The sequence below is a fragment of the Xanthomonas sp. BRIP62411 genome, from assembly GCF_003993525.1.
Taxonomy (GTDB): Bacteria; Pseudomonadota; Gammaproteobacteria; order Xanthomonadales; family Xanthomonadaceae; genus Xanthomonas; species Xanthomonas euroxanthea.
The window spans coordinates 57672-115342 of sequence record NZ_QEZI01000018.1; the positions used below are offsets into that span (position 1 = coordinate 57672).

The following is a 57671-nucleotide window of genomic DNA, read 5'->3' on the forward strand; positions in this document are numbered from 1 at the left end:
CGATCGGCCTGGTCGACGAACTGGTCGATGGCGACCTGGTCACCGCCCGCGCGGTGGCCTGGCTGCAGGAGCTGCAGCAGCTGCCACGCCAGCCGATGCTGACCACGCGCGCGATTGCGCGCGCCGATCTGCGCGCGGCGCTGGCACCGGAGCTGATCCAGCTGGAGCGCTTTGTCGACGGCTGGTACGCGCCAGATGCGCAGGCTGCCTTGCACGGCCTGGTCGCGCGGCTGCAGAAGGCCTGAGCCGGCTCCCGGCACGGCGCGCACGGGCGGCCCGCTATAATCGCGGTCCGTCGCACGCCCAGGCCAGCCCCTTGTCCGCCACTGCTGAACCCGTCGTCTCCGAACTGATCAGCCTGCTGTCGCTGGAGCGCCTGGAAGACAACCTGTTTCGCGGCCAGAGCCGCGATATCGGTACCAAGTACGTGTTCGGCGGGCAGGTGCTGGGCCAGGCGCTGGCCGCCGCGCAGGCCACCGTGGACAACGGCCGCCAGGCGCATTCCCTGCATGCTTATTTCCTGCGCGCCGGCAACATCGACCACCCGATCGTCTACGACGTCGACCGCACCCGCGATGGCGGCAGTTTTTCGGTGCGCCGGGTCACCGCGATCCAGCACGGCAAGGTGATCTTCTTCTGCGCGGCCTCGTTCCAGCAGCGCGAGGACGGCGCCGAGCATCAGTCGGTGATGCCGGTGGTGCCGCCGCCCGAAGACATCGAACCCACTCCGCCATTGGCAGCGGAGGTGCTGGAGAAGCTGCCTGCCAAGGTGCAGCGCTGGCTGTCGCGTGGCGGCCCGTTCGAGTTTCGCCATGTCTTCCCGCGCGACGAACTCAGGCCGCCCAAGCGCCCGCCGTTCCAGCAGATGTGGCTGCGCCTGAGCGACCCGGTCGGCGACGACGTGGGCCTGCACCAGGCCTTGCTGGCATATGCCTCGGATTTTCAGCTGCTGGGCACCTCCACGTTTCCGCACGGCATCAGCTACTACACGCCGAACGTGCAGATGGCCTCGCTCGATCACGCGCTGTGGTTCCACCGCCCGTTCCGCACCGACGACTGGCTGCTGTATTCGCTCGACAGCCCCACCGCGCAGGGTTCGCGTGGCCTGGCGCGCGGGCAGTTCTTCACCCGCGATGGCGTGCTGGTCGCCAGCACCACGCAGGAAGGCCTGATCCGCGTGGTGCCCGACGGCAGTACGATCGCCGTGCCGGCAAACGACGTGCCATGTTGATGTCTCCACTGCGTTGGCCGTGCATCGGCATGCCGGTTGCCGCGTCCACCTTGCGGCGCGGATCGATGCCCCTGGCTTTCCTCTTCTTCAGCTCGGACACGCGCCCTCGCCATGCGCTGTGTTCGGCAATCGCCGGCACCCCTTAAGCATGCGCAAGATCTTCAGCAGTCAACGTATCGAAACCGCCGAAGGCGTGGCCGATCTCCTGCGCAACGCCGGCATCGACGTGCGCATGAGCAACGGCCGCTCCTACGAGAGCAAACGCAGCGGCCAGTTCAGCTACCTCGAACAGGGCAACGCGCAGGCCTACCCCACGGTGTGGATCGTGCACGCCGACGACCAGCCGCGCGCACGCGACCTGCTGCGCGACGCACGCCTGCTCGACACCACCCGCCGCGATCTGCCGAATGTGGAATACACCTTCCGCGACGGCGAAAACGGCTCCAGCACCAACGCGCGCAGCTGGGCCTGGCGCATCCGGCTGGTACTGCTGCTGGTGATCGGCGCGGTCGCCATGTTCGTGGTGCTGCGCCATCGCAATGCGCCCGATGCAGTCGGGCCGGCGGCACAGCCGGCAGCGCGGCAGGCGCCTGCCGGCACCACGGCGCCGCCAGCCGCAGAGGACCAAGAAGTGCGCGTGCGGATCCAGCCGGCGCGCTGAGCGCGATCAGCCAGGGTGCAACGCGGCCACCCGTCGCTGCGGTCGGCGCGCCACCACCATCCCCCGGTCACATCCGGCGCTCGCATGCGTCATGCTGGAACCAGGACATGGATCACGCCGATGCACACCGACACGCTGGAGCTGATGCTGCAACACGAATTGCCGGTCGCTGCCGCCGGCTGCCAGCAGGCGTATGGCCGCATCGTGCGCGCCTGCCAGAACACGGTGACCGCCATCGCGCTGGCGATCACCCGCGATATCGCCGCCAGCGAAGACATCGCACAGGAAGCCTTCCTGCGCGCCTGGCAGCGACTTGCACAATTGCATCAGCCGGCCAGCTTCCTGCCCTGGCTGCGGCAGATCACCCGCAACCTGGCGCGCGACTGGCTGCGCGCCAACCGGCATCGTGCACTCAGCGGTGAAGCGGCAGACCTTGCGATTGCGATGGCCGCCGACCCGGCCCCCTCGCCCGCCGACCATCTGCTGCAGGTGGAAGAAGAAATCGCCGCGCTCGACATCATTTCGGCATTGCCCGAGGAAAGCCGCGAGACGCTGCTGCTGTACTACCGCGAAGGCCAGAGTTCACGGCAGGTCGCCGCACTGCTCGGCCTCAGCGACGCGGCCGTGCGCAAGCGCCTGTCGCGGGCGCGGGCCAGCGTGCGCGGCGAGCTGTTGCGCCGGTTCGGCGAGTTCGCGCGTGGCAGCGCGCCCAGCGTGGCCTTTGCCACTGCGGTGACCTCGGCAACCCTGCTGGCCGCGCCTGGGACGGCGAGCGCGGCCATCGTGCTGACGGGCATGGGTGGCGCGGGCAAGTTAGGCATGAGTGGGCTGACCGGCTCGGCACTGGGTGGGGGCGGCGCTGCCGGTGCGCTGAGCCTCTGGCTCGGCATGCCGGCGCTGTTCGCCGCTGGCGCCGTGCTGGTTGCTGGAGTCGGCACGTACTGGTCGTGCTGGTATCTGCTGCGCTTTGCGCAGACCGCCGCCGAGGCCGCCGCGATTCGTCGTTTCCTGCACGCCACCACGCTGACATCGGTGCTGGTGGTGGGCGGCACGCTGCTGTTGAAACATCTGGATGCGGGCGCGTGGGCGTCGCTGCTGATGCTCTGCGCAGGCATGGCGGTGCTCAACTATCAATCCATCCAGGTGCTGCCCCGCGTCATGCGCCCCATGCTGGAACGCGATGCGCAACGACGCGGCAGCACGCAGGCACCGCTGCTGTATCGCTGCATGTTCAGCCCGGGTGCGACGCTGGTGAGCACCGCGGCAGTCATGCTGCCCATCCTGCGGCACTACATGAAGCTGGGGATGCCCTGATCCCGACGTGACGTCACCGCCGCAGGCAGCAACGGCGAACATGTCCAATCAACAAAAAACGGCCCCCTGCTTGCGCAGGAGGCCGTCGGTCGATCGGCGCCTTGTTGCGTAGTGCGGTTTACATGCTGCAGAGGATGCGGGGACTGCCCCGGTCGCAGCACTGCGACCGGATAACGCTGCCGCGACGGGAGGAACTCAGTTGCCCGCAGCAGGCTTGGCCGGCATCGGACGCTTGCCGTGCTCGCCATGCTCGCCGGGACCGCGCGGGCCATGCTCGCCACGCTGCTTGGATGCGGCATCGAACTCGGCCTTGCTCAGCTTGCCGTCCTTGTCGGTGTCGGCCTTGGCAAACCACGCGTCGCGATGCTGCTGCATGCGCAGATCACGGTCGGCGCGATCGACAAAGCCGTCCTTGTTGACGTCCATCTCATCGAAACGCGCAGCGAACTTGGGCTCGGCCTTGGCTTCCTCGCGGCTGATGCGGCCGTCCTTGTTGGTATCGAGCTTGCTCATCCATTCACCACGTCCACTACGTCCCGGGCCGCGGTGATGCGGGCGCTCGTCGCGCGACAGCTTGCCGTCCTTGTTGGTGTCCAGGGTGTCGAACTGTGCGGCCAGCTTGGGATCGGCAGCGGCCTCGCTGCGATCGATCACGCCATCGCCGTTCTTGTCGAGTTTGGCAGGACGCGGCGCATCGCCAGCGGCAGGCGGGGCGGCGAATACCGCGCCGGTGGACAGGGCAGCCAGCACGGCCAGTGCGAGAAACGGTTTGCGAGACGTCATGGGAAACTCCTGGGATGTGGGAACCACACGCGGCACCTGCATGGGCCGCATCGCGTGGGTGGCGCATCCGGATCCACCGTGCGCTGCCACCAACACCCACATCAACGAGCCATCGGCGCGCGCGTTGACGCGGCGACCAGGCGTATTCATCCGGCGGACAGTCGCCGCTGTTGCGACGCGCAGGCGCTATCCTGACGCCATGGCCATCCACGCCGACACCCATGACGACCTGCGCCTGTTCCAGACGGGCGAGCATGCCTGTGGCTACTGGCCCGACCGCCGCGCACGCGACCTGGTGCTGGATCCGCACGATCCGCGGCTGGGCGCGATCTATCCGCAGGCCCTGGCATGGGGATTCCGTCGCTCCGGCGATCTGGTCTACCGGCCGCATTGCGAACATTGCCGCGCCTGCGTGCCGGTGCGCATCGCGGTGGATGCGTTCCGCCCCGATCGCAGCCAGCGCCGCTGCCTGGCGCGCAACACGGACCTGGTGGTGCGCGTGGTTGCCGCCGAACGCACGGACGAACAACTCGCGTTGTACCGGCAGTACCTCCAGCACCGCCATCCCGGCGGCGGCATGGACGAACATGGCGCCACCGAATTCGACCAGTTCCTGATCGGCGGCTGGTCGCATGGACGCTTCCTGGAAATTCGCGAACCCGCAGTGGCGCACGCGCCGGGGCGACTGCTCGCCGTTGCGGTCACCGATGTCACCGAGCATGCGTTGTCGGCGGTGTATACGTTCTACGCACCGGATGCCACTGCGCGCAGCCTGGGCACATTCGCGATCCTGCAGCAGATCCAGTGGGCGCAACGCGAGCGCCGCGCGCATGTGTATCTGGGCTACTGGATCGACGGCCATGCCAAGATGAACTACAAGCGCCGCTTCAGCGCGCTGGAGGCCTACGACGGCCGCCAATGGCGCGGGCTTCCTGCCGCTGCACCGGAAGGTTGAACCACGCCGGGACGACATCGGCCTGTCGTCTTGCACATGCGAGAATGTCGCGATGATCAAACCTCTTTTCCTGCTTGCGCTGACTGCGCTGTGCGCCGCCTGCGCACACCAGGCGACCTCTCCGGATACAGGCGCCAAGGCAACTGCCGCCTCCGCGCCGGCCCGGCTGCGCATCGCCACCTACAACACCTCGCTGTATTCCGACCAGGCCGGCGGCCTGGTGCGCGAGCTGCAAGGCGACAGCGCACATGCGCGCAAGATCGCCGCAGTGCTGCAGCGGGTGCGCCCGGATCTGGTGCTGCTCAACGAGTTCGATTTCGACCCCGAGCACCGCGCCGCCGACCTGTTCCAGCAGCGCTATCTGCAGGTTGCCCAGCCGGGCGGCGGCGAGGCGCTGCGCTATCCGTACCGCTATCTGGCCCCGGTCAACACCGGCGTGCCGAGCGGCCTGGATCTGGACAACAACGGCAGCATCGGTGGCGACGGCCGCACCCGCGGCAACGATGCCTGGGGCTACGGACTGCACCCCGGCCAGTACGGCATGCTGGTGCTGTCGCGCTACCCGATCGATGCGCAGGCGGTGCGCAGTTTCCAGTTGTTGAAATGGAGCGCACTGCCGGGCGCGCTGCGGCCGACCGACCCATCCAGCAAACGATCGTTCTATCGCGATGCGATCTGGGCGCAGCTGCGGCTGTCGTCCAAGTCGCATTGGGACGTGCCGGTGCGCACGCCGCTCGGTGTGGTGCATGCGTTGGTCTCGCACCCCACCCCGCCGGTGTTCGATGGCGCCGAAAAGCGCAACGTCGCACGCAACCATGACGAACTGCGGCTATGGCGCGAGTACCTGGACAATCCCAAGGACGCCGGCTGGCTGTGCGACGACCAGGGCCGCTGCGGTGGGCTGCCCGCCGATGCGCGCTTCGTCATTCTCGGCGACCTCAATAACGACCCGGTCGATGGTGCCGGCCGGCACGATGCGATCCGCGCGTTGGTCACGCACCCGCGGGTGCTGCAGTACCCCGCGCCGCACAGTGCGGGCGGCCCGGAAAAGACCGCCGAGTACGCCGCGCAAGGCATCGCGCACAAGGGCGATGCGCACCAGGTCACCGGCGACTTCGGGCCGCAGGCGGGCACGATGCGCCTGGACTACGTGCTGCCTTCGCGCCAGTTCAGCTTGATCGGCAGCGGCATCTTCTGGCCCGCCAGCACCGCGCCCGAAGCGGCCATTGCCGACGGCAGCGATCATCATGCGGTGTGGGTGGATGTGGCTGGGGAGCCGTGATTCGGGATTGGGGATTGGGGATTCGAAGCGTTGGGCTGTTGCTTGTGGCGTGACGCGAATGCAGCTTGTCGCCGCAATCGCGCCATGCCGATCACCGCACTCAGGCGTCCAGTTGAACCTGTAATGCCTCGGCGGCCGTACGCGCCTTCGCGCGCGCGGCGTCGATGCTGTCCGCGCGTGCCAGGGTGACGCCGACGCGGCGGTGGCCGTCCACGCGCGGTTTGCCGAACAGACGCAACGCGGCGTCCGGGTCGCGCAGGGCCTGCGCGACATTGTCGAACACCGGGACGCCATGGCCATGGGCAAGCAGCGCGCACGAGGCCGACGGGCCGCTCTGACGGATCACGCCACCGTTCTGCGCACCGACCGGCAGGCCGAGAATCGCACGGGCATGCAGTGCGAACTCGCTCAGGTCCTGCGACACCAGCGTGACCAGGCCGGTGTCGTGCGGGCGCGGCGAGACTTCGCTGAACCAGACCTCGTCGCCCTTGACGAACAACTCCACGCCGAACAGGCCCAGGCCGCCCAGGTCGTCGGTGATGGCTTGCGCGATCTGCTGCGCGCGTTGCAGGGCGGCCGCTGACATCGGCTGCGGCTGCCAGCTTTCGCGGTAGTCGCCATCCTTCTGCCAATGCCCGATCGGGTCGCAGAACGCCGTGCCGCCGGCATGCCGCACGGTCAGCAGGGTGATCTCGTAATCGAAGTCGATGAAGCCCTCGACGATGCAGCGGCCGGCACCGGCGCGTCCGCCGGTCTGCGCGTACTCCCAGGCCGCATCGATGTCCGCTTCGCTGCGCACGGTGCTCTGGCCCTTGCCCGAGGACGACATCACCGGCTTGACCACGCACGGCAGGCCGACCGCGGCGATCGCCTCGCGGTACTCGGCGGCCGTGTCGACAAAGCGATACGGCGAGGTCGGCAGGCCCAGCGTCTCGGCGGCCAGGCGACGGATGCCTTCGCGGTCCATGGTCAGCCGTGCGGCGCGCGCGGTCGGGATGACCCGCTGGCCCTGCTCGCGTTCCAGCGCGACCAGCGTTTCGGTATGGATCGCCTCGATCTCCGGCACGATCAGGTGCGGTTGCTCCTGGGCGATCAGTGCGCGCAGCGCCTGCGGATCGAGCATGTCCAGCACATGCGAGCGGTGCGCAACCTGCATCGCCGGCGCGTTGGCGTAGCGATCGGCGGCGATCACTTCCACCCCGAAGCGCTGCAATTCGATCGCCACTTCCTTGCCCAGCTCGCCCGAGCCCAGCAGCAACACGCGGGTGGCGGAAGGCGACAACGGCGTGCCGAGGGTAGTCATGAGCGCGGTCCAGATCGGATGGGGGGCCGCCATTCTAACGGGCCGCCATCACGACCGACGATCGAAGGCCTTGCATCGACTGATATCACTTTGATATCTTTTTTGCACTTCCCAAGGACACCGCCCTCATGAAAGAGAAGCCGATCAGCTCACTGCCGGGCATCCCCGTTGTTCTCGTCGCCTCTGCGGCATTCGCCGCCGCTGTCTGGATGCTGCTCACCGGCGACGCCAAGCCTGCAGCACTGATCACCACCGGTGTGGTCGGGGCGGCTGGCATCTTCTTCCTGGCCGGCCTGTACACCCTGGAACCGAACCAGGCGGCGGTGTTGAGCCTGTTCGGCAAGTACGTCGGAACGGTCAAGGATGCGGGCCTGCGCTGGAACAGCCCCTTCTACGCCAAGCGCCGGGTCAGCCAGCGCGTACGCAACTTCGAAAGCGGCCGGCTCAAGGTCAACGAACTGGACGGCAGCCCGATCGAGATCGCCGCGGTGATCGTGTGGCAGGTGCTGGATGCCTCCGAGGCGGTCTACAACGTCGACGACTACGAGAGCTTCGTGCATATCCAGTCCGAAGCGGCGCTGCGCGCGATGGCCACCAGCTATCCCTACGACCAGCACGAAGACGATCAGATCTCGCTGCGTAGCCATCCGGCCGAGATCAGCGAGCAGCTCAAGCGCCATCTGGACGAACGCCTCACCCAGGCCGGCGTGGACGTGATCGAGGCGCGCATCAGCCACCTCGCCTACGCGCCGGAAATCGCCCAGGCCATGTTGCAGCGTCAGCAGGCCAATGCGGTGATCGCCGCACGCACGCGCATCGTCGCCGGTGCAGTGGGCATGGTGGAAATGGCCTTGTCCGAGCTGCAGAAAAACGGCGTGGTGCAGCTGGACGAAGAGCGCAAGGCGCACATGGTCAGCAACCTGCTCACCGTGCTGTGTTCTGATCGTGGGACCCAACCGGTGGTCAACGCCGGCTCGCTGTATTGAGGTGATGCAATGAATGTCATGGTGCCGTTGGTCGTCGCGCTGTCCGGCTTGCCTGCACTGGCAATCGCCGCCTCCATCGGTGCGGACGACGACGAGCGTGCGCGCGGCCTGGGGCTGCGCTGGGCCTTGATCAGCCTGGTCATCCTGGTCGGCGCCGCCTGCCTGTACTGGGCCGGCGACAACCGCGCCGGCATCTACGCGGTGGTGATCGGCATGCTGGTCGGCGTGAACGTGTTGATCGTCTCGATGGTCATGCACCTGCGCCGCCACAGCGACCGCCGGGAGCGCGAATGAGCGAGAAGAAGGCCTATCCGCTGCGCATCAACGCCGATGTACTGGCCGCCGCGCAGCGCTGGGCCGACGACGAACTGCGCAGCCTCAACGCGCAGATCGAATACCTGCTGCGCGATGCCCTGCGCAAGGCCGGGCGCCTGCCAAAGCCGCGCGATGACAAGGAACCGCCGACATGAACACGCAGCTGGATTCTCCGCTTCTCGTGCCGACACACACTCGCCGATAACATCAGGCGCGATGACAGCCGGGACGCATCGATTGCGCGAGGTCGCTGTGGTGGGAAACTGACCAAGCTCACCAGGCACCGAACCCCGAGCACGACGTCGCTAATGTCGCTGGCGTTGAAGAAGACGCTCTGAGATGGCGAAGCGATCCGGCTCATCCCAAAGCACTGCCACAGCGCCCAAAGCGCGTGCCGGGCAACACCCGCAGCCGCGCCGACGCGACTATGCTGCGGCTCCGGCGACGCGCTGGAGCCTGGCAATCTGGCTGTGGCTACCGCTGTCGGTCGCTGCCGGCCTCATCGCTACCGCGCATGCAAGCAGTCATGACGGACCCGGTACGCTGATAGGGCATTTGGGCATCCTGCTGACAGTGGCGGTGGCGTGCACGGTTGCGCACGCGCGACGCAGCGTCCAGCTGGACGACAACCGCCTGATCGTCCGCTCGACCTTCTTTACCAAGCGTGTGCCACTACACGCGCTCCGCCTGGACAGCGCACGCATTGTCGACCTGGCCGAACACACCGCGTTCAAACCGGGCCTGCAGTTGCTCGGCTTTGGTTATCCTGGATTCAAATCGGGGCATTACCGCAGCAAATCCGCAGCCAGAGGCTTTTATCTGCTGACCCAGTCCAGGCGGGTGCTGATTCTGCCGTTGCGCGACAACGGCCTGGTGGTCCTCAGTCTTGAGCAGCCACACCAGTTGCTCGAGGATTTGCGCCAGCTGGCCGTACGCCACGCTTAGCCCTACCCTGTTGCGATGCACCCGCCCCAGACCCTGCTGCTCAATACCACCGCCATCGAACTGTGGCCGGCAAACCTGCTGCGCGCGCGTAGCAACGCGGATGCGCGCCTGCTGGCACAGGCCGATTGGGTGCTGCGGCGCAAGCGTGACGGACGCTATCTGGCCGCGCATCTGCCGCAGGGCATGATGCCGTTGATCCCGCGGCTGGCACGCGAGCCGGGTCTGGACGACGCGCTGGACCGGCTGCAAGCCACCGCTGCGCGCGCACGACAGGCACGGGGCGCAGTGCTGGCCATCGACGGCTTACAGAGCCGCCTGACCCAACTCGGGCTGGACGCAGACGACTATGTGCAGCGAACCGGCCTGCAGCTGACCGCCGAGCCGGCGACCTTGCACTTTGCCGGGCACGATCGCTTCGATCGGCCGCTATGGCTCAGCGCCGGCGCCGCGCGTGCGTGGCGCTTCATGCGCGCCGCCGCATTGCACGCGGACATCGTGCTGGATGCCATCTCCGGCTACCGCAGCCACGATTATCAACTGGGCATCTTCGAGCGCAAGTTCGGGCGCGGGCTCACACTTGAACAGATCCTGGCAGTCAATGCCGCCCCCGGTTTCAGCGAACACCACAGTGGCGACGCACTGGATATCGGCACCCCGGGCGAACCGCCGGCAGAAGAATCGTTTGAGGCCACGGCTGCGTTTGCCTGGCTGAGCAGCCACGCGCCGCGTTTTGGCTATCGCTTGAGCTACCCACGCAACAACCTGCACGGCATCGTCTACGAGCCGTGGCATTGGCGCTGGCATGCAGGCTGATGCGTGCGACGGTCGCGCCCAGGTCCCGTGCGCGATCACTCCTGCGAGCGCGGTGTGGGCACCTTGGCGGCCACGCTGAAGTCGGCGATCTTCCACAGATAGAACGCGGCATAGCTGCGGTACGGGCCCCAGCGTTCGCCGCGGATGGCCAGTTCCTTTGGCGTCGGCATCTGCTCCTGCCTGTCCACGCGCTGGGCGCCCTTGCGCACGCCAAGGTCGTCGACGGGCAGCAGGTCCGGGCGACCCAGCCGGAACATCAGCATCATTTCCACCGTCCAGCGGCCGATGCCACGCACCGGCACCAGGGCCTGGACAATCGCTTCCTCGTCCATGAAGGCGAGCTTGCGCAGGGAAGGAATCTCGCCATCGCGCTCACGGCGCGCCAGATCGCGCAAGGCCAGCGACTTGTTGCCGGAGACACCGCATGCACGCAGTGCCGCATCGTCGATGCGACCAAGCGTGTCTGCATGCAGGCGCGCCGCACCGATGGCCACTTCCACCCGTGCCACGATCGTCGATGCGGCCTTGCCGCTGAGCTGCTGAAACAGGATTGCGCGCGCCAACGCATCCACCGGGTCGAACGGCTTGCGCCAACCCGGCTGCGCGGCAATCGGGCCGATGCGCTTCATCCATGCACCCAGCGCGCGATCGCGCCGGGTCAGGTGCGCGAATGCGGCCTCCACATCGAATCCGCGGGCGTGGCGCGGCATGCTCAGCGCCTCAACGCGCCGATCGCCAGCACCACCCAGCCCAGCATCAGGCTGACCCCGCCAACCGGCGCCAGGCTGGTCGGCCAGTGCAACACCGCGCCGCCGGCCAGGCTGCCGGCAAACAGCAGCGTGCCGAGCAAAAGCAGATACAGGCCGATCCGGCCAAGCGCACGCGTCTCGGTGGCGCCGAGCACCGTCAGCACGGCGCCGTGGCCGAAGGCATACAGCGCTGCCAGTTGCAGCCGCGATTGCACCAGCGCATCGGTCACGCCATGCGAGGCATAGGCCGACAGGCCCACCGCGATGGCGGCCAGCAAGGCGCCGCAACACGCCAGCAGCGAAGGATGTTTCTTGCGACGTTCGAGCAGGGACATGAAGGCGGTTCCATTGCAGCGCCGTGGCGCAAAAAAAAAACGCGCCGCAGGACTGCGGCGCGTTTTGGTCTGGATCAGGTCATCGTGGCGAAACGATTACTTGATGGCCCAGTAGACGTCGTAGGTACCGTCCTGCGTAAACGACTTGTCCACGCCGCCCTTCCACGACTCGTACGGACGCTCGGTCACGTCGTTGCCGTTGGTGGCAGCCCAGGCACGCAGGGAACTACGCACTGCATCCAGGCCGGCCATGTGGCCTGCATAGGTCGCAAACGCGGAACGGTGTGCCTTGGTGCGCTCGTACTTGACCGGTGCTTCCGACGGGATATTGACCTTCAACTCCTCGCCCGCGGCAGCAACCGGCGTTGCATCCACAGGTGCGGCAGCCGCAGCGTCATCCTTCTTGGCATCAGCCTTGGCGGTGTCGGCCTTGGGGTCGGTCTTCGGCGCGCCACCGGCACGCTTGCGGACCGGCTGCACCACGTCGAAGGCGTACTTGTCGGAGGCAAAGTCGGTGGTCACGATACGGACCGGACCAGCAGCCTCGAGGCCGTTGGCGTCCATCACGCGCTTGATCCACTCCTGGTTGTCCTTGATCGACTTCTTGATCGTCTCGTTGTCACGATCGATGTTGCCTGCGTTGACGACCAACAGGTCCTCGGCCGGCACATCGACGATCTTGAGATCGCTCAACACCGGCTTGCCGTCGAGCTGGGCGCGGTAGTCGAAATTCGGCACGGTGGCCAGTGCGGTCGCCAGACGCGACAGACCCAGCTTCAGGTCGTCGCCCACGTGGCGGCTGACATACAAGCCGGCATAACGACCAAACAGGTTCCAGCCGTACTTGACGCTGTAGTCCTGGGTGATCTTGACGTTCTTGTTGTTCTTGCCAGTCGGCGCAAGGGTGAAGTTGGTGACTTTGTCGTAGCCCTTGGTGGGATCGTCGATCGAAATCTCAACACGCTCGTTCTTGACGCTGTTGGTGATCTCCCAGCTGCCGTCGCCGATGTAGCCTTCGGTGGAGCTGTATTCGACGCGTGCACCCTTGCCCTCTTCCGGGCCGACCAGCTTCAGCTGGATCTTCGGGTCACGCAGCACAAGCGGGTTCCAATCCTTGAAACGACGGAAGCTGTTCACGGTGTCGTAAACAATCGTCATCCTGCGGTTGGTCTCAACACTCTCGGACATCTGCCGCTCCGAGGGCAACACCAAGCCCACCACGACAAACAAGCCAGCCACGATCCCCAAGGCGATCAGGAACTCGATAATACGGGTCATTCAGGAGGTCTCCGGGGCCGATCCCACGGCCGGGTTGAGTGAAGCGAAGCCGCCATCCTAGCAGGCTTCGAGAAAGATGTTCAGTTGTGCGACGGGTAGCGCGGTCTTGCGGTGTCATCCACCGCGCAACCGCGCGGTCCATGACTGCGCAACCCCAACCTGCACAAGGGTTTGGGCAGATTGCGCGCAGCTATCATGCACATCGCGCGATGCCTGTGTGTGATGCGCTGGCTGTCGGCGCCGTTTTCGGCCTCCGGCAGCGCGCTGTATCCGGTCCGGAAACGACCAGACCACCCCGCCGCGACCCCTGGCGCACGCGCGGCGGAGCGCACGCACCGCCGCATGCCGGAAGCAGCGCCACCTGCGCTGCCGATCAGACCAATTGCAGTTCGAAGGCCTTCAACACCGCGCGGGTGCGGTCACGCACGCCGAGCTTGGACAGGATGTTGGAGACGTGGTTCTTGATGGTGCCCTCGGCCACGCCCAGCGAGTTGGCGATCTCCTTGTTGGAAAAGCCGCTGGCCATCAGCCGCAGGATCTCGGTCTCGCGGTCGGTCAGCGGATCGGGCCGGTCCAGGCTGACGAACTCGTTGCGCATGTGCTCCAGGCCCGACAGCAGGCGCTGGGTCACCGCCGGCTGCACCAGCGAGCCGCCGTCGGCCACGGTGCGGATCGCGCCGACCAGCTGCTCCAGCGAGACGTCCTTGAGCAAATAGCCCTTGGCGCCGGCCTTGAGTCCGGCCAGCACCAGCTGGTCGTCGTCGAAGGTGGTCAGAATGATGGTCGGCGGCAGCGTGCCGTTGCGCGAGAGCATCTGCAGCGCTTCCAGGCCGGACATCACCGGCATGCGCATGTCCATCAGCACCACGTCGGGCTGGATCTGCGGGATCTGCTCCACCGCCTGCTTGCCGTCGGAGGCCTCGGCCACCACTTCGATGCCGTTGTCCAGCGCCAGCAGCGAGCGGATGCCCTGGCGTACCAGGGTTTGGTCGTCGACCAGGCACACACGGATCATCAAAACACTCCTTGAGTAACGGCCGCAGGCATCAGTGCCGGCGCGCCTGGAACGGAGATGCGCAGGCCGAAGCCGTCACCCCGCCGGGTCTGGATCTCCAACTGGCCACCATACTGGTTCAGCCGTTCGCGCATGCCGCGCAGCCCGTTACCGGGCGCCACCGTCTCGGCGCCGTGGCCGTCGTCGCGCGCGTCGATCAGCACGCTGTCTCCGTCCCGGCGCACCTGGATCCACAGGTTGCGCGCACCGGCGTGGCGCACCGCATTGGTGATGATTTCCTGGGTACAGCGCAGCAGCACATGCGCGCGCTCGGGGTCGTCCAGGGTCAGCGGCTGGGCGATGTCCAGATGGATGTCCAGCGAGGGCACCTGGGTCACCAGCGGGCGCAGGGCCGCTTCCAGGTCGATCGCGCCGCTGTCGCGCAGCTGGCTGACCGCTTCGCGCACATCGGTGAGCAGCAGCTTGGCCAGCGTATGCGCCTGGCGCACATGCTCCTGGGCCTGGCCGTCGGTGATGTGGCCGGCCACTTCCAGGTTCAGGCTCAGCGCGGTGAGGTGGTGGCCGAGCAGGTCGTGCAGTTCGCGCGAGATGCGGGTGCGCTCGTTGACGCGGGCGCTTTCGGCCAGCAGCGCGCGGGTGGCGCGCAATTCGGCATTGAGCCGGCGCTGTTCTTCGCGGGCATCGGTCTGCTGGCGCGCGACCAGGCTGGTCACGAAAATGAACATCGAGAAGCCGCCGTACAGCAACGACTGCATCAGCGCGGCGAACAGGGTGAAGTCCGGGCGCAGGTAATAGAACACCGGCAGCACCGCCAGCTGGCTGAGTACCAGCCAGGCCACGCCGATGCGCAGCGGCAGCAACCAGGGGATCACCCCGGCCGCCACCATCATCAGGATGCTGCCCAGCCCGGTTCCGCTCAGATAGCTCACCGCCAGCGCGAAGATGGTCAGCAGCAGCAGGATCAGCCGGTCGTACCAATGGGCGTGGCCGCCGCTGCTCAGGCCGCGGGTCAGCCAGAAGTAGCTGGCGCCGAAACCGACGAAGAACGCCGACATCAGCAGGCCCTCGGCCACGCTGCGGTGGTCGCCCTCCTCGGCGGCCGGCCAGTAGGTGTACACCAACGGCATGGCGATCATCGCCCAGGTGAACAGGCCGGCGAAGCGCAGGACGCGCGTATGACTGAGGTATCCCAACATGCAGGCATCTTAGGCGCTCGCCGGGCGGCTGCCCTCTTGCCGGAAGTCATGCATGTGCTTGCACGGACGGACGGTCCCGGCAGCAAGACCTCCCGGCGTCGGCGTGGTGCGGCCGCCTCGTACGCACAGGGCCGGCACACGGCGGGTCGCCGCTTCAGGCCCCGCATGCAATAATCCGACGCAGATCCGATTTCGGGTCGAGAGCGTTACCCCACGGAGTCCCAATGTCGATCGTTATCCGCGACGTGCGCGAGCACGAGCTCGATTCCGTCCTGGCCCTGAACAACAATGCCGGACTGGCAATCCTGCCGCTGGATTCAACCAAGCTGCAACGTTTCTACGAGCAGGCCGAATATTTCCGCGTCGCCGAGCGCGACGGCAACCTGGCCGGGTTCCTGGTCGGGTTCGGCAGCGGCAGTGCGCATGACAGCAGCAATTTCGCCTGGTTCCGGGACCGTCACCCGGAATTCTTCTATATCGACCGCATCGTGGTCGCCAGCCGCCGTCGCGGCGGCGGTGTCGGGCGTGCGTTCTATGCCGATGTGCAGAGCTACACCGAGCTGCGCTACCCGCAACTGGCCTGCGAAGTGTTCCTGGACCATGGCGCCGATGCGGCGTTGCTGTTCCATGGCAGCTTTGGCTTTCGCGAGGTCGGCCAGAACACCATGGCCGATGTCGAGGTGCGCGCTAGCATGCTGATGAAAGACATGTGCAGCTATCCGTGGGTCAAGGAGACCTATGCCGGCAAGTTGCCGGACCATCTGCCGTGGGTCGGCCGGCCGCGGCATGCCGCCACCGACAACCCGTCGACGGGGAGCTGAGGCGTGGCAAGCGTGAATGTGGATTTCGAACAGGCCGGCGAACTGAAGATCGGCCAGGTGGGCATCGCCAACCTGCGCGTGCGCACGCTGGACGTCCCGCGCCTGGTGCGCGAGATGCGCGAACGCGTGACCCGCGCGCCGAAGTTGTTCGGACGCGCGGCGGTGATCCTGGATTTCGGCGGGCTGTCGCAGTTGCCGGATCTGGACACGGCCAAGGCGCTGCTGGACGGTCTGCGCGATGCCGGCGTATTGCCGGTGGCACTGGCCTACGGCACCAGCGAGATCGACCTGCTCTCGCAGCAGCTCGGCGTGCCGCTGCTGGCCAAGTTCCGGGCGCAATACGAGCCGACCGCGGTGAGCCCGCCGCCGCCTCCGCCTCCCCCGCCGCGTGCCGAACCCGCAGCGCCTGCCGCGCGGCCGGCACCTGGACGCATGCAACGCAACGCGGTGCGCTCGGGCCAGCAGCTGTATGCGGAGAACTGCGACCTGACTGTCCTCAGTACGGTCGGTGCCGGAGCGGAGGTCATCGCCGACGGCAGCATCCATATCTACGGTACCCTGCGTGGCCGCGCGTTGGCCGGCGCCCAGGGCAACCCTGAAGCGCGCATCTTCTGCCGCGACTTCCACGCCGAACTGGTTGCCATCGCTGGCCACTACAAGGTGCTGGACGATGTTCCCATGGACCTGCGTGGCAAGGCCGTCCAGGTCTGGCTGGAGCAGGATCAGATCAAGATCGCTGCGCTGGATTGACGCAGCCCAACCACAGAAATATTTCGGAGAAATCCTTTGGCTGAAATCATCGTAGTCACCTCCGGCAAGGGCGGCGTCGGCAAGACCACCACCAGCGCGAGCCTGGCCTGCGGGCTGGCACGGCGCGGCAAGAAGGTCGCCGTCATCGACTTCGACGTCGGTCTGCGCAACCTGGACCTGATCATGGGCTGCGAGCGGCGCGTGGTGTACGACTTCGTCAACGTCGTGCATGGCGAAGCCACGCTCAAGCAGTCGCTGATCAAGGACAAGCGCTTCGACAACCTGTACGTGCTGGCTGCCTCGCAGACCCGCGACAAGGACGCGCTGACCCAGGAAGGCGTGGAGAAGGTGCTCAAGGACCTGGCCGCCGACGGCTTCGACTACATCGTCTGCGATTCGCCGGCCGGTATCGAGAAAGGCGCATTCCTGGCGATGTACTTCGCCGACCGCGCGGTGGTGGTGGTCAATCCGGAAGTCTCCTCGGTCCGCGACTCGGACCGCATCATCGGCCTGCTCGATTCCAAGACCCGCAAGGCCGAGCAAGGCCAGACCGTGCCGGCCTTCCTGCTGCTGACCCGCTATAGCCCGGGCCGCGTGGAAGGCGGCGAGATGCTCAGCATCACCGACGTGGAAGAAGTGCTCGGCCTGAAGGCCATCGGCGTGATCCCCGAATCCGGCGACGTGCTCAATGCCTCCAACAAGGGCGAGCCGGTGATCCTGGATGCCGAGTCCCCGGCCGGCCAGGCCTACGACGACGCGGTCGCCCGCATCATGGGCGAAGAGCGCCCGATGCGATTCACATCCGTGGAGAAGAAAGGCTTCTTCAGCAAGCTGTTCGGAGGGTAAGCATGGGCCTGCTCGATTTTCTCAAGAGCAAGAAGAACACCGCCGAGACGGCCAAGAACCGCCTGCAGATCATCATTGCGCAGGAGCGCAACCACCGCGGCGGTCCGGACTACCTGCCGCTGCTGCAGCGTGAATTGCTGGAAGTGATCAAGAAGTACGTCAACATCGACGCCGATGCGGTGCGGGTGGACCTGGTCAAGGATGGCGAGCATGACGTGCTCGATATTTCCGTCGCCTTGCCCGAAGACGGCGACAAGTAAGCGATACCTGCAGCACCGTGCCTGCACGGTGCTGCGGTGACGGCCCGAACCGACCGCGAGCCTTTGCGTGTGACCATCGATTCTTCCTCCAGCGCCGAGCCAGCCAGCGTGTTGTGCGTGGGCGATATCGGCCTGGATGCACCCACTGCCCTGCTCTCAGGTTATGGTTTGCGCCTGCATCGGGTGGACGCCGGCGCGCCGATCCCTGGCAGTTTCTGGGGCGAACCGGAGGCCGGCATCATCGGCTGCGATGTCTATGTGCGCGACGACACGCCGGTGCATTCGCTATTGCACGAGGCCGGGCACCTGATCGTCCTGCCGGCCGACAAACGCGCGGCCGTGCATACCGACGCGACCGATTCGGTGGATGAAGAAGACGCCACCTGTTACCTGCAGATCCTGCTGGCCGAGCAATTGCCGGGCGTCGGCAGCGCGCGCCTGATGGCCGACATGGACACCTGGGGCTACACCTACCGGCTCGGATCCACACGCGCCTGGTTCGAGCAGGACGCGGACAATGCGCGCAGCTGGCTGCTCGCGCGCAACCTGTTGCCGCAATAACGCCGGATCGCCGCTACCTGATCGTCAGGCCGTGGCGTACCTGCAGGCCGGCATGCACAGGCTGCCAGCATGCAGCCCCCGAATCGAGCCAGTGGCCACGCACTGCAGTGCCACTTCACTGCGTGGCACAAGCAGGCTGCAGACGACGGGGTCGTCAGCATCCGCATAGACCATGCCGAATGCTCGCGTGTAAAACATGCCGGCTGCCGTCTCCGTGCAGGTCGCGCGCATCGCCAGGCGCGGCGTTTCGTAGGACTGCAGGTCACGCCGCGCAGCATCACGACGGCGCAGACATCTCCTCAACGCCACGCCGCGTAGGCTGCAGCGCATGCATAGCCTGTTTCTCAACACGGTGCTGCTGGGCGGCACCGCAGCCGATAAATTGTCGGCCGCGCAGGCGGCCGGCTTCGATGCGATCGAATTGTGGGAACAGGACCTGCAGCAGTTGGCGCGATCGCCAGCGCAGGTGCGCGGCGCCCTCCACCAGCTCGGGCTTGGACTGACCGACTACCAGGTGCTGCGCGATGTGGACGGTGCCGCTGACGCGCAACGCGACCGTTGCCGCGCGCACGCGCTGCAGATGCTGGAAACCGCCGCCGCGTTGGGCGCGGGTGTGGTGCAGGCACCGGCCAACACGCGTACCGACGTCGTGCCTGCACGGATCGTCGAGGATCTGCGCTGGCTGGGCCGTGCCGCGGCGGAGCACGGCCTGCGCATCGCCTACGAACCGATGGCGTGGAGCACGGTCAATCACACCCTGCCTGCCGCGTGGGCAAGCGTGCGTGCCAGCGGCGCGGACAACATCGATCTGGTGGTGGATGCCTACCACCTGTTCGCGCCAGGCCGTGGGCTGGACGACCTGGACGCCATCCCGGCCACGCGCATCGCCAATGTGCAGTTATGCGATGTGGCGCAGCCGGTGGCGCCAGGTGCGCTGGCCGCGGTGGCGCGGCATGCGCGGCTGCTGCCGGGCGAAGGCTGCTTTCCGCTGTCGGCGCTGTTGCGGCGCCTGGCCGGCATGGGCTACACAGGGCCGATCGGCATCGAGGTCTTCAACGATGTCCGCAAGGCTGCCGCTGCTCCGGCCACCGCGGCGGCGGCGATGGCCGCACTGCGCAGCTGCCTTGAGCGTGCCGGCGATTAGTTGCGCTGCGCGCCGCTAAGATCCAGCGTCACCACCGTGCCCTGCCCCGCGCTGGAATCCAGGTGCAGATGCCAGCCCAGATGCTCGCAGAGCCGTCCGATCAGCTCCAGCCCGATGCCGTTGCCCTGGCGTGCGTTGTCGCGCGCCAGGCGCGCGTAAATCGCGCTGATCTCCTCCGGCGTCATGCCGTGGCCCGGGTCGGCAATGCGCACTACCCCTGGTGCCGATAGCGAAACGCGGATGATGCCGCGGTCGCTGTTTTCGATCGCGTTGCGCAACAGATTGCCGATGGAGGTCTGCACGATCGCCACCGGTGCGGTGAGGCTGCATGGCGGAAGCGGGTCGGTGACGACCTGCAGATCCTTGTCGGCGAGCAGATGCGCGTGGTCGGCGACGATCTCCGGCAGCAACAGATCCAGGCGCAGCGTATCGCTGCTGCGCGTCAGCCGGCCGGGGTCCTTGGCCAGCACCAGCAACAAGGTGATCAACTGCTCTACCGCGGCGCTGGTCTGCGCGATGCGCTCCAGTTGATGACGCACCGCCGACGGGGTGCCGGGTTGTTCCAGTGCCAGTTCGGCAGCGTTGCCGATCACCGCCAGCGGGGTGCGCAACTCGTGGCTGGCACTGTCGATGAAGGCGCGTTCGCGTTCGACGAACTGGCCGTTGCGATCGAGATAATCGTTGAGCGCATCGGCAATCACGTACAGCTCGGCGCTGCCCTGCGGGCCAACAGCAATGCGTTGTGCACGCCGCTCCGGACGCAGCGCACCGATGTCGCGCGCCAGCTCCACCAGCGGGCGCACCAGCCGCGCCATCGCATACGTGCCCATCAACAAGGTGATGCCGATCAACGCGACACCGGCGGCCAGCATCCAGCGGGTGATGAACTGCTCCAGCGCTTCGAAGTCGGTGATATCCAGCACCAGCGCCAGGCGCCCGGCATGCGGGGTGTCGCGCACCATCACCGCGCTCTGGCGGCCGGCGATCTCCAGCTCGTCGTGCAGGCCGGGATGCAGCGTGCGCAGGACCGGCGGCACCGTCGCGCTGCCGTCGACGCGATACAACCGCAGGGTGTCCGAGTCCTGCCAGCGGTAATCCGGATTCTGCGCACTGCGGTCCAGGATGCTGTCCAGTTCCGAATTCAACAACGAGCGCCACACGCCGTGTTCCGCGCGCTCGTGCAGATACTGCGCGGTGCCGAACACCGCCAGCACCATCAGCAGCGTGTAGCCGAACAACCACACCAGCACGCGACGGCCCAACGGGCGCTGCCTAAGCATCGCTGCACTCGCCCGTGGACTGATCGCCGGCGCCTTCCAATGGCGCCAGGCGATAGCCCAGCCGCGGCAGCGTATGGATCAGTTTCTGCGCGAATGGGCCATCCACGCTGCGGCGCAACTCGTAAATATGCGAGCGCAGCATGTCGCCATCGGGCGGATCGTCGCCCCAGAGCGATTGCTCAAGACGCTGCCGGGTGACGGCGGCGGGGCTGGCCTGCATCAGCACTTCCAGCAACTTGCGGCAGGCCGGATACAGGTGCAGCACCTGGCCGGCGCGGGTGGCTTCCAGGGTGGACAGGTCCAGGCGCAGATCGGCCACCTGCAGCAACTTGCCGCGTCGGCGCCCATGCGCACGCGCCAGCAGGGCCTCGATGCGAACCTCCAGTTCCGGCAGCGCGAACGGCTTGGTCAGGTAGTCGTCGGCACCGGCGCGGAAGCCGGCGATCTTGTCGGGCAACTCGTCGCGGGCGGTGAGCATGATCACCGGCAATTCGGACTGGTGCTGCTCGCGCAGGCGGCGCAGTACTTCCGGGCCGTCCATGCGCGGCATCATCCAGTCCAGCACCAGCACATCGTAGTGCTGGGTGGTGGCCAGGTGCAGGCCGGTGACGCCATCGGGCGCGGCGTCCAGGGTGTGCCCGCGCGCTTCGAAATAGTCGAACAGGTTGGCAACCATGTTGCGGTTGTCTTCGATGACCAGCAGCCGCATGAGCGCGTTTCCAGGGCGGCCCGGCAGGGACGATGTGCGCATCCTAACCGAGCCTGGCCGAACACGGCCGCTCTGGAGGGTTCCGACAAAATTCCGACCTGCCAGCCGGATAGTGTGGCGCCCCACCGCTCGGGGCGTGCGCGTGTCGCCTGCCATCTCCGCCGCCACTTCCCGCCAGCGCGCACTGCTTGCCGCCGTGGTGCTGATCATCGTCAGCCTGCTGGCAGGCCTGGGCCTGCGCCAGCCCAACCCACCGGATGAGCCGCGCTTTGTGCTGGCCGCACGCAGCATGGTCGAGACCGGCCAGTGGTTGCTGCCGCATCGCGGCCGCGACCTGTATGCCGAAAAGCCGCCGGTGTTCATGTGGTTGCAGGCGGCCAGCTACGAGCTGGTGCCGCACTGGACCGTCGCCTTCCTGCTGCCTTCGCTGCTGGCTGCGCTCGCCACCTTGTGGCTGACCTGGGACATCGCACGGCGTCTATGGAACAGGCGCGTGGCGCGTCATGCGGTGCTGGGGTTGTTTGCGGTGCTGCAGTTCGGCCTGATGGCCAAGCGTGCGCAGATCGACATGGTGCTGGTGGCGCTGACCACGCTGTCGTTGTGGGGGATGCTGCGGCATCTGCTACGCGGGCCGGACTGGCGCGCATGGATGCTGGGGGTGTTCGCAGCCGGCGTGGGTACGGTGACCAAGGGCGTGGGCTTTCTGCCATTGCTGCTGTTGCTGCCGTGGATGGCGCTGCCGCGCAGGCACTGGAGCGTGCTGCCGGCACGCGCACAAGCTGGGCGCAGCTGGTTGCTGGTGCTGCCGGCGTTTCTGGCCGGCACTGCGGTTTGGCTTGGTCCGCTCGGCATCGCGTTGTGGCAGAGCAACGAGCCGGCGCTGCACGCCTACGCGCACGAGTTGTTGTTCAAGCAGACCGGCACCCGCTACGCGCACGCCTGGCATCACCTCAAACCGGCCTGGTACTACCTGCAGGTGATCGCCACGCTGTGGTTGCCGGGCTGCCTGGTGTTGCCATGGTTGCTGCCGGCGTGGTGGCGACGGCTGCGGCGCGGCGACCCGCGCTATCTGTTGCTGCTTGCCTGGAGCCTGCTGGTGCTGGTGTTTTTCAGTGCCAGCCCGGGCAAGCGCGAGGTCTACATCTTTCCGATGCTGCCGGCCCTGTGCATCGCCGCCGCACCGCTGCTGGCCGGGCTGCTGCGCAAGCGTGGCGTCCGCATGTTGCTGACCGGCTACCTGCTGCTGCTTGCGCTGGCCGCTCTTGCATTGGGCAGCGGCATCGCACTGCATCTGCACTGGGCGGAAAACACTGCATTGAAGCGTGGCATGGCGTTGGCCTCGCTGCAGTCGGTCGGCGTGTGGTTGATCGGCCTGGGCGTGGTCGGCCTGGCGGCACTTGCGTGGTCGCGCGGCAAGCGCACCGGCACCGCGGTGGTGGCGGTGACCGCCGCGCTATGGATCGTCTACGGCCTGGGCTTGATGCCTGCACTGGATCCCTACAGCTCTGCTGCGCGGGTGATGCAGCGCGTGGGGCAGCACATCGGCCCGGATGCCGAGCTGGGCATGCTGGCCTGGCGCGAACAGAACATGCTGCAGGCGGACCGGGCGGTGACCGACTTCGGCTTCAAGGCAAGCTGGCAGCAGCAATGGGCCAAGGCAGGCCCCTGGCTTGCACACGCCCCCGAGCGTCGTTGGTTGTTCGTCCTCAAGCAGGCAGTACCGGCCTGCATCGATCCGGCGCAACGTTTCGATGTTGGCGAATCCAATCGCAATCAATGGCAGTTGGTGCCGGGCACGGCATGGCATGCCGGCTGCGTTGCCGCCGATACCGATACCGATACCGATCCTGGTGCCGGCGACAGCGAGACAGACTGAACGCCGGATAGCGTGTTAACGGCCGAGCAACCCCGGTCCGACCGCTTTCCGACATGCCGCTTTCGAAGATGCCGGGCATAGACCACCGGCCGATGCTTCGATGACCACGTTTCCCGTATACGCACCTGCCCTGACGCGCACAGCCACTGCTGCGCAAACCCGCTTCCTGGTTCGGCATCTGTGGCTACCGTTGGCCGGCGTGCTAGTGCTCAGCGCGTTGTTGATGAGTGCCGGTGGCGACCAGTGGATTGCCGATGCGCTGTATCGGCTGGAAGGCGGGCATTGGCTGCTCAAGGACCACTGGTTCACCAGCGGCGTGATTCACCGCGTCGGCAAATGGCTGAGCACCGCAGCCGCTGTCAGCGTGCTGGTGCTGGCGCTGGTCGCCTGGTGCCGGCCACGCCTGCGTGTGCTGCGCTGGCCGCTGACCTATCTGGCTACATCGATCGCACTGTCGACCTCGCTGGTGTCCTTGCTCAAGTCGTGGACGGCGATGGATTGCCCCTGGGATTTGAGCCGTTATGGCGGCACCCAGCCGATGATCGGGCTGTTCGAATCGCGCCATGGCATTGCCGCGTCCGGTTGTTTTCCGGCAGGTCACGCCAGTGCCGGTTATGCGTGGGTGGCGTTGTATTTCTGTGCGCTGGCACTGCGTCCTGCATGGCGTGTTCCTGCATTGTGGCTGGGCATCGCGGCAGGGCTGTTGTTCGGGATTGCGCAGCAACTGCGCGGCGCGCATTTCCTGTCGCACGACCTGTGGTCGCTGGCGGTGTGCTGGGGAACTGCACTTGCACTGTACTGGGGGATGCTGGCTCGACCGCATCGCGCCAATGAAGTGGTGTTGCAATCGGGGGATGCAGCATGAGCACCTATCTACCGCAATCGCGTGGGCGCAAACGCCTGCGCGCACTGACCTGGACAACGCGCCCCACGGTCTCGACCGAGACGCTGGTGCTGTTATCGAGCGTGTTCTTTGCACTGGTGTGCAATCAGCTGTTCTGGCACACGGCCATGGCCACGCATCCGGGCAGCCTCGGGTTTGCCATCTCGTTGATGGCGCTGCTGGTGGCCGTGCATGCGTTGTTGCTGGGCCTGCTGGTCTGGCGCTGGAACGCCAAGCCACTGCTGACGCTGCTGCTGTTCACCACAGCGCTGGCCGCGCACTACATGGACAGCTACAACGTCTATCTGGATGCGGACATGCTGCGCAACGTGCTGCATACCGACCACAAGGAATCGCGCGAGCTGCTCACACCCGGCTTGATCCTGCCGCTGCTGTGCTACTTCCTGATTCCGACCACGCTGTTGTGGCGCATTCGCCTGCACGCGCGCAGCATCGGCAGATCGCTGGCAACCCGCGCCGGCTTTCTGCTGGTGGTGGCAGTGCTCGGCGCGGCCGGCGCGATGCTGTCCTCGCAAGACGTCTCCGCGTTGATGCGCAACCACCGCGAGGTGCGTTACCTGGCCACGCCGATCAATTACATCGTGGCGCTGCGGCAGAACCTCAAGTCCGATTCGCCGATCAAGCACGCGCCCAGGCAACCGGTCGAGCACGATGCCATGGCCACGCCACGCGCACCGGGAAGTCGTCCGCGCCTGCTGCTGGTGGTACTGGGCGAAACCGCGCGTGCGCAGAACTGGGGCCTCAACGGCTATGCGCGCCAGACCACACCCGAGCTGGCGCAGGCCGGGGTGATCAATTTCCCCGACATGCATTCGTGCGGCACCAGCACCGAGGTCTCGGTGCCGTGCATGTTTTCGCCATTCGGCCGCCGCGATTACAACGAGGACATGATCCGCAGCCACCAGTCGCTGCTGCATGTGCTCGAACATGCCGGCATTTCCACGCTGTGGCGCGATAACCAATCCGGCTGCAAGGGCGTCTGCGACGGACTGGAGATCCAGAAGCTGGACGATGCCACCACGCCAGGGCTGTGCGCCGACGGCCGTTGCATGGACGAGATCCTGCTGAGCGATCTGGCTGCACAAGTGCGGGCAAAGCCCGGCGACCGCGTGGTGGTGCTGCATCAACTCGGCAGCCACGGACCGAGTTATTTCGAGCGCTACCCGGCACGGTTCGAGCGCTTCAAGCCGGTATGCAAGACCGCCGACCTGGGCAGTTGCAGCCGCCAGGACATCGTCAACGCCTACGATAATTCCATCGCCTACACCGATCACTTCCTCAACCAGGCCATCCACGCACTGCGCGGGCTGCAGGATTACGACACCGCGATGATCTACCTCTCCGATCACGGCGAATCGCTAGGCGAAAAAGGCCTCTACCTGCACGGTGTGCCGTACGCGATCGCCCCCAAGGAGCAGACCCATGTCCCGATGGTGATGTGGTTCTCGCCGGAGTTCGCTCGCGACCGCGGCCTGGACGAAACCTGCCTGCGCCACCGTGCCGGCCAATACACCGACCAGGACGCGCTGTTCCCATCGGTGCTTGGGCTGATGCAGGTCAAGACCAGCGCCTATGCACGCGAGCGCGATCTGTTTGCGCAGTGCACGGGATAAACGCGGTTGGATACTCCGAACTTGGTTATCGAGTGCGCAGCGCCCCTCAGACATGGAGCCGACACGTCATGATCGAGCAGGGCGCATCCAGCACTGCTCTTCCATGCGCACCGACCATCTCGACTGGCCCTTGCCCGCTCACCGTCGCGGGACCTTACGCGGCATGGATGCCGCGCCAGAGCCTACACGGACGTACTTGCGGCGTGTCCCGCGAGGGTGGGCGGGTAAGGGCCCTGCAGTAACGCCGCAGATCAGCCCCCTGCAACTAATCTATCGATGCTGCCCAGGCCTTTAAAGCACGACATCCAGAGCAATCGGGACTTAGAACACTGGCATCGTTTAAGCGCGATCAAATGCTTGAGCCAAGAGCTTAGTCAGTGGAGGGCGCGGCGAGGACACCGCACGAGACGGTGTACTGATTGTTTTACTGAAAACCATGCACACCGACCATCTCGACTGGTCCTTGCCCGCCCACCGTCGCGGGACCTTGAGCGGCATGGATGCCGCGCCAGAGCCTACAAGGACGTACTTGCGGCGTGTCCTGCGATGGTGGGCGGGCAAGGGCCCTGCAGCACACTTGCAGCGTCGAGGGCGCGGTGCCCTCACCGCTTGCAGGACACGCCGTGAACCCGTCCCTGGGGGCTCGGTGGCGGCATCCATGCCGCCACACGGTCCCGCAATCGGCGAGGACACCGCACCAGACAGTGTGCTGACTGTTTTACTGAAAGCCATGCACACCGACCATCTCGACGGGTCCTCGCCACACATCGTCGCGGGACCTTCGTCCCCCTGATCAGCAGATATGCACCTGCAGACGTCCGCGTCGCGTGCGCAGTGACAGTGCTTGCGGTAGACCGCGCTGCGTTCTAGCCTGCGTCGGACTTCACCGCAAGGACCACCCGTGAATCCTCGTTTGTTGTGGCTGGCACTGGCCGTGGCCGCCGGCACGCTGTCGTTGTCGGCCTGCCGTCGGGATACGGCAGCACCCGCCAGGCCCGCTGCGGCCAAAACCGCCCCGCAGGAAAGCGCCGACCAGTTCGTCGCACGCATCAGCGCCGAGTACAAGGCCGCGTACCCGGAAGTCACTGCCGCGCAGTGGTTGTCTTCGACCTACATCAATGGCGATTCCCAGTTGCTGGCCGCCAAGGCCAACGAGCGCTCGCTGGCGCAGCTGGACCGCTGGATCGAACAATCCAAGCAGTACGCAGGTACCCCGATGTCGGCCGACAGCGCGCGTGCATTGCAACTGCTGAAACTGATGAGCGCCCTGCCCGCGCCACGCGACCCAGCCAAGCTGGCGGAGCTCACCCGGATCGCCGCCAAGATGGAAGGCGACTACGGCGCCGGCAGCTATTGCGTGGGCGATGGCGAGCAACGCCGCTGCCGCCAGCTCGGCGAGCTGGAGCAGGTGCTGGCCAGCAGCCGCGATTACGCAGAGCAACTGGATGCCTGGCAGGGCTGGCATGGCACCGCAATCCCGATGCGCAAGGACTACCAGCGATTTGTCGAGCTCGCCAACGAGGGCGCGCGCGGACTGGGCTTTGCCGATGTCGGGGTGCTATGGCGCAGCGGCTACGACATGCCGCCGGCGCAACTAGCCAGCGAAACCGACCGTCTCTGGGAGCAGGTCAAACCGCTGTACGCACAACTGCAGTGCTATGCGCGCGGCAAGCTAGATACGCAATACGGCAAGGACAAGGGCGAGCTTGCCGGCGGCATGTTTCCCGCACATCTGATGGGCAATATGTGGCAGCAGGACTGGAGCAATCTGTGGGACCTGCTGCAGCCGTATCCAGGTGCCGGCGATCTGGACATCACCGCCGCGCTGGAAAAACAATACCAGGGCAACCTGAGTGCGGTGCTGGCACGTACCACGGGCACCGAAGGCGGCAGCGGCGCCCGCTTCCAGGCCGAGCGTGAAGCGCAACTGCGCACAGCAAAACAGATGACCGAGCGTGCGCAGGACTTCTACACCTCGCTCGGCATGCCCAAGCTTCCCGACACCTATTGGCAGCGGTCGCAGTTCATCAAGCCCCTGGACCGCGACGTGGTCTGCCATGCCAGCGCGTGGGACATGAACATGGGCGGCGAGCCAAACCAGAATATCGGCGCGGACGTGCGCACCAAGATGTGCATCAAGCCAACCGAAGAGGATTTCACCACCATCTACCACGAGCTCGGCCACATCTATTACGACCTGGCCTATAACCCGCTGCCGCCGCTGTTCCAGAACGGCGCCAACGATGGCTTCCACGAAGCGATCGGCGACACCATCGTGCTGGCGATGACGCCCAAGTATCTGCAGTCGATCGGCATGGTGGGCGAACAACAGGCCGGCCGCGAGGCGCTGATCAATTCGCAGATGCGCATGGCGCTGAGCAAGGTTGCCTTCCTGCCATTCGGTTTGATGATCGACCGCTGGCGCTGGGGAGTATTCGATGGCTCGATCACCCCCGAGCACTACAACCAGGCCTGGTGGGAGCTGAAAGCCAAATACCAGGGCGTGGCGCCGGTGACCCCGCGCGGCGAGGAGTTCTTCGATGCAGGCGCCAAGTACCACGTGCCGGGCAATACGCCGTACACCCGGTATTTTCTGGCGCATATCCTGCAGTTCCAGTTCTACAAGGGCCTGTGCGAAGCCGCAGGCCATCAAGGCCCGTTGTACGAGTGCAGCTTCTACGGCAACAAGGACGCCGGGCAGAAGTTCTGGTCGATGCTGCAACGTGGCGCCAGCCAACCCTGGCAGACCACGCTGAAGGAACTTACCGGCAACGAGCGCCTGGATGCCGGCCCGATGCTGGAATATTTCGCACCGATGAACGAGTGGCTGAAGCAGCAGAACCAGGGGAAATTGTGCGGCTGGCAGGCGACCGCGCCCGCTGCCGCCAGCAACGCGCCGCCGCCTGCCGCGATGCACTGACGCGCCGCTTTCCCTGCGGCATGCGGCGGCCGCCGCCCTGGCCGCCGCATAACATTGATTTGATAAATGCCAAAAACGCCGGCGATATACTGCGCGCCCGCTGCACCGGCGCAGCATGCAGGATGCATCCAATGAACAACGCCTCCACCGGCCCGGACCCGCGCGACGCGGACACCAACAAGCAGCTCATCGACGACGCGAACGACCGCGCGTTCGACCCGACCTACAGCAGCAAGAACAGCGACTATTCGGTGGAACTGGGCAGCAGCACCGTGGAGCTCAACCCCGAAGATCAGTCGGTCAAGTATTCCCATACCAGTGAGCAGAGCAACGGCAGCCAGGCCCGGCCACTGGGCGAGAACAGCCTGCAGACCAGCACCTCGCTGGGCCTGGGCAAGCTCAGCGATGCCGACGCGAAGGCCACCACCTTCAATCTGGAGGCCGACGCGCGTACCGGCCAGCAGCAAAGCCTGCAGACCAAGCTCGGCGACGGCAAATTGAACATCGAAGCTGGTGTCAGTGGCGGGCAGCGCATGCGCTACGCACTGACGCTGCCCGGTGCCGACCAGCCTGCAGAGGCTGCCGCGCGCGTCAATCCGCTACAGCCGGAGAGCCTTCCGGTCGGCGCGCGTGCGGTGATGGACACGCAGACCTACACCCAGCGCGATTCCTCGGCGAGCCTGCAACACCTCAGCATGCAGAGCGAGATCACCGAAGCCAGCGGCCGCAGCTACCTGATCGAGCGTGTGGACGAGCGCCACGTGCGGGTGGTGACTGGACCCAACGCAGCCATCGAGGCGGTGAACGCAGCTGGCTTCAAGGTGGGACCGGCGCAGGCTCTGCTCGGGCGCGCCGACTCCCTGGGCCAGTCGCGGGTGGAGAGTGCGCAGTTCGACCTGGCCGATCCGCGTGCGCTCGCGGCCATGGGCCAGTTCGTGCGCGAGGGCACGCTGGAATCAGGCGTGCCCGGCGTCGACGAACAACAGACGCTGGAGCGCATCAACTTCAGCTCGCAGCAGCGGCTGCAGCTGGAATTGGGCCCGCTCAGCGCCGATGTGGCCGGCAACCGCAACCAGGGCAGCCAGGTGCGCATCAGCACACCGGGCCAGGACGGCTACACGGTGGTGCAACAGCTGCAATACGGAGACAACGTGCCGCTGACGATCGTGCGCCAGTACGACGGCAACGACACCGAACGCGTGCAGGACCGCAGCTACCGCTTCGAGATCGATGGCGACGTTGCCACGCCGGGGCTGCTGCAACGCCTGGGCGGGCGCAACGAGGCCAGCGAGGAAAAGGCGATCGCGCAGAATCTCAACAGTGCGCTGAGCGGCGAGATGGCGGGCACCGGTGCGATCGCGCCAGGGCAGAAGACCACGCTGGCCTTCAGCGAGGCGCAGATGCAGGCGCTGATGGAGCAGACCCAGGCCAGCGTCGAGGCCAGCAGGATCGGCGGCAGCTCGCTGAGCTCGCTGGTCGGCGACCGCGGCGCCGCGCCGCAGTCACCCGAACGCTTCGCGATCGCGATGGCCCGCAATGTGGGCAGCACGCCGTATCCATTCGTCGAGCGGCTGCAGCGCATCGCCGACGGTGCCGATGGGACATACGACGGCCAGTTGCAGCGCATCGATGCCGAGGTCGTTCCGCGCCAGGCAGCGACGGCGACCGCCGCCTCGGATGCACGCCATCCGGCCAATCCGGACCATGCGCTGCTGAACCAATGCACCGCAGCGGTGGAGCAGCTGGAGACCGCGCGTGGCCGCGTGCCCGATGCGGACAGCGAGCGCCTGGCAGCCGGAGCGCTGGTGGCCGCGCGCGAGCATGGGCTGCAGCGCGTGGATCACGTGGTGCTGGGGCGCGACCCGGCACAGGGCTTCGTGGTCCAGGGGGCGCTGGATTCGCCGGCCCACTTGCGCGGACCCTTCGATGCGCAGGCCGCGCAGCAGACGCCGGTGGACCACAGTCTGCAGCGCGCGCAGGCGCTGGGCGCCGGGCAGGATCGCAACGCCGCCGCGCAGGAACAGACGCAGCAACAGGACCTGCAGCGACAGGCACCGGCGCGCTGATCCGGCGCACTGGCTGATCCGCAGCCAGGCGCTGGCGCAGTTCAGCCCGACCACTGCCCATCCACGCGGAATGGGCAGTGGTCGGAATCGGCTTCGCCGACACCGCTGCGTGTATGGCCTCAGTTGGGACGCGCGGGCACCAGCTTCTGCGCGAACTCGATCCGGAACGCCTCGAAATCCCTGCCGTCGGCAGCGGCCTCGGCATGCGCCGCATCCTTGAGCGTGTCCGAGTAGGTCAGCCGTACCGGCGTGCCCTGGCGTTCGTGCAACTCGGCCGCGCGCATGATCAGGGCCAGCACCTGGGCGGCACTGGTGCTCTCGCCGGCGATGCGGCCGTCCATGCCCAGCACCCATTCGCCGTCGCGGCGGACGATGCCGGCCAGGAGCGTGCGCTGCTGGTCGCGCAGTTCGGCATGTGGCTCGATCGGCGAAACCGGCACGGGATTGGCGGCGGCCTGGTTGCGCAGGCGCTCGGCGGCGCGCTTGCGGGCGTCGCGGCGCAGCTTGGAATCGGTGGACATGCAGGCTCCTGTGAGGTCAGAGATGGTCGGCCGGCTCCAGAGGCACGGCCTCTTCGGCCTGGCGGCGGCGTAGACGGCGGCCGCTGCGGCGCTCCCAGCGCCAGAATAGCCAGCCCAGCAGGAAAAAACCGGTCATGCCGATCGCCAGGTGGCGCGGGTGTTCACTCAGCAGCGGCGACAGCACCCCGGCCACCAGCGTATTGGTCATCAACTGGGTGAAAGCCTGCAGCGAGGACGCCAGGCCGCGCTGGTGCGGGTACATGTCCAGCACTGCCAGCGCCAGGATCGGGAAGATCAGCGCCATGCCCAGGCCGGCCAGGAAGATCGGCAGCACCGCCCATGGCAGCGCGATCTGCGCTGCCGTCATGGTGTAGCCCAGGTTCGCCAGCGCCGCCACGCCGCAGCAGATGAAGCCGATGCGGATCTGCCGCACCGGGTCCATGCTGCCGGCCATGCGCCCGGACAGGAACGAGCCCAGCGTCATGCCGCCGATGGTGGGAATGAACAGCCAGGCGAAATCGCCTTCGCCCAGGTGCAGGTGGCGCATGATCAGCACCGGCGCCGAGGCGATGTACAGGAAGATGCCGGCGAAGTTGAACGCACCGGCCGCGGCCAGGCGCTGGAAACGCGGGTTGAAGCCGATCCGCACGTAGTCGTGCAGCAGGCGCTTGAGCTGCAGCGGCGTGCGCGCCTCCACCGGGTGAGTCTCCGGCAGCCAGGTCAGCGTGGCCACCAGCAGCACCAGCCCGAACGCCACCAGAAACCAGAAGATCAGCGGCCAGCCGGCGCCGCTGAGCAGGATCCAGCCGCCGATGATCGGCGCGATCGCCGGGGCGATGCCGAAGATCATCGACACCTGGCTCATCAGCCGTTGCGCATCCGGGCCCTGGAACAGGTCGCGGATCACCGCCCGCCCGACGATCATGCCGACCCCGGCCGACAGGCCCTGCAACGCGCGGAACGCCAGCAGGGTGGGCAGGTCTTGCGACAGCGCGCAGCCCACCGAGCCGGCGATGAACAGCACCAACCCGCCCAGGATCACCCGCTTGCGGCCCCAGGCATCGGACAGCGGGCCGTGCGCGATGCTCATCAGCCCGTAGGCGAGCAGATAGACGCTGATGGTCTGCTGGATCGCCACCTCGTCCACCGCCAGGCTGCGGCTGAGCCGCGAAAACGCCGGAAAGATGGTGTCGATGGAAAACGGACCAAACATCGCCAGCCCGGCGAGCAGCAGCGCCATGCGACGGGTGGAAGGCGTGGTGGGGGGCATGCAGGGATCCGAAACGTGGTGCACCGGGGGACGCACGCCGACGCTGGCCTGGGGGGGCGCGTCGGGATGGGCACAAGGGCGTCGATGATAGGCGCTCGCCGTTGCAAGGTTAAGCAGGCCCGAGTGCATGGGGCGTGCGCCCGCCCTGGCGGACGCGCCCGCCGCTGCGCACGCAGGCTATAATCGGCCGGCAACACGGTGGGAGAAGCGGCACTGCCGCTGCCGAAGGCGCAACAGCCCGTAATCGCTCAGGCCCGATACCATCCGCAGTACAACTCTGGAGAGACCGGCCGATGCCGGCGCCGAAGGGGCACGGAACGCAGGCAGGCCCAGCGCCATGCCGCGCTCTTAAACTCTCAGGCAAAAGGACAGAGGGGCGCGAGGAAGACTGTCGCTGCGACAGGAGGTGATGCGCTGCGCGCGTCACGCCGGTCCGGTGGTTGTCGACCATTCGTCTGCCCCCTGCCCCGGATGCCCGCCATGTCCCAGACCACGTCTTCCTTGCGCGACCTCGAACACCACAGCGCGTTCGTCGAACGCCATATCGGCCCCAACGACGCAGAAATCGCACAGATGCTGGACGTGGTCGGCCACGCCTCGCTAGATGCGATGACCGATGCGATCGTGCCGGGCAACATCAAGTCGCCGGCGGCGCTGGCGCTGCCCGAGGCGATCACCGAAGAAGAAGCGCTGGCCAAGATCCGCGCCATTGCCGGCAAGAACCAGGTGCAGCGCAGCTTCATCGGCCAGGGCTACTACGGCACCCATACCCCGAAGGTGATCCTGCGCAACATCCTGGAAAACCCGGCCTGGTACACCGCCTATACGCCGTACCAGGCGGAGATTTCGCAAGGCCGCATGGAAGCGCTGATCAACTTCCAGACCCTGTGCGCCGATCTCACCGGCATGCAGATCGCCAACGCCTCGCTGCTGGACGAGGCCACCGCCGCGGCCGAAGCGATGACGCTGGCCAAGCGCTCGGCCAAGTCGAAGTCGGAGACCTTCTTCGTGCACGACGCCGTGCATCCGCAGACCCAGGAACTGCTGCGCACCCGCGCCGAGCCGCTGGGCATCGTGCTGCGCGTCGGCACGCCGGAGGAAGCGCTGCAGGCCGAGTGCTTCGGCGTGCTGCTGCAGTACCCGGACAGCTTCGGGCATATCGGCGATCACGCCGCGCTGGCCGATGCGGTGCACGCGCAAGGCGGGCTGGTCGCGGTGGCGACCGATCTGCTGGCGCTGACGCTGATCGCCGCGCCCGGCGAATGGGGCGCGGATATCGTGGTCGGCAATTCGCAGCGCTTCGGCGTGCCGTTCGGTTTCGGCGGCCCGCATGCGGCCTTCATGGCCTGCCGCGATGCCTACAAGCGCTCGATGCCGGGCCGGCTGATCGGCGTGTCGATCGATGCCGCCGGCAACCCGGCCTACCGCCTCACCTTGCAGACGCGCGAACAACATATCCGCCGCGAGAAGGCCACCTCCAACATCTGCACCGCGCAGGTGCTGCTGGCGGTGATGGCCTCGATGTACGCGGTCTACCACGGCCCCGCGGGCCTGACCCGCATCGCGCGGCGTACCCATCGCCTGGCCGCGATCCTGGCCGCCGCCTTGCGCGGTGCCGGCGTCACCGTGGGCGAGCATTTCTTCGACACCCTGCACGTCAAGGCGATCGATGCCGATGCCATCCACGCCAAGGCCCGTGCGGCCGGCATCAACCTGCGCGCGATCGACAGCGAAGCGGTCGGCATCAGCCTGGATGAAACCAGCACGCGCGCCGACGTGGTCGCACTGGCCGCGTTGTTCGGCGCGCAGGCAGATGTGGATGCGCTCGATGCCGCCACCGCCGACGCGTTGCCGCAGGGCCTGCTGCGCAGCACGCCCTTCCTGACCCACCCGGTGTTCAACACCCACCACAGCGAGCACGAACTGCTGCGCTACATGCGCTCGCTGGCCGACAAGGACCTGGCGATGGATCGCACCATGATCCCGCTGGGCAGCTGCACGATGAAGCTCAATGCCACCGCCGAGATGATCCCGGTGACCTGGCCCGAGTTTGGTGCGATCCATCCGCTGGCACCGGCCGAGCAATCGGCCGGCTACGCGCAGCTGATCGATGAGCTGGAAGCGATGCTGGTCGAATGCACCGGCTACGACGCGGTGAGCCTGCAGCCCAACTCCGGTGCACAGGGCGAGTACGCCGGCCTGCTGGCGATCCGCGCCTATCACCGCTCGCGCGGTGAGGCGCACCGCGATATCTGCCTGATTCCCGAATCCGCGCACGGCACCAACCCGGCCTCGGCGCAGATGTGCGGCATGACCGTGGTCGTGACCAAGTGCGATGCCAACGGCAATGTCGATGTCGACGACATCCGCGCCAAGGCGGAAAAGTACTCCGGGCGCCTGGCCGCGTTGATGATCACCTACCCGTCCACCCACGGCGTGTTCGAAGAGGACGTGGTGGCGATCTGCGAAGCGGTGCATGCGCATGGCGGCCAGGTCTATACCGACGGCGCCAACATGAATGCCCTGGTCGGCGTGGCCAAGCCCGGCAAGTGGGGCTCGGACGTGTCGCATCTGAACCTGCACAAGACCTTCTGCATTCCGCATGGCGGCGGCGGTCCGGGAGTGGGTCCGTGCGCAGTGAAGTCGCACCTGGCGCCGTTTTTACCGCGCACGCTGGGCGGCGAAGGCGACGTCGGCATGGTCAGCGCGGCCAGCTACGGCTCGGCCTCGATCCTGCCGATCAGCTGGATGTACGTGACCATGATGGGCAGCGCCGGCCTGCGCAAGGCAACCCAGGTGGCCCTGCTCAACGCCAACTACATCGCCAAGCGCTTGGCGCCGCACTACAAGACGCTGTACACCGGCCGCAATGGCCTGGTGGCACACGAGTGCATCCTGGACATCCGCCCGCTGGAAAAGACCAGCGGCATCGGCGCCGAGGACATCGCCAAGCGCCTGATCGACTTCGGCTTCCACGCACCGACCTTGAGCTTCCCGGTCGCCGGCACCTTGATGGTGGAACCGACCGAAAGCGAATCGCAGCATGAGCTGGACCGCTTCATCGACGCGATGATCCAGATCCGCGAGGAAATCCGCGCCATCGAAGACGGCCGCCTGGACCGCGACGACAACCCGCTCAAGCACGCCCCGCACACCGCCACGCAGGTGTCGGCCAGCGAGTGGACCCACGCCTACCCGCGCGAACTGGCCGCCTTCCCGCTGCCCAGCCTCAAGCAGCAGAAGTACTGGCCGCCGGTGGCGCGCGTGGACAACGTCTACGGCGACAAGAACGTGATGTGCGCCTGCATCCCGGTGGATGCCTACAAGGACGATATGGAGGCGTAAGCGCTGCCCTGTCGCGCTGACGTGTGGCATTCAAACCCAGCCCGGGAATTGCCGGGCTGGGTTTTTCGTTTCTGGCGGCAGCAGTCAGTGTCTGGACGCATCGCGCGTTGCTGCCGTAGCCGAGCACGGCTTGGGTTGGGTTGGGACCATCAAGCGACGCCAAGACTCACTGTCGCGGTCACTGCGAAAGGTGATTGAACGGCAGAAGCGTCAGTGGCAGGGCGGCTGATCTGCAGCCTGGCTGCAGGATCGTGCCGCTCACCATCCACGGCGTTCGAAAGCGTGTGTCAGCCGCGCTTGGTCGGGCGGACTGCGCGTTTTCCTTCCCTACACGTGCACTCGCGATGATGTGTGTCCGGGATAGGACACAACAGACCGTGATCAAGCGCGACAGAGGTTCATTGAAACGCAACCTGGCATGCCTGCTGCTTGCAGGCCTTGCGTTGACCGCATGCGCACCACGCCGCCCTGGCGAGGTGCCGGCGCTGGTGCATGCGGCCGATGCGCAGGCCGAGGTGGTGCAGACCGATGCCGGTGCAGTCCGCGGTGTCGCCGGCGCGCAGGGGCGGGTGTTTTTGGGCGTGCAGTTCGCCGCGCCGCCGGTGGGCGCGTTGCGCTTTCGCGCCCCGCAAGCTGTGCCCGCCTGGAAGGGCGTCCGCGATGCCACCCGGGCCGGGCCGGCCTGTCTGCCGCGGTATCGCTTCGGGCAGAAGCAGATATCGGAGGATTGCCTCACCCTCAACATCTATGCGCCGCCCGGCCCGGCGCCGGCGCATCCGCGCCCGGTGATGGTGTGGATCTACGGTGGCGCGCTGGAGCTGGGCAGCAATGTCGACTACGACCTGAGTGCCCTGGCGGCGCGGCAGGACGTCATCGTGGTGGCGCCCAATTACCGGCTCGGGGTGTTCGGTTTCTTCGCGCATCCGGCGCTGCGTAGTGAAGGCGAAGGGGCCTATGCATTGCTCGACCAACAGGCCGCGTTGCGCTGGGTGCAGCGCAATATCGCCGCCTTCGGTGGCGATGCCCACAACGTCACCGTGTTCGGTGAATCGGCCGGCGCCTGGAGCATTTGCTATCAGCTCGCCTCGCCGGGTGCGGCCGGTCTGTTCCAACGCGCAATCCTGCAGAGCGGCAGCTGCCTGGCCAGCGATTCCAGCGTGCCGCGCGCCGAGGCCGAGCGCGGCGGTGCGCGCATGGCACAGACGCTTGGCTGCGCGCATGCAAGCGATGTGGGCGCGTGCCTGCGCGCATTGCCTGCCGATACCGTGGCCGATGCGAAATCCCAGCGACGTGGCCTGACCGGCAGCGATGCCTGGGCGCCGATGTCTGGCGGTGACGTCTTGCCGTTGCCGCCCGCCGAGGCGATCGCCAACCTGCACCATGTGCAGGTGCCGGTGCTGATCGGCACCAACCGCAACGAGGGGCGGCTGTTTGCGCAGTTGCTGTCCTATGTGGGCAAGCTCAACCTGCGCAGCGGCTATGAGGCACGCCTGCAGCGCATGCATGCCGACCCGACAGCGATCATGGCGCGCTATGCAGACATTGCCGGGCAATCGCGCTGGGATGCATTCGCCGACATCGTCACCGATGGCGGATTCGCCTGCCCGACGCGTCGGCTGGGCCAGGCCTTGCGTACCCGCACACCGGTGTATGCGTACGAATTCGACGACCCCCACGCGCCGTATGGCCTGTGGCGCCTGCCGTTCTCGCATCCGCTGGGCGCGTATCACGCCTCCGAACTGGTGTACCTGTTCCAGCGGCCGTGGGTGCTCAGTGGCGAGCCGGCGTTCACTCCGGCGCAACAGGCCTTGGCCGATACGCTGCAGGATTACTGGGGCGCGTTCGCGCGCACCGGCGATCCAAATGGAGCTGGGCGTCCGCCGTGGCCACGCTTCGATGGCGACGCTCCGTTGACGCTGTCGCCCGGCAGGATCGGCGCAACGCCCGACTTCGCGCAACGGCATCGCTGCGCGTTCTGGGATGCACAGGCAACGCTGACGCCACCGCACGCGACCGCAACGCCGGCACAGTCACCCTCGCATTGATCGCATCATCAGGAGCCACCCATGTCCGTTTCCACTTCATCCCCCTGCCCCACGGTGCGCCTGCGCAACGGACGCAGCGTGCCGGCACTCGGGCTTGGCTCATGGAACCTGGGCCAGGGCCGCCACGCGCCGCAGCAGGAGATCGATGCGCTGCAGACAGGCCAGCAACTGGGCATGCGCCTGATCGACACCGCCGAGATGTACGGCAGTGGCCGGTCGGAGCAACTGATCGGCCAGGCGATGGATAGCGTGCAGCGGCCTTATCTGGTGTCCAAGGTCCTGCCGAGCAATGCCAGCGCGCGCGGTATCGCGCGTGCCTGCGAGGCCAGCCTGCAGCGGCTCGGCGTGCGTACACTGGACCTGTATCTGCTGCATTGGCGTGGCGGCAGCGATCTGCACGAAGTGGTCGATGCCTTCGAGGCCTTGCGCGATGCCGGCAAGATCCGCGACTGGGGCGTATCGAACTTCGATGTCGATGATCTGCAGGATTTGTGGCGCATCGATGGCGGGCAACACTGCCTGGTCAATCAGGTGCTGTATCACACCGGTAGCCGCAGCATCGAGTTCGATCTGCTGCCGTGGTGTGCACAGCACGAGGTAACGGTGATGGCGTATTCGCCATTGGGCAGCCGCGCATTGCTGGATCATCCGGTGCTGCACGCGATCGGCGAGCGACGCGGCGTGGCCGCAACCGCCGTGGCGCTGGCCTGGGCGATCCGCAGCGGGCAGGTCATTGCCATTCCCGAATCGGGAACGCCTGCCCATGTGCGCGAGAATGCAGCAGCGTGCACGCTGCAGTTGGACGCGCAGGATCTTGCCGAACTGGACCGTGCATTCCCGCCGCCGACACGCAAACAGCCATTGGATCTGCTGTAGCCGACACGTAACGCTTGGGTCCGCTACATGCGTTCGCAGACAGCGCGCCGGATCATTGCGTGACCTACGCATCAGCCCGCTGCGATCCAACGCAAGCTTTCGGCTGCATGTGAGTATTCGTTCGCATGCAGACACGTGCATTTAACAGCGCCACTCCCACGCTGAACGGATCAGCCCGCATCCCAGCCCGCCAGAGTGGAGTCCCCATGGCCAAGTCCCCCAGCAAGCCCGCGCAACTTCCATCCACCGCTGCTGTCAGCGCAACTCCCGAGACGCTGCGCGGCACGGGCGACGAATTGCACCAGAAGGCCGGCGGCACGCACCCGCAGCTGACCACCAACCAGGGCATTCCGGTTGGCGACAACCAGAACTCGCTGCGCGCCACGCCGCGCGGGCCGACGTTGCTGGAAGACTTCATCCTGCGCGAGAAGATCACCCACTTCGACCACGAGCGCATTCCCGAGCGCATCGTGCATGCGCGCGGTAGCGCGGCGCACGGCTATTTCGAGCTGACCAAGTCGTTGAGCCAGTACACCACCGCCAAGATCTTTACCGAGGTCGGCGAAAAGACCCCGTTGTTCACGCGTTTTTCCACTGTCGCCGGCGGCGCCGGCTCGGTGGACACGCCGCGCGACGTGCGCGGGTTCGCGGTGAAGTTCTACACCAAGGAAGGCAACTGGGATCTGGTGGGCAACAACATCCCAGTGTTCTTCATCCAGGATTCGATGAAGTTCCCCGACCTGATCCACGCGGTGAAGATGGAGCCGGACCGCGGTTTCCCGCAGGCCGCCAGTGCGCACGACACCTTCTGGGATTTCATCTCGCTGAGCCCCGAGTCGATGCACATGATCATGTGGGCGATGAGCGACCGCACGATCCCGCGCTCGTTGCGCATGATCGAAGGCTTCGGCATCCACAGCTTCCGTTTCCTCAATGAAAATGGCGACAGCACCTTCGTCAAGTTTCATTGGCGCCCCAAGCTCGGCCTGCAGTCCACGATCTGGGACGAGGCGGTGAAGATCGCCGGCGCCGACCAGGACTTCCATCGTCGCGATCTGTTCGAGGCGATCCAGAACGGCGATTTCCCCGAGTGGGAGCTGGGCGTGCAGCTGTTCACCGAGGCGCAGGCCGAGGCCTTCCCGTTCGATCACCTGGATTCGACCAAGGTCATCCCGGAAGAACTGGTGCCGCTGCAGATCGTCGGCCGCATGGTACTGGACCGCTGGCCGGACAACTTCTTCGCAGAGACCGAGCAGGTGGCGTATTGCCCGGCCAACATCGTGCCCGGCATCGACTTCAGCAACGATCCGCTGCTGCAGGGCCGCCTGTTCTCGTATCTGGATACGCAGCTGAGCCGTCTGGGTGGACCGAACTTCCACCAGATCCCGGTCAATGCGCCCAAGTGCCCGTTCGCCAATAACCAGCGCGACGGCCACATGCAGATGGGCGTGCCCAAGGGCCGTGTCGCCTACGAGCCCAGCTCGCTGCAGGCCGATGCGCCGCGTGAGGCGCTGCGTGGATTCCCCAGCCACGCAACTCCGGCCGAAGACGGCGCCAAGGGTCGCGTGCGCGCAGAGAGCTTTGCCGATCATTACAGCCAGGCGCGCATGTTCTTCCGCAGCCAGACCGCACCGGAACAGGCGCACATGGCATCGGCGCTGGTGTTCGAGCTGTCCAAGGTGGAAACCCCGCACGTACGCGAAGCCATCGTCGGTCACCTGCGTCACATCGACCCGACGTTGGCGCAGCGTGTGGCCGATGGCATGGGGATGACCGCATTGCCACCGGCACCGCCGGCGGCGGTCGCTCCGACCGACATGCCGTTGTCGCCCGCCCTGCAGTTGATCGGCAAGATGAAGGACACCTTGCAGGGCCGCACCGTGGGCATCCTGATTCACGATGGCTCCGACGCGGCGACGATCAAGGCCGTGCGCAAGGCCGCCGAAGCCGCTGGTGCCACGGTCAAGATCGTCGCGCCGAAACTGGGCGGCGCCAAGCTCAGCGACGGCAAGCAACTGGCCGCCGATGGTCAGCTGGCCGGCACGCCGTCGGTGATGTTCGATGCGGTGGCGGTGCTGCTGTCGTCGGAAGCAGCCAAGGCGCTGACACGTGAATCGGCAGCGCTGGATTTCGTCAGCAATGCCTGGGCCCATCTGAAGGCGATCGCCTTCGACGATGGCGCGCAGCTGCTGCTGAAGGCCGGCAATGTCGGCAAGGACGCCGGCGTGATCGCGGCAGCAGATACCAAGGCCTTCATCACTGCCGCCAAGACCCGCCAGTGGGCACGCGAGCCGAAGGTGCGCATGCTGGCGTAACCGCATCCGCATAGGCTGCACAGGCTTGGGCGCGAACGACTTCTACGTCGTTCGCGCCCAAGGCGTTTATGCGGGCAGCAATTCATCAACGGAAAACCAGCGCATCCTCTGCAACGGCCAGCCTTCAACCCGTCTTTTGGCCGCGTCTCATAAACGACGCAGCGATTTGGAATCCGGCTGTCTTTACGTCGTTGCGCGGTCGTGTCTTTGGGGTGTCGGCGCGCGCGGCCAGGTCGGCATAGAGCCGCGGGCTGCGGTTTGGCTGCAAGGCCCTTGCCCGCCTACCGTCGCAGGACACGCCGCAAGTATGTCCGTGTAGGCTCTTACGCGGCATCCATGCCGCGTAAGGTCCCGCGACGGTGAGTGGGCAAGGACCAGTCGAGTTAGTCGGTGTGCATGGTAAGAGCGGTGCTGGATGCTCCTCGCTTGATCATGAAGCGTCGGTTCCACGTCTGGTGCATCAGTTCCCCACAAGCAATACAGAGGAGCCATGCTCGACCAACTCAGCAACTGAGCAGTCGTCCTGTCGGATGCACTAAGCCGGTTCGGCGGGAAACTGCGCAGCGTTCGCCAGCGCGCGGTACTCGCGTGGCGTCATGCCCACCGCCAGCTTGAATTGCCGCGCAAAGGCGCTTTGATCGCTGAAGCCGCAGGCATGCCCGATTTCGGTCAGGCTCTTGTTTCCGTGCAGCAGGTGCATCGCCATCTGCAAACGCAGCTTGGCCAGCACCTGTTGCGGGGTGAGTTGGAACACCTTGCGGAACGAGCGCTGCAGCTTGGACATCGAAAACCCGGTGATCTCCACCAGTGCCTGCATGCGCACGTTCTGCGCGTAGTTGGCATTGAGGTACGCCAGCGCGAGCCGCAGTTTTTCGTACTGCGATTCGTGCCCGTCCTGCGGTCCCAGATCACGCGAGATGCCGATGATGCCCTGCACCTTGCCGTCGACCAGCAGCGGACGTTTGCAGGTCAGGCACCAGCCCGGTTCGCGATTGGCGAACAGATGCAGTTCCAGCAGGTTGTCGATCACTTCGCCGGCCAGCACCTGCTCGTCCTGGTTGGCGTAGTTGGTGCCCAGACCGCTGGGATAGACCTCGGCAACGCGCTTGCCGATCAGGTCCTTGCGCGACTTCAGCCCCAACCGCCGCAGCATGGTCTGGTTGACGTGGGTATAGCGGCCCTCGCGATCCTTGACGAAGAACAGCACGTCCGGCACGGCATCGAACAACGCTTCCAGATCGGCAGGATCGATGCTCTTCATGCAGGACGTCATGCAGGACTGGACTCGGGATCAGGAAAGACGCAGCTGGCGATGACACCTGCCGCCGATGCAGGCCGTAGCGCATGCCACGCCATGATACGCCGCGCGCATCAGCCGCCGCCGCCCGCGCTCAGCGCGGGTTGTCGGCCACGTTGGCCGCGGCCGGCGCGGCCTTGCTGTCCACCGCCGCAGCCGTGGGATTGCCGATGCGATCCAACGGCACCTGCTGCGCGCGCCAGCCACTGACCACCGCCGCACCGGACTGCGAGCCAACCTGCACCTGCAGGCGCGCACTGCCGCCGGGCGCGATGAACTCGACGGCACAATCGCCGGCGGCCATGCAGCTGTCGGCGGCCAGCGGATCCACCAGTTGCCAGCCCTGCTCCATCACCGCCTGCGCAAACGCGCGGTAGCCCATGCCGGACTTCAGCGCGGCCGGCAGCGGCACGCTCGGGTCGCTGGCCGCGTCGGTACCGGCGACAGTCGCGGGTGCCGAAACGGGCGCACGCGCGGGCACCGTGGGCCGCGATGCGGCATTCAGGGCAGGACTACAGACTAGGGCGAGCGCCCACAATGAGGGGCGGAACAACGTGCGCATGCGAACGGTCCTTGCGGCCTGCAGGGAACTGGGGAAGTTAAAGAATCGCTATTTTGACATGGCGCGCGTGCGCCGCGGCACTGCTGGCGCCGGCCATTCAGCCGGGCGCAGTGATCCAGGCCAAGTCTATCAGCCACAAGCGGACTCATCCTTCAGGCGTCATCGACCTTGACGCCTACCTGTGAATATCGTCCGGCAGGCAACGCGCGACTGCACTTGCGACGGGGGGAGATCGAACCATCCCATCCAGGGCGGGCACCGCGCCCGGTCGCCATCCTTGCGAGCGCGTTGCATCATTGCGGTTTGCGCGTGGAGTACCCGATGCCCGATACCACCTCTCCCGCTTATGCGGTCGGCCAGCTCTGGCGCTGCCGTGGGCGCACCGCGACGGAGACGCCGTTGCTGCTGATCAACCAGATCGACGTGCATCCCCACGGCGGCCAGATCCTGCACGTGAGTATCAGCGACATCCAGGTGCGTCACGCGGGATTGCCCGATGGAATCCTCGACACGCTGCCACACATCCCGGTGATTGCGCAGACCCTGGAGCGCAGCGCCGCCGAATACGTCGGCGATGCCGCGCCCACCCAGGATTACCTGCCGGGCTATGCAGAATGGAAAGCCGCCTTCGACGCCGGCAATGCCGGCTCGTTCGGGATCGCGGTGGCGGAGATACTGCAGATCGTGGAAGGCCAGTTGGCCAGGCGCGATCAGCAGCGACACTGACCAAGCCCGGCGCCTGTCGAAGCACTGAAGGCCGGGCCGTCACGCTGCATCAGCCCACCAACCGGCACGCCGCTCCAGGCGGCGTGCCGGTCGCCCCCTCACTGGCCGATATGCTGCTTCAGCCAGCTGTTGACGGTGTCGTGCCACAGCACGCTGTTGTCCGGCTTGAGCACCCAGTGGTTCTCGTCCGGGAAGTACAGGAACTTGGAGTCGATGCCCTTGCGCTGCAGCGCGGTGAACGCGGCCAGCCCCTGCTCGACCGGGATGCGGAAATCCTGCTGGCCGTGGATGACCAGCATCGGCACCTTCCACTTGTCCACGTGCAGCACCGGGTTGAACTTCTCGTAGCCGGCCGGGTTCTGCCACGGCGTGCCGCCGTTTTCCCATTCGCTGAACCACAGTTCCTCGGTGGCATAGCCCATGGTGCGGTTGTCGAACACGCCGTCGTGGTCGACCAGGCACTTCCACGGCTGGTTCCAGTTGCCTGCCATCCAGTAGACCATGTAGCCGCCGTAGCTGGCGCCCAGCGCGCAGGCCTTGTCGCCGTTGAGGAAGCCGTATTGCTTCTGCGCGGCGGCCCAGCCCTTCTGCAGGTCTTCCAGCGGGCGGTCGCCCCAATGCTGGCTGATCGCGTCGGTGAATTCCTGGCCGTAGCCGGTGGAGCCGTGGAAGTCGATCATCACCACCGCGTAGCCCTGCCCGGCATAGGTCTGCGGATTCCAGCGGTTGCTCCAGCCGTTGCCGAAGCTGCCCTGCGGCCCGCCGTGGATCAGGAATGCCACCGGGTAGGTCTTGCCTTCCTGGTAGTTGTACGGCTTGACCACGTAGCCGTGCACGGTGTCGTTGTTCCAGCCCTTGAACTGGAACTGCTCATAGTCGCCGAACTGCACGTCCGGCAGCAGCTCGCCGGCGCTCTGGGTGATCGCACGCAGGCCCTGGCCCTGCACATCGCTGACAAAGACCTGGTCGCCGCTCTTGAGCGAGTTGCGGGTGAACGCCAGCGTGGTGCCGGCCAGCGTCGGTGCATGCACAACGCCCTCGCCGACCAGTTTGGTCGGGGTGCCGGTGGCGATGTCGATCTTGAACAACGGATGCTCGCCGAGGTCGTCGGCGCTGGTGTAGATGCTGGTGCCGTCATCGCTCAACACGATCTCGCCAGCCGAGCGGTCCCACTTGGGCGCGATCTCGCGCGTCTTGCCGCTGGCCACGTCCATCGCCATCAGGCCGAAGCGGTCGGCTTCGAATCCGGGGCGCTTCATCGCGCGGTAGTACAGCGTCCTGCCGTCGCTGCTGAACACCGGGCCGGCATCCCAGGCCGGGTTGGCCGCGGTCAGGTTGACCGGCGCTGCCTTGCCGGCCGCATCCAGGCGGTACAGGTCGAAGTTGGTCTGCCACGGCTCGTCGTTGCCGGTGGGCTTGGCGGCGGCCTTGGCGTTCTTGCCCGCTTCCGGGCCATGTGGCTGCGGGATGCGCACGCTGGCCACCACGCTGGCACCATCGGGCGACCAGGTGTAATCGTCGTTGCCGCCGAACGGCTTGGACGGCGCATCGCCGGCCAGCGTGGCGCTGATCGCCGAGGCGCCGACCACGGCCTTGGCGCCGGCAGCCGGCAGCTCGGCGACGAACAGCGTATTGCGGCGGCCGTCGTTCCAGGTATCCCAGTGCCGCACGAACAACTGGTCGTAGACCACGCCGCTGGCCTTGGCGTTCTTGACGCTGGCGAGTTTGGTCTTGGTGCACGCCAGGTCCGAGCCGCAGTCCTGGAACACGCCGGCACTGAAGGCGATGCGCTTGCCATCGGGCGAGAGCTTGTAGCTGTCCACATCCACTGCGAACGCGGTCACTTGCTGCGGCGTGCCGCCAGTCATCGGCTGTGCGTACAACTGCTGCGTGCCGGATTTACTGCTGAGGAAATACACCGTCTTGCCGTCCGGCGACAGCGCCGGGCTGTTGACGTTCCAGCCGTCGGGCGTGAGCCGCCTGGGCGGCGCTGCATCGCGGGTACGCAGGTTGCGCGTCCACAGGCCGGTGGACGGCTTGCCGTTGCTGCTCTTGGCCTGCCGCTTGGCAAACACCAGCACGCTGCCGTCGGGGCTGAGCGTGGGCGAGGACACCCGGTCCAGCGCGACCATGTCGCGCACATCGAATCCGCGCGCGGCGGCAAGACTTGGCAAGGCAGCCAGCAAACACAGGGGCAATACGGCGTGACGCAGCTTCATCGAGAGTTCCCGCAACGGCAAAACGTCGATGGTAGGCGTTGCTGCAGCGCACGCGCAAAGGTAGGAGGTCATGCGCGCGCAGGTGTAGCACGTTGCTGCGCCCGGTAGCGGCCCGATGCGCGCCGTGCGCATTGGAGGTCGGCAACGGCGCCCTACGCTGCAGCGCAGGTGGCGCTCAGAACGTGAGCTTGGCCTGCAGCCCGACCACCAGTGCGTTGTGCGTGCGGGTATAGGCGTAGGTTCCGGGGTTGACGATGTATTGCACGTCCGGGCGCAGCATCAGCCACGGCGTGAGCTGCGCGCTATAGGCGAGCTCGTAGAGCTCCTCGGCAGCGCTCAGGCCGACCAGTGGCGAATCGGCCGGCACGCCGGCATCGATCGACTCGGCGCGGCGTGCATCGAGCAGCCGATGATTGATCCGGCCGGCCACATAACCCAGGGCGATGCGGTCCTGCGTGCGTGCGCCAATGCCCTGGTACACCCCACCGACCGAATACCAGCGTGTCATCAACGCACTGTCGTGGTCGCTGGCCATGAACTGGGCGAATCCGGTCAGGCCGATGCTGGCGTCCGCTCCGGGAGTGACCAGCTTTTGTTCGACCAGCAGATAGGCGCCGTCGCGTCCGGTGCTGCGGCTGGTATCCAGCCCACGCCTGGCGACCGTCGAGGAGTCGTAATAGCCACCGAACTTGTACACGCCCGGATAGCGCGAGGCGGCCGGCTTCCAGGTGAATTCGAGCGGGAAGATCGCACCGGTGGTGCCGCTGGCGAACGGCTTGAACGCGTAGGTGTCGCGGGCGCCGAAGCCCAGATTCGGATTGACCTGGAACCAGCCGGCATGCAGGTTGAGCTGCGGGGTCAGCTGCTGCGCCCCTTCGATGCCCCAGCGCGCGGCCGGGTAGTTGTACCAGCCACTGTTGGCCGAAAACGCCAGCGGATGCGCGCAGAACGCGGCATTGACGAAGTTCACCAGCAGCGTGTGCGAGGCAAACTGGTTGCCCATCGCATAGAAGCCCAGTTTCAGATACGTGCCGCCCTGGTGGAAGCTGCGGTCGTAGCTGAACTCACTCAGGCGGGTGTACTGGCCGCCGTACACTTCCTGGATGGGGAAGCGGTTGCCCACTAGGTCGGCGGAAGTGCTGCGGCCGCGGCGGTCATTGATGGTGACATGCAGGTTGCCACCGTCCCAGCCGGCGAGTTTGGCCATGTCCAGATCCACGCCCACCCGCAGTTGCTGCGCATAGCGCGCACTGTTTTTTTCGTAGCCGCCGTCCACCACGCCGAACGTCTCGGACACGTAGTCGCCGCGAACGCTCACTCCGTGCTCGGCCCAGGCGGACCGACGCCCGCCCCAGTCGCCGGTCAGCGTGGTGTCGCCCGCGGCGACTGCGGTGGCCGGCAGTGCCAGCAGCAAGGCGTAGCCCAGCGCACTACGGCGCGGGAAAAAAGTCAGACGATGCATCGTGGTTCTCTGAGTCGGGGCAGCGTGCACCGCCGGCGGTGGCAATGCAGGGCGGTGATGCCCGGGCGCCGCTGCGGTAACGGGACCGTTGGCCGGATGCGCCAGGCATCCGGCCGTCGGGTTGCGCCAAGCGCGGCTGACACGCCGGTGCGCAGCCGTCAGGCGCGCGCGGTGTGTTGGCCGCTCCAGGACCACGCGAGGCAGATGCCTGCATGGTCCTGCGTGGGCGGTGGGTCAGTGCGCGTCGGGCAAGGTGTAGGCGATGACGTTATCGCCACGATCGGGCGACTGCCGCGCACCGCCGGCACTGATCACCACGTACTGTTTGCCGGTCTTGTGCGAGACGTAGGTCATCGGCCCGCCCTGACTGCCGACCGGCAGGCGGCCCTTCCAGAGCTCCTTGCCGGTGCCGCTGTCGAACGCGCGCAGGTAGTAATCCTGGGTGCCGGCGATGAACACGAGCCCGCCCTGCGTGGACAGCGTGCCACCCAGCGTCGGCATGCCGATCGGGATCGGCAGATGCATCTTGATGCCGAACGGGCCGGTGTCCTGCACCGTCCCCACCGGCACCTGCCAGGCGATGCTGCGCGTCTTGAGGTCGATCGCGCTGAGCGTGCCGTACGGCGGCGCCTGGCATGGAATGCCCAGCGCCGACAGGAAGCGGTTCTTGTTGACCGCATACGGCGTGCCCTTCAGCGGCACGGCGCCCATGCCGGTATTGACTGCCTCGCCACCACCGGACGCCTCGGCCTTGCGGGTGTCGGCAGGAATCATCTGCACCCACAAACCCAGGCGCATGTCGTTGGCGAAGATGACGTCATGCACCGGGTCGGTCGACAGGCCACCCCAGTTCATGCCGCCCAGCGAGCCGGGAAAGCTCAGCGACACATCGGTGCCCGGCGCGGTGTACAGGCCTTCATACCGCATCTGCTTGAACGCGATGCGGCACAGCATCTGGTCGATCGCAGTGGCGCCCCACATATCCGATTCGGTCAGGTGCTTAGTGCCGATCTGCGGCATGCCGACCGACAGCGGCTGGGTCGGCGCGTACTGCTCGTGCGCGATATCCGAGCCTTTCACCGGCACTTCCCTGACCTCGGTCAGCGGCTTGCCGGTGGCGCGATCGAGCACGTAGATCTGCCCGGCCTTGGTGCCGATGACCACGGCCGGGGTGTGGCTGCCGTCCCGGTTGGGGAAGTCGATCAGGCTGGGCTGCATCGGCAGGTCGAAGTCCCACAGATCGTTGTGCACGGTCTGGTAGACCCACTTCTCCGCACCGGTGGTGGCATCCAGCGCCAGCACCGAGGCGCCGTAACGGTGATCGAGCGCGGTGCGCTCGGCGCCGTACAGATCGGTCGATGGCCCGCCCAGCGGCAGGAACACGGTGTTCATCGCCGCGTCGTAGGACATCGGTGCCCACACGTTCGGCGTGCTGCGCACATAGCTGCTGCCGGCGGCCGGCGCCTGGCGATCGTGCGGATTGCCCGGGTCGAAGGCCCAGCGCTGCGCGCCGGTGACCACATCGAAACCGCGCACCACGCCACCGGGCATGTCGGTCTGCACGTTGTCGGCCACGCGTCCGCCCACCACCACGGTGGTGCCGGCCACCAGTGGCGGCGAGGTCAGTTGGTAGAACGGATCCGGCGCAGCGCCCAGGCCGGCCTTGAGATCGACCTGGCCGTTGCTGCCGAAGCCCTGGCAGAACGCACCGGTGTCCGCATCCACCGCGATCAGGCGACCATCGATGGTGTTGGTGAACAGGCGGCGACGGCAGTTGGCATCCTGCGCCACCGTCACTGCGGTGATCGGCGAGGGGTTGGCCACGCTCGGCGTCGGCAACGCGGTATCGGCATCGAAGTAGCCCAGGCCACGGCAGCGCTGCCACACCGACGAGGTCGCATTGATCTCGCGCCGCCACAGCTGCTTGCCGGTGCTGGCGTCGAGCGCAATCAGATTGTTGTGCGGTGTGCACAGGAACACGGTCTCGCCCACCTGCAGCGGGGTCAACTGGTCTTCGGCACCGTTGCCGTCGCTGTTGGCGATCTCGCCGGTGTGGTAGGTCCAGGCGACCTGCAGCTGGTCGACATTACTGCGGTTGATCTGGTCCAGCGCAGCGAAGCGGCTGCCGCCATCGGTATTGCCGTAGGCGGACCAGTTCCGTTGCGCGCTTGCCGGCTGCACCGCCGTCATGCCGGGCCCGTGCTCGCCTGCCACCGGCGGATGCGGCACGAACATGCCGCCGATACCGGCCACGACCGCCAGCGCCAGCACCGTTGCCACGCCATAGGCAGTACGCCCGGCCGGCAAGGCCCGGCTACGCCGCAGCGCCGGCCAGGCCAGCGCCACCAGCACGGCGAACGCCGCAGGCAGCATCAGCCGCGAGATCAGCGGCCAGAACTCCAGCCCCGCATCCCACAGCGCCCAGACCAGCGTCAGCACGAAGGCGGCGCCGTACACCAGCGCACCGGCCGGCCGACGCAGCACGATCAGCACGCCGGCCACGGCGGTCGCCAGGCCCATCAGCAGGAAATACCAGCTGCCGCCCAGGCTGGCCAACCTTGCGCCACCCAGCAGAAAAATCAGCCCCACCAGCGCAATCAGCATGCCCAGCACCAGCAGCAATGCCCGGCCCGGGACCGGCAACTTCGATTTCGTTTCCACGTTGCAACACCTCGATCAGGAGATTCCGCCCTGCACCGCGCCCGGCATTCCGATCTGGATGCTGCAAGGTGCCCGCACGGCGGCCAGTAGAGGCAGCATCACTGCCCACTTTCCGTCACTCCCCTCCCCGGCCCACGTACCGCTGGTGGGACCGGCACCGGCATGCCCGGCAGACTGACGACATAGTGTCGCACCGCACCGGGCATTTATTACATATCTGAAGCGGTTGCCTGCAGAACACTGCAGTCCGCACAGGCGCGGACCGCAGCGGCTTTTGTGTGCGCAGCGCGCGCTGCGCGCCTCAGAAGCGGTGCGACATGCCCACATACACCTGCGCGTCCGGGGTGCGGTCGTTGAGGCCGAAGTTGGCGCCCACATCCAGCTGCAGCAGCGGATTGAGCAGATACGCAGCGGCGATGTCGGCCGAATACTGCTCGATGGTCTGCGCCGGGTCGCGGTTGATCGACGACCACACTTCCACCGCCATCGACAACTTTGCGGTGAGCGGATGCGCCAGATTGATCGCGTTGACGATGGCGACATGCTTGCCGCTGCCATCGCTGTCGGCCAACCAATCCACCTCGGGCCCGAAGGTCAGCGAGAAACTGTTGGGCAGCACGAAATTGATCGGCAAGGCGACGCCGCCTTCCCACTCGTCGTTGCCCAGGCCGGTGCGCGCGGTCGGTGCCTTGACGAACGGCAGCAACGCCACGCTGGCGGTATCGCTTTCGTAGAAACGCGCCTTCATGCGCAGGAAGATATCGCCGCCGCCGCTCAGGCTGCTGCGCGCGCCGGTGGCGCGGTCGGTGGTCTTGACCTGCAGCTGCGGTGCCCAGTTCAGCTGCAGATCGATGCGGTCGCTGACGCCGTATTTGAGCGTGGGATTGGTGAAGTACGCCGTTTCGATGCGGGTGGCGGGCTGGCTGTCGCGGGTGTAGCTGCCGATATCGGTCTCCAGCTGCCAGGCGCCGGTTGGCACGGTACAGGTGGAATTGGCCTTGGTCGGGCGATCGGTGCACAGCGCCGCTTCGGTGGCCTCTTGTGCCTGTGCCTGCAGCGCGAGGCTGCTCAGCACGCCGGCCAGGGCGAGGCTCAACAAGGGAACGCGTCGTGCGCGGGTGGAGCGGTGGGAGATGGCAGTCAGCATTGCAGTGGTTTCCATGGCAAGACGCTGGACAGCTCGCGTGAACGGTCAGCGTTGGGGAGGGGGAATGCGCGTGGATGTCGAACGACTGCATGGCCGCCTGATGGCGGCGTGTTGCCAATCGATCTTATAGGCGTCGGCGGGCCTGAAGACGCCGTCGGTGACAAAAGCGGCCTCAACAGTGTGCGGATGTCGCACAGCGTGATGTGAGTCGCTTTTCCACGCCCATCGTGGATGGGGTTACGCGGTGCGAGGACGTGCGCGGTGGCGCGTCATCGGGATCGATCGAGGCATGCGGTCGCCGTGGTGCACCCATCGGTGCGGGAGACGGCACGATACGGAGCAGCGGCATAAAGTCGCTATGCACGCGGCCTGCGCAGGGCGTAAAGCCGGCGCAAAGGCGCTGCGGTGGTGCAGACGCGATGACCTGGGCGTTGGGCGTGCGTTGCCTGAGCGCAGGCGCGTAAGGCGTCGCCGGATTGCAGCTGCGCGCGTGTCGGCCGATCAGCAGGTCAGCCGGGCGCGCCGATGTCGTTGCCCTGCATCGACAAGGCAGATCTGCTCACGGCAGCAATGCACGAGCTTGCAGGGATGTTTGAATTGAATATGCCGCTGTGCGGTCGCAGCGCCGATTCGGTGCACCGTGCCGTGCCGGCATGCTGCTGCACTTGCGCGCTCGGCAGCAGGGCCGCATTCGAACCGCGCCTCTTGCGAGGCAATCAGAACCGCGGCAATCCGGTCAATGCCACAACAAAAAACGGACACGCATCCGGCGATGCGTGTCCGTCCAGAGGCAGCGCAGGCGTATGCCTTAGTGAAGCGTCACCCTCAGGCGGTCTGTTCGCCGCGCTTGCCAACGCGGTACAGCAGCCAGCCGACCAGGGCAAGGATCGCCAGGCCGAACCACTGGTTGAGCTGCAGGCTGGCCGGCAACGCCAGCACATCGGCACGGCTGGACAGCACGATCGGCACCGCGATGGCGATCCCCATCAACGCCTCGCCGGTGATCAGGCCGGCGGCGAACAGCACGCCCGGGCGGTGCACGCGGTCGCGGCCTTCCTCGTCGTCGGCGCGGATCTTGTGGAAGCGTTCCACCAGATGCGCGATCAGGCCGCCAATGAAGATCGGCACCATCAGCTCCAGCGGCAGGTAGATACCGATCGCCGCCGCCAGCACCGGCACGCGGAAGCGCTTGCCGGTCTTCTTCAGCCATTCGTCCAGCGCGATGATCGCCGCGCCCACGCCGGCACCGATGGCAATCATCGACCATGGCAACTGCCCACCGAACAGGCCCTTGGCGACCGAGGCCATCAGCGTGGCCTGCGGCGCAGCGAGCGAATTTGGATGCTGCGGGGTAGCCGGGCCGATGCCGTAGGCCTGCGCGAGCAGGTTCAGCACCGGCGCCATGATCAGCGCGCAGGAAAACGCGCCGATGCCCAGCATCAGTTGCTGCTTCCACGGCGTGGCGCCGACCAGATAACCGGCCTTGAGATCCTGCAGGTTGTCGCCGCCCACCGCTGCCGCGCAGCACACCACCGCGCCGATCATGATCGCCGCCACCGCACCCAAAGGCGCGGCGCCGATGCCGACCGGCACCAGGCCATCCTTGCCCAGCAGCAGCACCAGCACTGCCGAGGCGAACAGGATGGTGGAGATGGTGATACCCGAGACCGGATTGTTGGACGAACCGATCAAGCCGGCCAAATAGCCGGACACCGACACGAACAGGAAGCCGGCCACGATCATGATGATGGTCATCGGGATCGAAACGTGCCACTGCTGCACGATTGCCTGGTACAGGCCCAGCAGCGGCAGGGTGCACAGCACCAGCGCCACCAGCATCCACTTCATCGGCAGGTCGCGTTCGGTCTCGGCAACCACACCGCCACCGCTCTTGCGCGCAGCGGCGAAGCCGCTCTTGACCCCGGACAACAGCGATTTACGCAGCGAGAACAGCGTCCACACGCCGCCGATCAGCATCGCGCCGACACCGAGGTAACGGATCTTCGCGCCCCAGATGCCGAATGCCGTATCGGCCGCCGGCGCGCCGACCAGGCTTTGCGCCAGTGCCGGGTCGCTGCCCATGAAGAACTGCTGGTACAGCGGAATGGCGATATGCCAGGACAGGATCGACCCGGACAGCACCACGATGCCGACATTCAGCCCGACGATGTAGCCCACGCCCAGCAGCGCCGGCGACAGGTTGGTACCCAGATAGCCGACCAGGCGGCTGCTGCCCAGGTAGGTGGCCTGCGCCCAGGTGTCCGGGATCACCCGCAGGCCGCTGGCCGCACCCAGCTTGACCAGCGCACCGATGGCGCCGGACATGGCCAGGATCTTCAGGCCCGGACCGGGATTCTCGCCGGCCTTGAGCACCTCGGCCGCGGCCTTGCCTTCGGGGAACGGCAGCGGGTCTTCGACGATCATCGAGCGCCGCAGCGGCACCGAGAACAGCACCCCGAGCAACCCACCCATGCCGGCGATACCGAGCACCCACCAGTACTTGAAGTCCGGCCAATAGCCCATGATCACCAGCGCGGGAATGGTGAAGATCACCCCGGCCGCGATCGACGAACCGGCCGAGGCACCGGTCTGGACGATGTTGTTTTCCAGAATGGTGCCGCCGCCGAGCAGGCGCAGCACGCCCATCGAGACGACCGCGGCCGGAATGGCGGTGGCGATGGTCAGGCCGGCAAACAGGCCCAGATAGGCGTTGGCGGCCGAAAGCACCACCGCCAGCACGATGGCCAGCACGACGGCGCGGAAGGTGAGCTGGCGCGGTTGCGCGTCATGGCTCATTGGGCAGTTCCCCTGTGGCAAAAAATCCGCACCACGCTAGCGCCTACGCAGGGTTCCGTCCAGCTGCGCCGCGGCGTGACAGTGTGCGTGATGTGGCGACTGGAATGCCTGAAGGTGTGTCCAACAGGGCGGCAGGCGTACATCAACGCGTGCCAGCGGCTGCATCGTCATATCGGGGATCTTCTACCGGTGACGATGCGTCGGCTGCTGCACCGACGCTGGCAGCGTTGGCGCGGCCGTTCGCCGCAGCAGGTGCGCCAGCCACACTGGCTCAATGAAAATCGCGCGAGGGCAGCTGCATGTCGCCGAGCAGGTCGCTGAGGTCGTGCAGGTCGCCGGCGATCAGGTGCTCCACGCCGTCCACGCGTTCCCAGCGGCCACGCACGGCCAGCAGGCGCGATTCCAGCAGTGCGCGGCGGCGGCGCAGCGCCAGGTGCGACCAGACGATGACGTTGATCATGCCGTGCTCGTCTTCCAGGGTGACGAAGATGGTGCCCTTGGCAGTGGCCGGGCGCTGGCGCTGGGTGACCAGGCCGGCGACATGCACGCCGCTGCCGTGGCGGCGGCCCTGCAATTCGCGCAGGCCGAGGATGCGCCGCTGCCGCATCTGCGGGCGCAGCAGCGCCATCGGATGCTGGCGCAGACTCAGGCCGACCGAACGGTAATCGGCCAGGATCTCCTCGCCTGCGCGCGGTGCTTCAAACTCCACCTCGCGTTCCTGCGGGCTGCCCGGCAGCAGCGGCCGGCGTGCTTCCACGCCGGCCATCGCCCAGCGCGCGGCATTGCGGTTGCCGACCATGCCCTGCAGGGCGCCAGCTTCGGCCAATGCCAGGCGCGTCTTTTCGTCGAGTGCGGCGCGCAGGCACAGATCGCCGATATCGGCGAAGGCCCGCTGCGCGCGCGCGGCGACAATGCGATTGGCTACCACCTCCGATAACCCGGCAACCTGGCGCATGCCCAGCCGGATCGCCGGTTGTTCGCCGGGGTCTTGGTCACTGCGCCAGGGCCGGCCCCCGACCAGCGTGTTGTCCCAATCGCTGTGCAGCACATCCACCGGCAATACCTCCACGCGCGCGCGCTCGGCACTGCCGCGGCGCGCGTCCTGCACGATCTGGCTGGCCGAGTAGAAACCCATCGGCTGCGCATTGAGCAGCCCGCAGGCGAAGGCCGCCGGCTCGTGGCGCTTGAGCCAGCAGCTGGCGTAGACAAGCTTGGCGAACGAGGCGGCGTGGCTTTGCGGGAAGCCGTAGGAACCGAAGCCCTTGATCTGCTCGAAGATCTGGTCGATGAAGGTGGAGGCGTAGCCTTTGCCCTGCATGCGCTCACGCACCCGCGTACGGTGCTGTTCCATATCGCCGCCGCGCCGCCAGGCCGCCATCGAGCGACGTAGATTGTCCGCTTCGCTCTCGGTGTAATCGGCAGCGTGCATCAGCAGTTCCATCACCTGTTCCTGGAACAGCGGCACACCGAGCGTCGGCTTGAGGATGTCCTCCACCTCCGGCGAGGGATAGTTCACCTCCTCGCGGCCCTGCCGCCTGCGCAGATACGGATGCACCATATCGCCCTGGATCGGGCCGGGGCGCACGATCGCCACTTCGATCACCAGGTCGTAGAACACCGCAGGTTTGAGCCGCGGCAGCATCGCCATCTGCGCGCGCGATTCGATCTGGAATACGCCCACGGTATCGGCGCGCTGGATCATCTTGTAGGTCGGCGCATCCTCGCCCGGCAGCGTGGCGATGCTGTAATCGCGCCCGCGATGCCCGCGCACCAGCTCCAGCGTCTTGCGGATGCAGGTCAGCATGCCCAGCGCCAGGCAATCGACCTTGAGCAGCTTCATCGTTTCCAGGTCGTCCTTGTCCCACTGGATGATGGTGCGGTCGGCCATGGCTGCGTTTTCCACCGGCACCAGCAGCGACAAAGGTTCATCGGAGATGACGAATCCGCCCACATGCTGCGACAGATGGCGCGGGTGATCGCGCAGGTGTTCGGTGACGACGAGGATCTTGTTGATCAGCGGGTTGGCCAGATCGAACCCGGCCTCTTCGATGCGCTGTTCCATGGGCGTTTCGCCATTGCCCCAGCCGTAGCAATTGGCCAGCAGCGCGATCTGGTCCGGCGGCAGGCCGAAGGCCTTGGCCACGTCGCGCACGGCGCTCTTGCCGCGATAGCAGATCACGGTGGCGGCCAACGCCGCGCGTTCACGCCCGTATTTGTTGTAGACGTACTGCAGCACCTCCTCGCGGCGTTCGTGCTCGAAATCGACGTCGATGTCCGGTGGTTCGTTGCGTTGTTCGGAGAGAAAACGCGCCATCAACAGACGCGTTTCATCCGGGTTGACCGCGGTGATGCCCAACGCATAGCACACCGCCGAGTTGGCCGATGAGCCACGGCCCTGGCAGAGAATCTTCTTCGACCGTGCGAACTGCACCACGTCCTGCACGGTGAGAAAGAACGCCTCGTACTTCTTGTGCGCGATCAGCGCCAGTTCCTTCTCGATGACGGCGCGTACCTTTGCCGGCGTTCCAGCCGGCCACCGCTCACGCATCCCCTCTTCGGTGAGCTGTCGCAGATAACTCGCCGGCGTATGTCCTTCCGGCACCAGTTCGCGCGGATAGGTGTATTCAAGCCTGGAAATATCGAAGCTGCAGCGCTGCGCCAGGTCCACGGCGGCCTGCAGCAGCGCATCCGGGTAGATGTTGCCCAAGGCCCGCCGCGTGCGCAGATGGCGCTCGCCGTTGCGGAACAGATGCGCGCCGCACTCGGCCAACGGCAAGCTGTGGCGGATGGCGGTCAGGGTGTCCTGCACGATGCGCTCGCGCCGCTGCGCCATGTGCACATCGCCGCTGGCCAGTGCGCTCATGCCCAGTTGTTGCGCCAGCACCTGCAGGGCAAGCAAGCGCGCCGCATCGTCCTGTTCGCGATGCAGCTCCACCGCCAGGAATGCACGCGCGCCGAACACCTGCTGCAACCAGGTGCCCTGCCCGGCCTGCGGCTGCGCACCGGGCAACCACACTGCGAACACGCCGGGCTCCACGCCGCGAAACTGTGCCTCCACCTCGGCACGCCCCAGCCGATAGGCGCCCTTGCTTGCCGCACGCCGCGCGGTGGTGATCAGCGCGCACAGCTGCGGATAGCCGTGCGCGTTTTCCACCAGCAGGACGAAGCGGGTGCCATCGACCAGGGTGAACTCGCTGCCGACGATCAGGCGCACGCCGGTGGCGCGCGAGGCTTCCAGCCCGCGCACGATGCCGGCCAGCGAACACTCGTCGGTGATTGCCAGGGCGCTGTAGCCGCAGTGTTGCGCGCGCGCGAACAACTGCTCCGCGCTGGAGGCGCCACGCAGGAACGAGAAGTCCGACAGGCAGTGCAGCTCGGCATACGCGGGCAGCCCATCGGCAACCATGGCATGGGCGATATCGTCGTTTGCCGCGCGCAAGCGCGCGGCGACCGTCCAGCCGCGCGGCATGCGCCCACCGGGCGTATCGCGGTCCACACCATCGACGGCGTCATCCCAG

Annotated in this window: 46 protein-coding genes and 1 riboswitch (2 of these 47 cut by a window edge); of the genes, 27 read left to right on the plus strand and 19 right to left on the minus strand. The window is 66.5% G+C overall.

The window, feature by feature from the left end:
- The 4 genes from EO139_RS15025 to EO139_RS15040 all read left to right on the plus strand — a co-directional run.
- Positions 1 to 245 carry the end of an enoyl-CoA hydratase/isomerase family protein gene (locus EO139_RS15025; RefSeq protein WP_104582436.1) on the plus strand. 526 nt of this gene lie to the left of the window's left edge, so 245 of the gene's 771 nt are visible here — the last part of the coding sequence; the start codon falls outside the window, past its left edge; the stop codon is at positions 243 to 245.
- A 71-nt stretch (positions 246 to 316) separates the two neighbouring features.
- Positions 317 to 1231 (plus strand): acyl-CoA thioesterase II, encoded by a 915-nt coding sequence (gene tesB / locus EO139_RS15030; RefSeq protein ID WP_104582435.1) that lies wholly within the window; start codon positions 317 to 319, stop codon positions 1229 to 1231.
- A gap of 148 nt (positions 1232 to 1379) precedes the next feature.
- The gene (locus EO139_RS15035; RefSeq protein WP_104582434.1) at positions 1380 to 1892 is read left to right on the plus strand and encodes a pathogenicity-like protein; all 513 of its coding nucleotides are present in this window, start codon (positions 1380 to 1382) and stop codon (positions 1890 to 1892) included.
- Positions 1893 to 2012: 120 nt separating this feature from the next.
- The gene (locus EO139_RS15040) at positions 2013 to 3206 is read left to right on the plus strand and encodes a sigma-70 family RNA polymerase sigma factor (protein WP_104582433.1); all 1194 of its coding nucleotides are present in this window, start codon (positions 2013 to 2015) and stop codon (positions 3204 to 3206) included.
- 195 nt (positions 3207 to 3401) lie between these two features.
- Here EO139_RS15040 and EO139_RS15045 read toward each other — a convergent pair whose 3' ends face one another.
- Positions 3402 to 3989, minus strand: a complete 588-nt coding sequence (locus EO139_RS15045; protein WP_104582432.1) for an EF-hand domain-containing protein — start codon at positions 3987 to 3989, stop codon at positions 3402 to 3404.
- 40 nt (positions 3990 to 4029) lie between these two features.
- Between EO139_RS15045 and EO139_RS15050 the strand changes: the two genes are divergently transcribed.
- On the plus strand, positions 4030 to 4944 hold the full coding sequence (locus EO139_RS15050) for an arginyltransferase (RefSeq protein WP_104582431.1): 915 nt from the start codon (positions 4030 to 4032) through the stop codon (positions 4942 to 4944).
- Between the two features lie 52 nt (positions 4945 to 4996).
- A complete protein-coding gene (locus EO139_RS15055; protein ID WP_241235970.1) occupies positions 4997 to 6226 on the plus strand; it encodes an endonuclease/exonuclease/phosphatase family protein in 1230 nt (409 codons plus the stop codon).
- A 100-nt stretch (positions 6227 to 6326) separates the two neighbouring features.
- Here EO139_RS15055 and purT read toward each other — a convergent pair whose 3' ends face one another.
- Positions 6327 to 7529 (minus strand): formate-dependent phosphoribosylglycinamide formyltransferase, encoded by a 1203-nt coding sequence (gene purT / locus EO139_RS15060; protein WP_126971291.1) that lies wholly within the window; start codon positions 7527 to 7529, stop codon positions 6327 to 6329.
- 128 nt (positions 7530 to 7657) lie between these two features.
- On the opposite strand from purT, the gene EO139_RS15065 reads away from it, so the two are divergent.
- The 5 genes from EO139_RS15065 (at position 7658) to EO139_RS15085 (ending at position 10588) form a co-directional block, all read left to right on the plus strand.
- On the plus strand, positions 7658 to 8515 hold the full coding sequence (locus tag EO139_RS15065) for an SPFH domain-containing protein (protein WP_126971293.1): 858 nt from the start codon (positions 7658 to 7660) through the stop codon (positions 8513 to 8515).
- Positions 8516 to 8524: 9 nt separating this feature from the next.
- Positions 8525 to 8809 carry a hypothetical protein gene (locus EO139_RS15070; protein ID WP_126971295.1) on the plus strand — a complete coding sequence of 95 codons (285 nt, stop codon included), beginning with the start codon at positions 8525 to 8527 and terminating at the stop codon, positions 8807 to 8809.
- A complete protein-coding gene (locus EO139_RS15075) occupies positions 8806 to 8985 on the plus strand; it encodes an Arc family DNA binding domain-containing protein (RefSeq protein ID WP_115676363.1) in 180 nt (59 codons plus the stop codon). The genes EO139_RS15070 and EO139_RS15075 overlap by 4 nt, the downstream gene beginning before the upstream one ends.
- Before the next feature lie 184 nt (positions 8986 to 9169).
- On the plus strand, positions 9170 to 9775 hold the full coding sequence (locus tag EO139_RS15080) for a PH domain-containing protein (protein WP_126971297.1): 606 nt from the start codon (positions 9170 to 9172) through the stop codon (positions 9773 to 9775).
- Between the two features lie 15 nt (positions 9776 to 9790).
- The gene (locus EO139_RS15085; protein WP_115676360.1) at positions 9791 to 10588 is read left to right on the plus strand and encodes a M15 family metallopeptidase; all 798 of its coding nucleotides are present in this window, start codon (positions 9791 to 9793) and stop codon (positions 10586 to 10588) included.
- 35 nt (positions 10589 to 10623) lie between these two features.
- Here the strand turns inward: EO139_RS15085 and EO139_RS15090 are convergent, their stop codons facing one another.
- The 5 genes from EO139_RS15090 to EO139_RS15110 form a co-directional block, all read right to left on the minus strand.
- Positions 10624 to 11298, minus strand: coding sequence for a DNA-3-methyladenine glycosylase (locus EO139_RS15090; protein WP_126971299.1), 675 nt, complete (start codon positions 11296 to 11298; stop codon positions 10624 to 10626).
- A gap of 2 nt (positions 11299 to 11300) precedes the next feature.
- Positions 11301 to 11672, minus strand: coding sequence for a DUF423 domain-containing protein (locus EO139_RS15095; protein ID WP_104650282.1), 372 nt, complete (start codon positions 11670 to 11672; stop codon positions 11301 to 11303).
- 96 nt (positions 11673 to 11768) lie between these two features.
- Positions 11769 to 12950 (minus strand): SRPBCC family protein, encoded by a 1182-nt coding sequence (locus EO139_RS15100; RefSeq protein WP_126971301.1) that lies wholly within the window; start codon positions 12948 to 12950, stop codon positions 11769 to 11771.
- 373 nt (positions 12951 to 13323) lie between these two features.
- Positions 13324 to 13965 carry a response regulator transcription factor gene (locus EO139_RS15105; protein ID WP_005990002.1) on the minus strand — a complete coding sequence of 214 codons (642 nt, stop codon included), beginning with the start codon at positions 13963 to 13965 and terminating at the stop codon, positions 13324 to 13326.
- Entirely contained in the window at positions 13965 to 15161 is a 1197-nt protein-coding gene (locus tag EO139_RS15110; protein ID WP_104582422.1) for a sensor histidine kinase, read from the minus strand. The genes EO139_RS15105 and EO139_RS15110 overlap by 1 nt, the downstream gene beginning before the upstream one ends.
- A 224-nt stretch (positions 15162 to 15385) precedes the next feature.
- Here EO139_RS15110 and EO139_RS15120 point away from each other — a divergent pair, with 224 nt between their 5' ends.
- The 6 genes from EO139_RS15120 (at position 15386) to EO139_RS15145 (ending at position 19543) form a co-directional block, all read left to right on the plus strand.
- Positions 15386 to 15982, plus strand: a complete 597-nt coding sequence (locus EO139_RS15120; RefSeq protein WP_104582421.1) for a GNAT family N-acetyltransferase — start codon at positions 15386 to 15388, stop codon at positions 15980 to 15982.
- A gap of 3 nt (positions 15983 to 15985) precedes the next feature.
- Positions 15986 to 16732 (plus strand): septum site-determining protein MinC, encoded by a 747-nt coding sequence (gene minC / locus EO139_RS15125; RefSeq protein ID WP_104582420.1) that lies wholly within the window; start codon positions 15986 to 15988, stop codon positions 16730 to 16732.
- Positions 16733 to 16768: 36 nt separating this feature from the next.
- Positions 16769 to 17578, plus strand: a complete 810-nt coding sequence (gene minD, locus EO139_RS15130) for a septum site-determining protein MinD (protein WP_046342008.1) — start codon at positions 16769 to 16771, stop codon at positions 17576 to 17578.
- A 2-nt stretch (positions 17579 to 17580) separates the two neighbouring features.
- Entirely contained in the window at positions 17581 to 17838 is a 258-nt protein-coding gene (gene minE, locus EO139_RS15135) for a cell division topological specificity factor MinE (protein WP_005994583.1), read from the plus strand.
- Between the two features lie 63 nt (positions 17839 to 17901).
- Positions 17902 to 18399, plus strand: coding sequence for a hypothetical protein (locus EO139_RS15140; RefSeq protein WP_104582419.1), 498 nt, complete (start codon positions 17902 to 17904; stop codon positions 18397 to 18399).
- 328 nt (positions 18400 to 18727) lie between these two features.
- Positions 18728 to 19543 carry a sugar phosphate isomerase/epimerase family protein gene (locus tag EO139_RS15145; RefSeq protein WP_115676357.1) on the plus strand — a complete coding sequence of 272 codons (816 nt, stop codon included), beginning with the start codon at positions 18728 to 18730 and terminating at the stop codon, positions 19541 to 19543.
- Here the strand turns inward: EO139_RS15145 and EO139_RS15150 are convergent.
- Positions 19540 to 20823: a HAMP domain-containing sensor histidine kinase gene (locus tag EO139_RS15150; protein ID WP_104582416.1), complete on the minus strand. Its 1284-nt coding sequence runs from the start codon at positions 20821 to 20823 to the stop codon at positions 19540 to 19542. The two genes, EO139_RS15145 and EO139_RS15150, sit on opposite strands and share 4 nt — an antisense overlap.
- Positions 20816 to 21532, minus strand: a complete 717-nt coding sequence (locus EO139_RS15155; protein ID WP_104650291.1) for a response regulator transcription factor — start codon at positions 21530 to 21532, stop codon at positions 20816 to 20818. The genes EO139_RS15150 and EO139_RS15155 overlap by 8 nt, the downstream gene beginning before the upstream one ends.
- A gap of 136 nt (positions 21533 to 21668) precedes the next feature.
- Here EO139_RS15155 and EO139_RS15160 point away from each other — a divergent pair, with 136 nt between their 5' ends.
- The 5 genes from EO139_RS15160 (at position 21669) to EO139_RS15190 (ending at position 30911) form a co-directional block, all read left to right on the plus strand.
- Positions 21669 to 23408, plus strand: a complete 1740-nt coding sequence (locus EO139_RS15160) for a glycosyltransferase family 39 protein (protein WP_164739873.1) — start codon at positions 21669 to 21671, stop codon at positions 23406 to 23408.
- Positions 23409 to 23508: 100 nt separating this feature from the next.
- The gene (locus EO139_RS15165) at positions 23509 to 24273 is read left to right on the plus strand and encodes a phosphatase PAP2 family protein (RefSeq protein ID WP_104650293.1); all 765 of its coding nucleotides are present in this window, start codon (positions 23509 to 23511) and stop codon (positions 24271 to 24273) included.
- Positions 24270 to 25925: a phosphoethanolamine--lipid A transferase gene (locus tag EO139_RS15170; protein ID WP_119132555.1), complete on the plus strand. Its 1656-nt coding sequence runs from the start codon at positions 24270 to 24272 to the stop codon at positions 25923 to 25925. The genes EO139_RS15165 and EO139_RS15170 overlap by 4 nt, the downstream gene beginning before the upstream one ends.
- Positions 25926 to 26826: 901 nt before the next feature.
- Complete coding sequence (locus tag EO139_RS15185; RefSeq protein ID WP_126971304.1) at positions 26827 to 28845, plus strand: M2 family metallopeptidase; 2019 nt, start codon at positions 26827 to 26829, stop codon at positions 28843 to 28845.
- Between the two features lie 131 nt (positions 28846 to 28976).
- Complete coding sequence (locus EO139_RS15190; RefSeq protein ID WP_126946552.1) at positions 28977 to 30911, plus strand: XVIPCD domain-containing protein; 1935 nt, start codon at positions 28977 to 28979, stop codon at positions 30909 to 30911.
- A 119-nt stretch (positions 30912 to 31030) separates the two neighbouring features.
- Here the strand turns inward: EO139_RS15190 and EO139_RS15195 are convergent, their stop codons facing one another.
- A complete protein-coding gene (locus EO139_RS15195) occupies positions 31031 to 31432 on the minus strand; it encodes a hypothetical protein (RefSeq protein WP_126945872.1) in 402 nt (133 codons plus the stop codon).
- 16 nt (positions 31433 to 31448) lie between these two features.
- Positions 31449 to 32702, minus strand: coding sequence for a multidrug effflux MFS transporter (locus EO139_RS15200; RefSeq protein WP_126971306.1), 1254 nt, complete (start codon positions 32700 to 32702; stop codon positions 31449 to 31451).
- A gap of 267 nt (positions 32703 to 32969) precedes the next feature.
- Positions 32970 to 33084, plus strand: a riboswitch (glycine riboswitch).
- A gap of 89 nt (positions 33085 to 33173) precedes the next feature.
- On the opposite strand from EO139_RS15200, the gene gcvP reads away from it, so the two are divergent.
- From gcvP to EO139_RS15220, 4 genes are all read left to right on the plus strand, one after another.
- Positions 33174 to 36047 (plus strand): aminomethyl-transferring glycine dehydrogenase, encoded by a 2874-nt coding sequence (gene gcvP, locus EO139_RS15205; protein WP_206515151.1) that lies wholly within the window; start codon positions 33174 to 33176, stop codon positions 36045 to 36047.
- A 347-nt stretch (positions 36048 to 36394) separates the two neighbouring features.
- Complete coding sequence (locus EO139_RS15210) at positions 36395 to 38092, plus strand: carboxylesterase/lipase family protein (protein WP_241235971.1); 1698 nt, start codon at positions 36395 to 36397, stop codon at positions 38090 to 38092.
- A gap of 21 nt (positions 38093 to 38113) precedes the next feature.
- A complete protein-coding gene (locus EO139_RS15215) occupies positions 38114 to 38968 on the plus strand; it encodes an aldo/keto reductase (RefSeq protein ID WP_126971310.1) in 855 nt (284 codons plus the stop codon).
- Positions 38969 to 39174: 206 nt separating this feature from the next.
- On the plus strand, positions 39175 to 41283 hold the full coding sequence (locus EO139_RS15220; RefSeq protein ID WP_104649749.1) for a catalase: 2109 nt from the start codon (positions 39175 to 39177) through the stop codon (positions 41281 to 41283).
- A gap of 535 nt (positions 41284 to 41818) precedes the next feature.
- Here the strand turns inward: EO139_RS15220 and EO139_RS15230 are convergent.
- Entirely contained in the window at positions 41819 to 42544 is a 726-nt protein-coding gene (locus tag EO139_RS15230; protein ID WP_104582401.1) for an AraC family transcriptional regulator, read from the minus strand.
- A 130-nt stretch (positions 42545 to 42674) separates the two neighbouring features.
- On the minus strand, positions 42675 to 43142 hold the full coding sequence (locus EO139_RS15235) for a hypothetical protein (RefSeq protein WP_126971314.1): 468 nt from the start codon (positions 43140 to 43142) through the stop codon (positions 42675 to 42677).
- Between the two features lie 321 nt (positions 43143 to 43463).
- On the opposite strand from EO139_RS15235, the gene EO139_RS15240 reads away from it, so the two are divergent.
- Complete coding sequence (locus tag EO139_RS15240) at positions 43464 to 43868, plus strand: hypothetical protein (protein WP_208413834.1); 405 nt, start codon at positions 43464 to 43466, stop codon at positions 43866 to 43868.
- A gap of 98 nt (positions 43869 to 43966) precedes the next feature.
- Here EO139_RS15240 and EO139_RS15245 read toward each other — a convergent pair whose 3' ends face one another.
- From EO139_RS15245 to EO139_RS15270, 6 genes are all read right to left on the minus strand, one after another.
- A complete protein-coding gene (locus EO139_RS15245) occupies positions 43967 to 46087 on the minus strand; it encodes a S9 family peptidase (RefSeq protein WP_126971316.1) in 2121 nt (706 codons plus the stop codon).
- Positions 46088 to 46262: 175 nt separating this feature from the next.
- Positions 46263 to 47549, minus strand: a complete 1287-nt coding sequence (locus EO139_RS15250; RefSeq protein WP_126971318.1) for a carbohydrate porin — start codon at positions 47547 to 47549, stop codon at positions 46263 to 46265.
- A gap of 234 nt (positions 47550 to 47783) precedes the next feature.
- Positions 47784 to 50210, minus strand: coding sequence for a glucose/quinate/shikimate family membrane-bound PQQ-dependent dehydrogenase (locus EO139_RS15255; RefSeq protein WP_241235972.1), 2427 nt, complete (start codon positions 50208 to 50210; stop codon positions 47784 to 47786).
- A 301-nt stretch (positions 50211 to 50511) separates the two neighbouring features.
- Positions 50512 to 51354 (minus strand): transporter, encoded by an 843-nt coding sequence (locus EO139_RS15260; RefSeq protein WP_126971476.1) that lies wholly within the window; start codon positions 51352 to 51354, stop codon positions 50512 to 50514.
- A gap of 828 nt (positions 51355 to 52182) precedes the next feature.
- Positions 52183 to 54153: an oligopeptide transporter, OPT family gene (locus tag EO139_RS15265; protein WP_104582397.1), complete on the minus strand. Its 1971-nt coding sequence runs from the start codon at positions 54151 to 54153 to the stop codon at positions 52183 to 52185.
- Positions 54154 to 54424: 271 nt separating this feature from the next.
- Positions 54425 to 57671, minus strand: the 3' portion of a protein-coding gene (locus EO139_RS15270; RefSeq protein ID WP_164739874.1) for an error-prone DNA polymerase. 5 nt of this gene lie beyond the right edge of the window; only the last 3247 of its 3252 coding nucleotides appear in the window; its start codon lies off the right edge, out of view — the gene reads right to left on this strand; the stop codon is at positions 54425 to 54427.

What these genes read in the sequence shown, in the direction of transcription:
- EO139_RS15035 (WP_104582434.1), top strand. Translation starts at nt 1,380, where the DNA reads ATGCGCAAGATCTTCAGCAGTCAACGTATCGAAACCGCCGAAGGCGTG.
- EO139_RS15040 (WP_104582433.1), top strand. Translation starts at nt 2,013, where the DNA reads ATGCACACCGACACGCTGGAGCTGATGCTGCAACACGAATTGCCGGTC.
- EO139_RS15045 (WP_104582432.1), bottom strand. Translation starts at nt 3,989, where the DNA reads ATGACGTCTCGCAAACCGTTTCTCGCACTGGCCGTGCTGGCTGCCCTG.
- EO139_RS15050 (WP_104582431.1), top strand. Translation starts at nt 4,030, where the DNA reads ATGGGCCGCATCGCGTGGGTGGCGCATCCGGATCCACCGTGCGCTGCC.
- EO139_RS15055 (WP_241235970.1), top strand. Translation starts at nt 4,997, where the DNA reads ATGATCAAACCTCTTTTCCTGCTTGCGCTGACTGCGCTGTGCGCCGCC.
- purT (WP_126971291.1), bottom strand. Translation starts at nt 7,529, where the DNA reads ATGACTACCCTCGGCACGCCGTTGTCGCCTTCCGCCACCCGCGTGTTG.
- EO139_RS15065 (WP_126971293.1), top strand. Translation starts at nt 7,658, where the DNA reads ATGAAAGAGAAGCCGATCAGCTCACTGCCGGGCATCCCCGTTGTTCTC.
- EO139_RS15070 (WP_126971295.1), top strand. Translation starts at nt 8,525, where the DNA reads ATGAATGTCATGGTGCCGTTGGTCGTCGCGCTGTCCGGCTTGCCTGCA.
- EO139_RS15075 (WP_115676363.1), top strand. Translation starts at nt 8,806, where the DNA reads ATGAGCGAGAAGAAGGCCTATCCGCTGCGCATCAACGCCGATGTACTG.
- EO139_RS15080 (WP_126971297.1), top strand. Translation starts at nt 9,170, where the DNA reads ATGGCGAAGCGATCCGGCTCATCCCAAAGCACTGCCACAGCGCCCAAA.
- EO139_RS15085 (WP_115676360.1), top strand. Translation starts at nt 9,791, where the DNA reads ATGCACCCGCCCCAGACCCTGCTGCTCAATACCACCGCCATCGAACTG.
- EO139_RS15090 (WP_126971299.1), bottom strand. Translation starts at nt 11,298, where the DNA reads ATGCCGCGCCACGCCCGCGGATTCGATGTGGAGGCCGCATTCGCGCAC.
- EO139_RS15095 (WP_104650282.1), bottom strand. Translation starts at nt 11,672, where the DNA reads ATGTCCCTGCTCGAACGTCGCAAGAAACATCCTTCGCTGCTGGCGTGT.
- EO139_RS15100 (WP_126971301.1), bottom strand. Translation starts at nt 12,950, where the DNA reads ATGACCCGTATTATCGAGTTCCTGATCGCCTTGGGGATCGTGGCTGGC.
- EO139_RS15105 (WP_005990002.1), bottom strand. Translation starts at nt 13,965, where the DNA reads ATGATCCGTGTGTGCCTGGTCGACGACCAAACCCTGGTACGCCAGGGC.
- EO139_RS15110 (WP_104582422.1), bottom strand. Translation starts at nt 15,161, where the DNA reads ATGTTGGGATACCTCAGTCATACGCGCGTCCTGCGCTTCGCCGGCCTG.
- EO139_RS15120 (WP_104582421.1), top strand. Translation starts at nt 15,386, where the DNA reads ATGTCGATCGTTATCCGCGACGTGCGCGAGCACGAGCTCGATTCCGTC.
- minE (WP_005994583.1), top strand. Translation starts at nt 17,581, where the DNA reads ATGGGCCTGCTCGATTTTCTCAAGAGCAAGAAGAACACCGCCGAGACG.
- EO139_RS15145 (WP_115676357.1), top strand. Translation starts at nt 18,728, where the DNA reads ATGCATAGCCTGTTTCTCAACACGGTGCTGCTGGGCGGCACCGCAGCC.
- EO139_RS15150 (WP_104582416.1), bottom strand. Translation starts at nt 20,823, where the DNA reads ATGCTTAGGCAGCGCCCGTTGGGCCGTCGCGTGCTGGTGTGGTTGTTC.
- EO139_RS15155 (WP_104650291.1), bottom strand. Translation starts at nt 21,532, where the DNA reads ATGCGGCTGCTGGTCATCGAAGACAACCGCAACATGGTTGCCAACCTG.
- EO139_RS15165 (WP_104650293.1), top strand. Translation starts at nt 23,509, where the DNA reads ATGACCACGTTTCCCGTATACGCACCTGCCCTGACGCGCACAGCCACT.
- EO139_RS15170 (WP_119132555.1), top strand. Translation starts at nt 24,270, where the DNA reads ATGAGCACCTATCTACCGCAATCGCGTGGGCGCAAACGCCTGCGCGCA.
- EO139_RS15190 (WP_126946552.1), top strand. Translation starts at nt 28,977, where the DNA reads ATGAACAACGCCTCCACCGGCCCGGACCCGCGCGACGCGGACACCAAC.
- EO139_RS15195 (WP_126945872.1), bottom strand. Translation starts at nt 31,432, where the DNA reads ATGTCCACCGATTCCAAGCTGCGCCGCGACGCCCGCAAGCGCGCCGCC.
- EO139_RS15200 (WP_126971306.1), bottom strand. Translation starts at nt 32,702, where the DNA reads ATGCCCCCCACCACGCCTTCCACCCGTCGCATGGCGCTGCTGCTCGCC.
- gcvP (WP_206515151.1), top strand. Translation starts at nt 33,174, where the DNA reads ATGCCCGCCATGTCCCAGACCACGTCTTCCTTGCGCGACCTCGAACAC.
- EO139_RS15210 (WP_241235971.1), top strand. Translation starts at nt 36,395, where the DNA reads ATGTGTGTCCGGGATAGGACACAACAGACCGTGATCAAGCGCGACAGA.
- EO139_RS15215 (WP_126971310.1), top strand. Translation starts at nt 38,114, where the DNA reads ATGTCCGTTTCCACTTCATCCCCCTGCCCCACGGTGCGCCTGCGCAAC.
- EO139_RS15220 (WP_104649749.1), top strand. Translation starts at nt 39,175, where the DNA reads ATGGCCAAGTCCCCCAGCAAGCCCGCGCAACTTCCATCCACCGCTGCT.
- EO139_RS15230 (WP_104582401.1), bottom strand. Translation starts at nt 42,544, where the DNA reads ATGAAGAGCATCGATCCTGCCGATCTGGAAGCGTTGTTCGATGCCGTG.
- EO139_RS15235 (WP_126971314.1), bottom strand. Translation starts at nt 43,142, where the DNA reads ATGCGCACGTTGTTCCGCCCCTCATTGTGGGCGCTCGCCCTAGTCTGT.
- EO139_RS15240 (WP_208413834.1), top strand. Translation starts at nt 43,464, where the DNA reads ATGCCCGATACCACCTCTCCCGCTTATGCGGTCGGCCAGCTCTGGCGC.
- EO139_RS15245 (WP_126971316.1), bottom strand. Translation starts at nt 46,087, where the DNA reads ATGAAGCTGCGTCACGCCGTATTGCCCCTGTGTTTGCTGGCTGCCTTG.
- EO139_RS15250 (WP_126971318.1), bottom strand. Translation starts at nt 47,549, where the DNA reads ATGCATCGTCTGACTTTTTTCCCGCGCCGTAGTGCGCTGGGCTACGCC.
- EO139_RS15265 (WP_104582397.1), bottom strand. Translation starts at nt 54,153, where the DNA reads ATGAGCCATGACGCGCAACCGCGCCAGCTCACCTTCCGCGCCGTCGTG.